This is a genomic window from Brevundimonas sp. SGAir0440 (assembly GCF_005484585.1).
Lineage (GTDB): Bacteria > Pseudomonadota > Alphaproteobacteria > Caulobacterales > Caulobacteraceae > Brevundimonas.
The window spans coordinates 2125854-2183524 of the sequence record NZ_CP039435.1; the positions used below are offsets into that span (position 1 = coordinate 2125854).

The 57671-nt window shown below is 64.8% G+C and carries 54 protein-coding genes (2 of these 54 cut by a window edge); 29 read left to right on the forward strand and 25 right to left on the reverse strand.

The annotated features are described in order from the left end of the window. From ahpF to E7T10_RS10535, 4 genes are all read right to left on the reverse strand, one after another. Positions 1-111 carry the 5' portion of an alkyl hydroperoxide reductase subunit F gene (ahpF, locus tag E7T10_RS10520; RefSeq protein ID WP_137721749.1) on the reverse strand. Its footprint begins 1479 nt before the window's first position, so the window shows 111 of its 1590 coding nt (coding positions 1-111); its start codon is at positions 109-111; its stop codon lies beyond the left edge, outside the window. Between the two features lie 179 nt (positions 112-290). Further along, positions 291-854, reverse strand: a complete 564-nt coding sequence (gene ahpC / locus E7T10_RS10525) for an alkyl hydroperoxide reductase subunit C (RefSeq protein WP_017504020.1) — start codon at positions 852-854, stop codon at positions 291-293. Between the two features lie 107 nt (positions 855-961). Then, complete coding sequence (locus E7T10_RS10530; RefSeq protein ID WP_137721750.1) at positions 962-2164, reverse strand: exo-beta-N-acetylmuramidase NamZ domain-containing protein; 1203 nt, start codon at positions 2162-2164, stop codon at positions 962-964. Next, a complete protein-coding gene (locus tag E7T10_RS10535; RefSeq protein WP_137721751.1) occupies positions 2161-2670 on the reverse strand; it encodes a DOMON-like domain-containing protein in 510 nt (169 codons plus the stop codon). The genes E7T10_RS10530 and E7T10_RS10535 overlap by 4 nt, the downstream gene beginning before the upstream one ends. Before the next feature lie 119 nt (positions 2671-2789). Here E7T10_RS10535 and E7T10_RS15755 point away from each other — a divergent pair, with 119 nt between their 5' ends. The 5 genes from E7T10_RS15755 to E7T10_RS10555 all read left to right on the forward strand — a co-directional run bounded on the left by E7T10_RS15755 (position 2790) and on the right by E7T10_RS10555 (position 6095). Next, the gene (locus E7T10_RS15755) at positions 2790-2963 is read left to right on the forward strand and encodes a hypothetical protein (RefSeq protein ID WP_168189928.1); all 174 of its coding nucleotides are present in this window, start codon (positions 2790-2792) and stop codon (positions 2961-2963) included. A 328-nt stretch (positions 2964-3291) separates the two neighbouring features. Then, positions 3292-4545: a tyrosine--tRNA ligase gene (gene tyrS / locus E7T10_RS10540; RefSeq protein ID WP_137721752.1), complete on the forward strand. Its 1254-nt coding sequence runs from the start codon at positions 3292-3294 to the stop codon at positions 4543-4545. A 73-nt stretch (positions 4546-4618) separates the two neighbouring features. Further along, positions 4619-4984 carry a GIY-YIG nuclease family protein gene (locus E7T10_RS10545; protein ID WP_137721753.1) on the forward strand — a complete coding sequence of 122 codons (366 nt, stop codon included), beginning with the start codon at positions 4619-4621 and terminating at the stop codon, positions 4982-4984. Next, positions 4974-5435: a peroxiredoxin gene (locus E7T10_RS10550; RefSeq protein ID WP_137721754.1), complete on the forward strand. Its 462-nt coding sequence runs from the start codon at positions 4974-4976 to the stop codon at positions 5433-5435. Before E7T10_RS10545 ends, E7T10_RS10550 begins: the two co-directional genes overlap by 11 nt. Positions 5436-5549: 114 nt before the next feature. After that, positions 5550-6095: a polymer-forming cytoskeletal protein gene (locus tag E7T10_RS10555; protein ID WP_137721755.1), complete on the forward strand. Its 546-nt coding sequence runs from the start codon at positions 5550-5552 to the stop codon at positions 6093-6095. A 77-nt stretch (positions 6096-6172) separates the two neighbouring features. Here E7T10_RS10555 and prfB read toward each other — a convergent pair. After that, a protein-coding gene (gene prfB / locus E7T10_RS10560; protein WP_137721756.1) for a peptide chain release factor 2 occupies positions 6173-7295 on the reverse strand; the annotation gives its coding sequence in 2 pieces (ribosomal slippage) (positions 6173-7225 and positions 7227-7295; 1122 coding nt in all). A 119-nt stretch (positions 7296-7414) separates the two neighbouring features. Beyond that, positions 7415-9829, reverse strand: a complete 2415-nt coding sequence (locus tag E7T10_RS10565; RefSeq protein WP_137721757.1) for a penicillin-binding protein 1A — start codon at positions 9827-9829, stop codon at positions 7415-7417. A gap of 136 nt (positions 9830-9965) precedes the next feature. On the opposite strand from E7T10_RS10565, the gene E7T10_RS10570 reads away from it, so the two are divergent. Both E7T10_RS10570 and cobS read left to right on the forward strand, forming a co-directional pair. Then, complete coding sequence (locus E7T10_RS10570) at positions 9966-10394, forward strand: organic hydroperoxide resistance protein (protein ID WP_112862127.1); 429 nt, start codon at positions 9966-9968, stop codon at positions 10392-10394. 59 nt (positions 10395-10453) lie between these two features. Next, positions 10454-11458, forward strand: a complete 1005-nt coding sequence (gene cobS, locus E7T10_RS10575; protein ID WP_017504030.1) for a cobaltochelatase subunit CobS — start codon at positions 10454-10456, stop codon at positions 11456-11458. Between the two features lie 4 nt (positions 11459-11462). Here the strand turns inward: cobS and E7T10_RS10580 are convergent, their stop codons facing one another. After that, positions 11463-11819, reverse strand: a complete 357-nt coding sequence (locus tag E7T10_RS10580; protein ID WP_137721758.1) for a phage holin family protein — start codon at positions 11817-11819, stop codon at positions 11463-11465. Between the two features lie 108 nt (positions 11820-11927). Between E7T10_RS10580 and E7T10_RS10585 the strand changes: the two genes are divergently transcribed. Further along, the gene (locus E7T10_RS10585) at positions 11928-12365 is read left to right on the forward strand and encodes an HIT family protein (RefSeq protein ID WP_137721759.1); all 438 of its coding nucleotides are present in this window, start codon (positions 11928-11930) and stop codon (positions 12363-12365) included. Here the strand turns inward: E7T10_RS10585 and E7T10_RS10590 are convergent. The 7 genes from E7T10_RS10590 to cyoA all read right to left on the reverse strand — a co-directional run bounded on the left by E7T10_RS10590 (position 12362) and on the right by cyoA (position 19246). Then, positions 12362-12898: a response regulator transcription factor gene (locus tag E7T10_RS10590; RefSeq protein WP_091746448.1), complete on the reverse strand. Its 537-nt coding sequence runs from the start codon at positions 12896-12898 to the stop codon at positions 12362-12364. The two genes, E7T10_RS10585 and E7T10_RS10590, sit on opposite strands and share 4 nt — an antisense overlap. After that, on the reverse strand, positions 12888-14219 hold the full coding sequence (locus E7T10_RS10595) for an ATP-binding protein (protein WP_137721760.1): 1332 nt from the start codon (positions 14217-14219) through the stop codon (positions 12888-12890). The genes E7T10_RS10590 and E7T10_RS10595 overlap by 11 nt, the downstream gene beginning before the upstream one ends. Next, positions 14216-14905 (reverse strand): SURF1 family protein, encoded by a 690-nt coding sequence (locus E7T10_RS10600; RefSeq protein ID WP_137721761.1) that lies wholly within the window; start codon positions 14903-14905, stop codon positions 14216-14218. The genes E7T10_RS10595 and E7T10_RS10600 overlap by 4 nt, the downstream gene beginning before the upstream one ends. A 76-nt stretch (positions 14906-14981) precedes the next feature. Continuing rightward, complete coding sequence (cyoD, locus tag E7T10_RS10605; RefSeq protein ID WP_045811653.1) at positions 14982-15377, reverse strand: cytochrome o ubiquinol oxidase subunit IV; 396 nt, start codon at positions 15375-15377, stop codon at positions 14982-14984. Further along, positions 15374-15997: a cytochrome o ubiquinol oxidase subunit III gene (gene cyoC / locus E7T10_RS10610; RefSeq protein WP_137721762.1), complete on the reverse strand. Its 624-nt coding sequence runs from the start codon at positions 15995-15997 to the stop codon at positions 15374-15376. The genes cyoD and cyoC overlap by 4 nt, the downstream gene beginning before the upstream one ends. Positions 15998-15999: 2 nt before the next feature. Next, on the reverse strand, positions 16000-18003 hold the full coding sequence (gene cyoB / locus E7T10_RS10615) for a cytochrome o ubiquinol oxidase subunit I (protein WP_137721763.1): 2004 nt from the start codon (positions 18001-18003) through the stop codon (positions 16000-16002). A gap of 13 nt (positions 18004-18016) precedes the next feature. Further along, positions 18017-19246, reverse strand: a complete 1230-nt coding sequence (gene cyoA, locus E7T10_RS10620) for a ubiquinol oxidase subunit II (protein WP_137721764.1) — start codon at positions 19244-19246, stop codon at positions 18017-18019. A gap of 210 nt (positions 19247-19456) precedes the next feature. Here cyoA and E7T10_RS10625 point away from each other — a divergent pair, with 210 nt between their 5' ends. Further along, complete coding sequence (locus E7T10_RS10625; RefSeq protein WP_137721765.1) at positions 19457-20809, forward strand: MFS transporter; 1353 nt, start codon at positions 19457-19459, stop codon at positions 20807-20809. Positions 20810-20902: 93 nt separating this feature from the next. Here E7T10_RS10625 and E7T10_RS10630 read toward each other — a convergent pair whose 3' ends face one another. From E7T10_RS10630 to E7T10_RS10640, 3 genes are all read right to left on the reverse strand, one after another. Beyond that, on the reverse strand, positions 20903-22255 hold the full coding sequence (locus tag E7T10_RS10630) for a hypothetical protein (protein WP_137721766.1): 1353 nt from the start codon (positions 22253-22255) through the stop codon (positions 20903-20905). Positions 22256-22269: 14 nt separating this feature from the next. Next, positions 22270-25341, reverse strand: coding sequence for a TonB-dependent receptor domain-containing protein (locus E7T10_RS10635; protein ID WP_246845987.1), 3072 nt, complete (start codon positions 25339-25341; stop codon positions 22270-22272). 62 nt (positions 25342-25403) lie between these two features. Beyond that, the gene (locus E7T10_RS10640; protein WP_137722612.1) at positions 25404-26756 is read right to left on the reverse strand and encodes a dicarboxylate/amino acid:cation symporter; all 1353 of its coding nucleotides are present in this window, start codon (positions 26754-26756) and stop codon (positions 25404-25406) included. Positions 26757-27087: 331 nt separating this feature from the next. On the opposite strand from E7T10_RS10640, the gene E7T10_RS10645 reads away from it, so the two are divergent. Together E7T10_RS10645 and E7T10_RS10650 are read left to right on the forward strand one after the other, a co-directional pair. After that, positions 27088-28827 (forward strand): ATP-binding protein, encoded by a 1740-nt coding sequence (locus E7T10_RS10645; RefSeq protein ID WP_246845988.1) that lies wholly within the window; start codon positions 27088-27090, stop codon positions 28825-28827. After that, positions 28824-30158 carry a sigma-54-dependent transcriptional regulator gene (locus tag E7T10_RS10650; RefSeq protein ID WP_371275473.1) on the forward strand — a complete coding sequence of 445 codons (1335 nt, stop codon included), beginning with the start codon at positions 28824-28826 and terminating at the stop codon, positions 30156-30158. The genes E7T10_RS10645 and E7T10_RS10650 overlap by 4 nt, the downstream gene beginning before the upstream one ends. A gap of 19 nt (positions 30159-30177) precedes the next feature. On the opposite strand, the gene E7T10_RS10655 is transcribed toward E7T10_RS10650, so the two are convergent. Continuing rightward, positions 30178-30927, reverse strand: a complete 750-nt coding sequence (locus E7T10_RS10655; protein WP_137721769.1) for a sterol desaturase family protein — start codon at positions 30925-30927, stop codon at positions 30178-30180. A 73-nt stretch (positions 30928-31000) separates the two neighbouring features. Between E7T10_RS10655 and E7T10_RS10660 the strand changes: the two genes are divergently transcribed. Beyond that, positions 31001-31486, forward strand: coding sequence for a sterol desaturase family protein (locus E7T10_RS10660; RefSeq protein ID WP_137721770.1), 486 nt, complete (start codon positions 31001-31003; stop codon positions 31484-31486). Here E7T10_RS10660 and fni read toward each other — a convergent pair. Beyond that, positions 31453-32496 (reverse strand): type 2 isopentenyl-diphosphate Delta-isomerase, encoded by a 1044-nt coding sequence (gene fni, locus E7T10_RS10665; protein WP_137721771.1) that lies wholly within the window; start codon positions 32494-32496, stop codon positions 31453-31455. The genes E7T10_RS10660 and fni overlap by 34 nt on opposite strands. A 109-nt stretch (positions 32497-32605) precedes the next feature. On the opposite strand from fni, the gene E7T10_RS10670 reads away from it, so the two are divergent. The 3 genes from E7T10_RS10670 to E7T10_RS10680 are packed head-to-tail and all read left to right on the forward strand — an operon-like array spanning position 32606 to position 35473. Next, entirely contained in the window at positions 32606-33502 is an 897-nt protein-coding gene (locus E7T10_RS10670) for a polyprenyl synthetase family protein (RefSeq protein WP_168189930.1), read from the forward strand. Further along, positions 33492-34409: an ABC transporter ATP-binding protein gene (locus E7T10_RS10675; protein WP_168189931.1), complete on the forward strand. Its 918-nt coding sequence runs from the start codon at positions 33492-33494 to the stop codon at positions 34407-34409. Before E7T10_RS10670 ends, E7T10_RS10675 begins: the two co-directional genes overlap by 11 nt. A gap of 50 nt (positions 34410-34459) precedes the next feature. Continuing rightward, a complete protein-coding gene (locus E7T10_RS10680; protein ID WP_210416083.1) occupies positions 34460-35473 on the forward strand; it encodes an ABC transporter permease in 1014 nt (337 codons plus the stop codon). Positions 35474-35476: 3 nt separating this feature from the next. On the opposite strand, the gene E7T10_RS10685 is transcribed toward E7T10_RS10680, so the two are convergent. The 3 genes from E7T10_RS10685 to crtY are packed head-to-tail and all read right to left on the reverse strand — an operon-like array spanning position 35477 to position 39053. Beyond that, positions 35477-36409 (reverse strand): phytoene/squalene synthase family protein, encoded by a 933-nt coding sequence (locus E7T10_RS10685; RefSeq protein WP_137721775.1) that lies wholly within the window; start codon positions 36407-36409, stop codon positions 35477-35479. Next, complete coding sequence (locus E7T10_RS10690) at positions 36406-37887, reverse strand: phytoene desaturase (RefSeq protein WP_137721776.1); 1482 nt, start codon at positions 37885-37887, stop codon at positions 36406-36408. Before E7T10_RS10690 ends, E7T10_RS10685 begins: the two co-directional genes overlap by 4 nt. Continuing rightward, positions 37887-39053 carry a lycopene beta-cyclase CrtY gene (gene crtY / locus E7T10_RS10695; protein WP_137721777.1) on the reverse strand — a complete coding sequence of 389 codons (1167 nt, stop codon included), beginning with the start codon at positions 39051-39053 and terminating at the stop codon, positions 37887-37889. Before crtY ends, E7T10_RS10690 begins: the two co-directional genes overlap by 1 nt. A gap of 80 nt (positions 39054-39133) precedes the next feature. On the opposite strand from crtY, the gene E7T10_RS10700 reads away from it, so the two are divergent. Next, positions 39134-39859 carry a fatty acid desaturase gene (locus E7T10_RS10700; RefSeq protein ID WP_246845989.1) on the forward strand — a complete coding sequence of 242 codons (726 nt, stop codon included), beginning with the start codon at positions 39134-39136 and terminating at the stop codon, positions 39857-39859. A 205-nt stretch (positions 39860-40064) separates the two neighbouring features. On the opposite strand, the gene E7T10_RS10705 is transcribed toward E7T10_RS10700, so the two are convergent. After that, complete coding sequence (locus E7T10_RS10705; RefSeq protein ID WP_137721778.1) at positions 40065-41258, reverse strand: site-specific integrase; 1194 nt, start codon at positions 41256-41258, stop codon at positions 40065-40067. Next, a complete protein-coding gene (locus tag E7T10_RS15760; RefSeq protein ID WP_168189933.1) occupies positions 41242-42054 on the reverse strand; it encodes a hypothetical protein in 813 nt (270 codons plus the stop codon). The genes E7T10_RS10705 and E7T10_RS15760 overlap by 17 nt, the downstream gene beginning before the upstream one ends. A gap of 51 nt (positions 42055-42105) precedes the next feature. On the opposite strand from E7T10_RS15760, the gene E7T10_RS10715 reads away from it, so the two are divergent. The 9 genes from E7T10_RS10715 to E7T10_RS10755 all read left to right on the forward strand — a co-directional run bounded on the left by E7T10_RS10715 (position 42106) and on the right by E7T10_RS10755 (position 52416). Continuing rightward, a complete protein-coding gene (locus E7T10_RS10715) occupies positions 42106-44364 on the forward strand; it encodes a DNA-directed RNA polymerase (RefSeq protein WP_168189934.1) in 2259 nt (752 codons plus the stop codon). Positions 44365-44367: 3 nt separating this feature from the next. Beyond that, positions 44368-44688, forward strand: a complete 321-nt coding sequence (locus tag E7T10_RS10720; protein WP_137721780.1) for a hypothetical protein — start codon at positions 44368-44370, stop codon at positions 44686-44688. Further along, positions 44685-44972, forward strand: coding sequence for a hypothetical protein (locus tag E7T10_RS10725; RefSeq protein WP_137721781.1), 288 nt, complete (start codon positions 44685-44687; stop codon positions 44970-44972). The genes E7T10_RS10720 and E7T10_RS10725 overlap by 4 nt, the downstream gene beginning before the upstream one ends. A gap of 234 nt (positions 44973-45206) precedes the next feature. Further along, positions 45207-45392 carry a hypothetical protein gene (locus E7T10_RS10730; protein ID WP_137721782.1) on the forward strand — a complete coding sequence of 62 codons (186 nt, stop codon included), beginning with the start codon at positions 45207-45209 and terminating at the stop codon, positions 45390-45392. A gap of 529 nt (positions 45393-45921) precedes the next feature. After that, a complete protein-coding gene (locus tag E7T10_RS10735; RefSeq protein ID WP_137721783.1) occupies positions 45922-47442 on the forward strand; it encodes a portal protein in 1521 nt (506 codons plus the stop codon). Continuing rightward, positions 47442-48296, forward strand: coding sequence for a hypothetical protein (locus E7T10_RS10740; protein WP_137721784.1), 855 nt, complete (start codon positions 47442-47444; stop codon positions 48294-48296). Before E7T10_RS10735 ends, E7T10_RS10740 begins: the two co-directional genes overlap by 1 nt. A 249-nt stretch (positions 48297-48545) precedes the next feature. Beyond that, positions 48546-49514, forward strand: coding sequence for a phage capsid protein (locus tag E7T10_RS10745; protein ID WP_137721785.1), 969 nt, complete (start codon positions 48546-48548; stop codon positions 49512-49514). Between the two features lie 86 nt (positions 49515-49600). After that, positions 49601-50212, forward strand: a complete 612-nt coding sequence (locus E7T10_RS10750; protein ID WP_137721786.1) for a hypothetical protein — start codon at positions 49601-49603, stop codon at positions 50210-50212. Then, the gene (locus E7T10_RS10755; protein WP_137721787.1) at positions 50209-52416 is read left to right on the forward strand and encodes a hypothetical protein; all 2208 of its coding nucleotides are present in this window, start codon (positions 50209-50211) and stop codon (positions 52414-52416) included. The genes E7T10_RS10750 and E7T10_RS10755 overlap by 4 nt, the downstream gene beginning before the upstream one ends. A 22-nt stretch (positions 52417-52438) precedes the next feature. Here E7T10_RS10755 and E7T10_RS10760 read toward each other — a convergent pair whose 3' ends face one another. Further along, complete coding sequence (locus E7T10_RS10760; RefSeq protein WP_137721788.1) at positions 52439-52873, reverse strand: hypothetical protein; 435 nt, start codon at positions 52871-52873, stop codon at positions 52439-52441. 53 nt (positions 52874-52926) lie between these two features. On the opposite strand from E7T10_RS10760, the gene E7T10_RS10765 reads away from it, so the two are divergent. The 4 genes in view from E7T10_RS10765 to E7T10_RS10780 are tightly spaced (at most 13 nt apart) and all read left to right on the forward strand, a layout consistent with a single transcriptional unit that may run on beyond the window. Then, on the forward strand, positions 52927-53445 hold the full coding sequence (locus E7T10_RS10765) for a hypothetical protein (RefSeq protein WP_137721789.1): 519 nt from the start codon (positions 52927-52929) through the stop codon (positions 53443-53445). A gap of 13 nt (positions 53446-53458) precedes the next feature. After that, complete coding sequence (locus tag E7T10_RS10770) at positions 53459-53920, forward strand: hypothetical protein (protein WP_137721790.1); 462 nt, start codon at positions 53459-53461, stop codon at positions 53918-53920. A 3-nt stretch (positions 53921-53923) separates the two neighbouring features. Then, on the forward strand, positions 53924-56119 hold the full coding sequence (locus tag E7T10_RS10775) for a M23 family metallopeptidase (protein ID WP_137721791.1): 2196 nt from the start codon (positions 53924-53926) through the stop codon (positions 56117-56119). Further along, positions 56119-57671, forward strand: partial view of a hypothetical protein gene (locus E7T10_RS10780; RefSeq protein WP_137721792.1) — the 5' portion only. The gene runs 2362 nt beyond the window's last position; the window shows 1553 of its 3915 coding nt (coding positions 1-1553); it begins with the start codon at positions 56119-56121; the stop codon falls past the right edge of the window. Before E7T10_RS10775 ends, E7T10_RS10780 begins: the two co-directional genes overlap by 1 nt.

Below are 57671 nucleotides of genomic sequence, written 5' to 3' on the forward strand. Positions count from 1 at the left end.
TTTCAGCTCGATCGACTTGGGCCCCGCACCCAGCGAGGCGACCAGTTCGACGGGATGGACGATGTTCTTGAGGTAGGCTTCGAGCTGGGATTTCAGGTTGGCGTCTAGCATCGGATGCTCCTCGAAATTCAATAGGTTGAGCGCCGCCCTCAAGCCGCTTCAGGCGAGGACAGGACGCAAAAAGGCCGCGGGGCTGGAAACGCTACGCACCCCGCGGCCTCTGCGAACGCCCGAACGGATCGGGCGTCCAGGCCGGCGACATCGAAACGCCGCCGGCCGAACTTGGGGTCTTAGATCTTGCCGACGAGGTCGAGCGACGGGGCCAGGGTGGCTTCGCCTTCTTCCCACTTGGCCGGGCAGACTTCGCCCGGGTGCGAGCGCACATACTGGGCGGCCTTGACCTTGCGCAGCAGTTCGGCGGCGTTGCGGCCGATGCCTTCCGACGTCGTCTCGGTGAACTGGATCACGCCGTCCGGATCGACCAGGAAGGTCGCGCGGTCGGCCAGGCCCACGCCCGGACGCATGGCGTCGAAGTTGTTGGTCACCAGGCCCGACGGATCGCCCAGCATCGTGTATTCGATCTTGCCGATCGCCGGCGACGAGTCGTGCCAGGCCTTGTGCGAGAAGTGGGTGTCGGTCGACACCGAATAGATCTCGACGCCCAGCTTCTGGAACTCGGCGTAGTGGTCAGCCAGGTCTTCCAGTTCGGTCGGGCACACGAAGGTGAAGTCGGCCGGATAAAAGAAGAAGATCGCCCACTTGCCCGCGACGTCGGCGTCCGTGACCGTCAGGAATTTGCCGCCCTTATAGGCTTCGGCCGTAAAGGGTTTGATGGTCGTGTTGATGAGAGCCATGCGCAAAATCCAATGCAAGGTGGTTGGGAGGCGCTCTCCCTACCGCACCGCACCAAATAAGCCCAATCACTTATTTGCAGATGCGCAATAGATTTTGGTTATAGCTATTAATAGAGCAGGAACGGCCTTCGCGCCTCTTCCCACGCCGCTTCGTCAGGCTGCGTCGCCGCATCCAGATCGCCTGGCCTCGCCGCCGCGTCGTCCACCCATTCCCGCAGGCCCGGTCCGCCGTTGATCACGTCGATGGGCAGTTTGCCGAACGCATATTCGTACGGAAAATCCCGCCACAGATCGTAGTCGGGATACAGCCGTCGGATCGCCTTGAACCCCAGGGCCTGCACCCGCCACGGCTTGAAGGCGGCATGGTCGTAGTCGGGGTGATCGACATGGATCTGCACCCCGCTGCACAGCTTTCCGACGTGCTTGTGGAAGGTCGGCTCGAACCACATGTCGCGCAAGATGCAGCCGCCCAGCCATTCCGGCGCCAGCGCCTGCATTTCCGCGATCACCGCCCGCGCGTCGATATCCGGCGCCCCGAACAGCTCCAGCGGCCGTGTCGTCCCCCGCCCTTCCGACAGGGTCGCGCCTTCCAGCATCACCGTGCCCGCATAGGCGCGCGCCATCGACAGGTTCGGCGCATTGGGGCTGGGATTGATCCATGACCGGTCCAGCAGCGGCCAGCCGAAGCCCGGACCAGCCTCGGGCACCCAGCCCTGCATCTCCACCACCCGGTAATCCACATCCAGCTTGAACTGGTCGATGAACCACAGGCCCAGTTCGCCCATGGTCATGCCATGGCGCATCGGCATCGGCCCGGCCCCGACGAAACTTTCCCAGCCGGGCTTCAGCGTCATCCCCTCGACCGGCCGTCCCGCCGGATTGGGCCGGTCCAGCACCCAGACCGACCTGCCGTGTTTCGCCGCCGCCTCCAGCACGTACAGAAGCGTCGTCACATAGGTGTAGATGCGGCAGCCCAGGTCCTGAAGGTCGACCAGCAGCACGTCAAACTCGGCCATCCATTCGTCGCGCGGGCGCCGCACCTCGCCGTACAGGCTGAAGACCGGGAAGCCGTGCACCGGATCGCGATAATCCGGGCTTTCCATCATATTGTCTTGCAGATCGCCCTTCATCCCGTGCTGCGGGCCAAAGGCGGCGGTCAGCCGGATCTCGGGACACTCGGCCAGGGCGTCGACCGCATGGGTCAAATCCTTCGTCACCGACGCCGGATGCGCCAGCAAGGCCACGCGCCGTCCCTTTAGCTGCGCCCTCAGGGCGTCGTCGGACAAAAGGCGGTCGAGGCCGAAGTTCATGTCAGGTCCAGCGCGAACGAGTCGGGATGATGAAAGTCCGGCTTATCCGAAGGATGCGCCAGCGCCCAATAGCCGATCGCCCCGTCCACGCCCCGGATCACCGCCGCCAAGCCCGCCGCCCCGGCCGCATCCTCCGGCAAGGTCACGTCCGCCGTCAGCACGAGTTGTCCGGGCGCCGACCGCGTCACGATGAAGGGCGCGAGCATCTCCAGATCCCGCATCCCCTCGCGATAGCCGTCGAACCGATAGGCCGCCCACGCCCCCGACGGCGACAGATTGTACTCGACATAGCCGCCCGCCTCGTTGCGAACGAACGCCTCGAAACAGGTCGCCTGCCACAACCCGTCCGTCCGCACCCGCGCCGCAGCCTCCGGCCGCCACACTCCTTCCACCGGTCCGGCCAGCACATACTCCAAGCTCAGCACCCGCCCGGCGCGCCGCGCCTGGACCTCCAGCGTCAGCCCCGCAGGGCTGGATGTCGGATGCGGGATCAGAGGTAGGCGCATGGCGCCTTCGTATCGCAGGCTGACGGCGGGTCAAAGCCGCCGCCAGATCAACCCTTGCGCCCGCCTGCGCACCATGGAAGCATCACAATATGCCCAAGCGCTCACCCTACGGTCCGCAGATGACCTTTCCTGAAAAGCGCCAGATGCTGAAGGATCGCTTCCACCTATTGGTCGGACCGCTCGTTCTCTGTTTGGCCGTCAGTGGCGCGTCGGCCGAACCCTCTTCCGTCTTCCTGGCGTGGACTGTGGGCATCGCTCTGGTCGCGCTGATCCTCAACCGGCTGATTCCTTGAAGATGAAATCGCCGGAGTAAAGTTCGCCAGCCATCGTATCTGCGCGAAATATCGGCTGTGTTTACAGCGGCCTGATGCGCAGCAGTGTCGTCGCAGCCATCGCATCTCGAAACGGCTCTATGGGCGCGCCATGCCCAAAGCCGCCTCGCCTGAATTGCACATCTTGCGTTTTGCACGCGTTTTCGCGTTGCAACGCATTTTCGCGCCGACCGAGATTAGACGAATTAGACACTTTAGACGGTGTTTTTCATCCGCACCGTCTGAACAGCCGACGCCGCCTCGACTAGGGGAAGACGACCCTCGTCATCCCTGCTAACCCAGCCTCACCATGATCGAACACGTCTTCAAATCCGACTTCCTGCGCACGCTTCAGGCGCGCGGCTACATCCATCAGATCACCCACCCCGTCGAATTAGACGAGGCGGCGGCTGCGGGCGTGGTGCCGGGCTATATCGGCTTCGACGCCACTGCGCCGTCACTGCACGTCGGCAGCCTGATTCAGATCATGATGTTGCGCCGGCTTCAGCAAGCGGGCGGCAAGCCCATCGTCCTGATGGGTGGCGGCACGACCAAGGTCGGCGACCCCACCGGCAAGGATACGTCGCGTCCGCAACTGACCGAAGAGACGATTCAGTCCAACATCGACACCATCAAGACGGTCTTCGCCAAGTTCCTGACGTTCGGCGACGGACTGACCGATGCGGTCATGGTCAACAATGACGACTGGCTGTCCGGCTATGGCTACATCCAGTTTCTGAGGGATTTCGGCACCCACTTCACCGTGAACCGGATGCTGGCCTTCGACTCGGTCAAGCTGCGTCTGGAGCGTGAGCAGCCCATGACCTTCCTTGAGTTCAACTACATGCTGATGCAGTCGGTGGACTTCCTGGAGCTCAACCGCAGCCACAAGGTCACCCTGCAAATGGGCGGCTCGGACCAGTGGGGCAACATCACTTCGGGCGTGGATCTGGTGCGCCGCGTGGATCAGAAGGCCGCCTTCGGCCTGACCACGCCACTGCTGACCACGGCGTCGGGCGGCAAGATGGGCAAGACCGCTCAGGGCGCCGTCTGGCTGAACGCAGAACAACTCAGCCCCTACGACTACTGGCAGTTCTGGCGTAACGCTGAGGACGCCGACGTCGGCCGCTTCATGCGCCTGTTCACGGACCTGAGCCTGGAACAGATCGCGGAATACGAAGCGCTGGAAGGCGCGGCGATCAACGACGCCAAGAAGGCCCTCGCCGATGCGGCGACCACCCTGCTGCACGGCGCGGACGAGGCCGCAAAGGCGCGCGCCGCCGCCGAAAGCAACTTCGAAAAAGGACAGTTGTCCGCCGACCTGCCGACCATTGAACTGCCGTCGGCCGAGGTCTACGGCGCCATGATCGCCGCTGTCGTCACCAAGGCTGGCCTGACGGCCTCCAACGGCGAGGCCCGTCGCCTGGCCCAGGGCGGCGGTCTGCGCCTGAACGACGCCGCTGTGTCCGACGGCGCCCAACTGCTCACCGAAGCCGACCTCAAGGACGGCGTCATCAAACTGGCGGCCGGCAAGAAAAAGATCGTTCTGGTGAGGCCCGTCTAACTCTCTCAATTCCGACAGATTTCCTACTTCCGCTCATCCCCGCGAAAGCGGGGACCCAGATAGGTGTCAAAGCTTGGCCTTCTTCACCTACATCGTCGCAAGCCGCCGAAATGGAACGCTCTATACAGGATCGACCGATGACCTGATCCAGCGTGTCGCGCAGCACAGGAATAAGACCTTCGCCGGCTTTACCGCCAAGTATGACGTGGATCTGCTGGACTGGTTCGAAGTCCACGAAACGCGTGAGGCCGCATTCCGTCGGGAACGGCAGATCAAGAAATGGAACCGAGACTGGAAGCTTCAGATGATCGAAAAGGAAAATCCGAACTGGCTCGATCTGTATGATGACTTTCGCCTTGGCGGCCTGAAGGACGCCAAGGACTGGGTCCCCGCCTTCGCGGGGATGAGCGGAATGAGTGAGACGCCCAATGATCAATGAAGGCCAACCCGCGCCCACCCTCGACCTGCCCACGGACGGCGGCGGCCGCGTCACCCTCGCCGCCCACAAGGGCAAGCCCGCCGTCGTCTATTTCTATCCCAAGGACGACACGACCGGCTGCACGCGCGAGGCGCAGGACTTCACCGCCCTGGCGCCCGACTTCGCCGCTCTGGGCGTGCCGGTCATCGGCGTGTCCAAGGACACAGTGAAGAAGCACGACAGGTTCAAGGCCAAATACGATCTCGCCGTCACCCTCGCCTCCGACGAGGACGGCGCCGCCTGCGAGGCCTGGGGCGTCTGGGTGCAGAAAAAGCTCTATGGCCGCGAATACATGGGCATCGAGCGGGCCACCTTCCTGATCGACGCCGAGGGCCGCGTCGCCAAGGCCTGGCGCAATGTGAAGGTCGCCGACCACGCCGCCGCCGTGCTGGAGGCCGCCAGGGCCCTGTGATCAGCGAGCGCCGTTCGGAAGCGATGCTTGACCTTGGCCCCTCCTCCACGGCCTAGTGGGCGTCGGGGCTAATAGGGGCTTGGCCGGCCTTGGCTGGCAGATGCGGAGCGCACCATGTTCACCAAGAGCAAATCCTACGACAGCGGATCGAACGGCCTGGGCATCCCCCCGGCGCCCGAACCGACCACGCCCACGCCGACGGCTGCGAGCACGCCGTCCCTGCCGGCCACGACGCAAGCGCCGCGCGCGCCTGAACCAGCCCGTCCGGCGGCCCGGTCCAGCAATCTGTCGACCCTGTCGGCCGGCGTGAAATACGAAGGCAACATCTCCGGCGCCGGCGAACTTCAGGTCGACGGGTCGCTGAAGGGCGACGTCCGCGTCTCGCGCGTCGTGATCGGCGAAGGCGGCTCGGTTGAGGGCACGGTCCATGCCGACGTGCTTGACGTGCGCGGCCGCGTCTCCGGCGCCATCGTCGCCAAACAGGTCAAGCTTCACGCCACCGCCCGCGTCGAGGGCGACATCACGCAGGAACAGCTCGCCATCGACCAGGGCGCCTGGTTCCAGGGCCGCTGCAACCAGGCCAAGCGCGACACCCCCGGCGCCGCCATGCTGGAAGCCCCCGCGCCGAAGGCCGACAAGGCGGACAAGACCGCCGCCTGACCACATCGAATGGGAACGGCCGCAAGGCCGGAAAGCCTAAAACAAAAAGGGCGGCTCGTCGGAGCCGCCCTTTTCCGTCAGTCCACGCTCGATCCTCGGGTCTCGCCGACCCGCTGGGCCAGGGCCGCGCCCATGAAGGCGTCCAGGTCGCCGTCCAGCACCCCCTGGGTATCCGAGGTCTCAACCTCGGTCCGCAGGTCCTTCACCATCTGATAGGGCTGCAGGACATAGGAGCGGATCTGGTGACCCCACCCGATGTCGGTCTTGGCGTCGGCCAGCGCCTGAGCCGCCGCCTCACGCTTCTGCAGTTCCAGCTCGTATAGGCGCGCGCGGAGCATCTTCCAGGCCATCTCGCGGTTCTGGTGCTGCGACCGGCCGGCCTGGCAGGCCACGACGGTGTTGGTCGGGGTGTGCGTCAGGCGCACAGCCGAGTCGGTCTTGTTGATGTGCTGACCGCCCGCGCCCGACGCACGATAGGTGTCGGTGCGAACGTCCGAAGGGTTGATGTCGATCTCGATCGCGTCGTCCACGACCGGCGACACCCCGATGGAGGCGAAGCTGGTGTGGCGCTTGGCCGCCGCGTCATAGGGGCTGATGCGGACCAGGCGGTGCACGCCCGATTCCGACTTCAGCCAGCCATAGGCGTTGGGCCCTTCGATCAGGATGGTGGCCGACTTGACCCCCGCCTGTTCGCCCTCTTCGTGCGCCTCGATGGTGACCTCATAGCCGTGCGCCTTGGCCCAGCGGGAGTACATGCGCAGCAGCATGCCGGCCCAGTCGTTCGACTCGGTGCCGCCGGCGCCGGAGTTCACTTCCAGATAGGCGTCATTGCCGTCGGCCTCGCCGGACAACAGGGCCTCCAGCTCGGCGCGCGCGGCGCGTTCCTTGATGCCGCGCAGCGACGCGCGAGCGTCTTCCAGCGCGCCCTCGTCGCCTTCCTCGTCCGCCATCTCGGCCAGCATCACCCCGTCTTCGAGGTCCTGCTCCATCGCCTTGACGGTGTTGATCTTGACTTCCAGCTGCGAGCGTTCGCGGCTGACGGCCTGGGCCTCGTCGGGCTTGTCCCACAGCGTCGGATCCTCGACCCGCGCATTCAGCTCGTCGAGCTTTCTTAGAGCGACATCCCAGTCAAAGACGCCTCCTGAGCAGAGCGACGCTCTGCTCGATGTCGGCCTTCATGGCCTCGACATCCGGTCTCATCGCAATCTCCGCGACACAACGCCCTCAGGTAGCGCGGCCCACAGGCTGCGCGATAGGGCAGAATTTATGGAAAACGGCGCGCCACGAGGACGCGCCGTTCGAAAGGCCTACCTAGAGCCTCAGTACAATCCGCTCAAGTCCTCGGCCGGCGCCTTCTTGGGCGGCGGCGGCGCGGTGGGCGCGGGCGACGAGGCGGGCGCGCCGCTTGCGGCCTCCTGCTCGCGGCGGATGACGTCGTAGTAGTTCTGCGGTCCGACGGGCTGGGCCGGGCCGGTCGGGCGCGGCGGCGGGGCCTGGCGCTCGGTGCCGGGGCGGAAGGCCTCCTCGATCCCGTTGACAGTGCGGAAGATGGCGTTCTTGGGCCGCACGAACGGGCGAGCCGGCCTTTCCTTCAACGCCGTCTGCATGAACTCCGTGAAGACCGGCACGGCGGCCGAGGCGCCGGCTTCACCGGATCCCAGCGAGCGATTGTCGTCGAAGCCGATGAAGACGCCGACCACGATGTCGGTGGTGAAGCCCACGAACCAGGCCGAGCGATATTCGTTTGTCGTGCCGGTCTTGCCTGCGACCCAGGGGCCGAGGCCGCGCGCGCTGGCGGCGGTGCCGCGTTGAACCACGCCTTCCAGCATGGAGCTCATCTGATAGGCGGTGATCGGGTCGATGACCTGGGTTCCGCGCTGCTGCAGGCGCGGCGACTCCTGGCCCGAGAAGCCTCGTCCGCATTCGCGGCAGCTGCGGTTGTCGGCGCGGAAGATGGTCTCGCCATCGCGGTCCTGAACATAGTCGATCAGGTAAGGCGTCACCCGCCGCCCGCCGTTGGCGAAGGCGGAATAGGCGGCCGTGATCTCAAGCGGCGTGACCTCGCCGGCGCCAAGCGACACCGACAGGTTCGGCGTCATGCCCGGCAGACCCATCCTGGCCGACTGATCGACGATCTTCTTCATCCCGACTGACTGGGCCAGCCGCACCGTCATGACGTTGCGCGACAGCTCCAGCCCGCGACGCAGCGTCTGAGGGCCATAGTATTGACGGCTGTAATTCTCGGGCGTCCAGCGCGTGCCGTTGGGACCGCCGGCGAAGCTGATCGGCGCATCCAGGACGATCGAGGCGGGGGTGAAGTCGCCCTCCAGCGCCGTCGCATAGACGAAGGGTTTGAAGGCGGAACCCGGTTGGCGCCGGGCCTGGGTCGCCCGGTTGAAGCTGGACAGCGCATAGGAGTAGCCGCCGACCATCGCCAGCACGCGGCCGGACTGCGGCTCGATGGCGACCAGCGCCCCGTTGACGCGCGGCACCTGCTTCAGAGCGAACTGGCCGCCCTGCGGCTCCACGAAGATCAGTTCGCCGCGTTTCAGCTGACGATTGGCGTTGGCCCAGGCCGCGTCCGACGCCAGCAGCGTGCCGGACTTGTCGTCACGGGCGGTGCGGATGCGGACCGTGTTGCCGCTGACGCTTTCGATGGCGGCGGCCTGCCAGCTGCGGCGCTCGGGCGGCGCCTGTTCCTTCAGTGCGACCGCCTGCCAGCCGTCGGCGAAGTCGGTCGTGCCCCACCCCCCGCGCCAGCCATGACGACGGTCGTAGTTCTCAAGTCCCTGCATCAGGGCCCGGCGCGCCGCCGTCTGCAGCGTCGGGTCCAGGGTGGTGCGCATATAGAAGCCGCCGGCGCGCAGCTGCTCGCCGAACTGCGGGTTGGCGGCGGCCTGGCGCCGCGCCTCCTCGACGAAGAAGTCGGCGTCCTTGTAATCCGACCGTTGCGGCGCATCGCGCGTGACCAGAGGCTTGGCGCGGGCCTGGACCAGTTGCTCAGGCGTCAGCCACCCGCTCTGCTCCATCTCGCCCAGCACCCAGTCCCGACGGCCCTTGGCCGCGCCGGGGTGACGCTTGGGATGGTAGTTGTTCGGTCCCTTGGGCAGGGACGCCAGGAAGGCGGCTTCGTCTGGCGTCAGCTGCGCCAGCGACTTGCCGAAATAGTTGTAGGCCGCCGACGCTATGCCGAACGAGCGATAGCCCAGGAAGATCTCGTTCAGATACAGCTCGAGGATCTGCTCCTTGGATAGGGTCGCCTCCAGGCGATTGGCCAGGATGGCTTCCTTAAGCTTGCGGTTCAGGCTGGATTCGTTGGTCAGCAGGACATTCTTGGCCACCTGCTGGGTGATGGTCGAACCGCCTTCCAATCGACGTCCCGACGCCAGATTGAAGACGTTCTTCAGCGACGCGCGGCCGATGCCGCCCACGTCGATGCCGCCATGCTGGAAGAAGTTGCGATCTTCGGCTGCCAGGAAGGCGTGGATCACCGGCTGGGGAATCTGGTCGTAGGAGACATAAATCCGGCGCTCGTCCGAAAACTCGCCGATCAGGGTGCCGTCGCCGGCATAGACGCGCGTCGCGGTCGGCGGGCGATAGTCCGCCAGTTCCGACGCATCCGGCAGGTCGTGGAACAGCCACGCGGCATAGACGGCGACGACCAACCCCGCCAGGGCGATGCCGCCCAGCAGAACCATGCCCGCCCACACGAACCAGCGTTCGGCAATCTTCACTGCGTACTCCGACGACGCGCCCCGAAAGGGTGCTTTAGCCCGCGTCGCCGGTCGATGGCTATAGCCGCGATGCAACGGCCCCTTCCCGTCCGCCGTTAAGCTCCCATCTCAAGCATCCCAACCCAAGGAGCCTGCCATGGAAGTTCTATATCGCGCCCAGTCGACGGCATCGGGCGGAGGCCGCGAAGACGGTCGTTCGGCCACCGACGACGGCAAGATCGACGTCAAACTGTCCACGCCGACCGAGATGGGCGGCAAGGGCGGCGACGGCACCAACCCCGAGCAGCTGTTCGCCACCGGATACGCCGCCTGCTACCTCGGCGCGCTGCGTCTGGTCAGCAGCAAGGCCGGCACGCCCGTCAGCCCCGACACCAAGGTCACCGCCGGCGTCGGCTTCGGCAAGAACACCAAGGGTGAAGGCTTCAACCTGGATGTCGATCTGACCGTGACCGACCACGGCCTGGACCAGGCCGTTATCGACGACCTGATCGAGAAGGCGCACCAGGTTTGCCCCTACTCCAACGCCACCCGCAACAACGTCGATGTTCGCCTGAGCGCGAAATAACCGTCGGCGAGGGCCGCGCGCGTGTTGAGCCGCGCGCGCGGCGCCTCTAGATGAGGTCCATGACCTCCCCGCTCGACGCCTCCCCCGATCCCCTGCTGACGCTCGAACCGCATCGCCGCGTGACCCTGCGCGAAGCCTTCGGCGTGGACAGCGACATGACCGTCCCCGCCTTCGACGAGCGCGACAGCCATGTGCCCGAGATCGACGAGGCCTATCGCTTCGATCCCCAGACGACAATCGCCATCTGCGCCGGCTTCGCCTTCGACCGCCGCGTCATGGTCCAGGGCTATCACGGCACCGGCAAATCGACCCACATCGAGCAGGTCGCCGCCCGCCTGAACTGGCCGCTGGTGCGCGTGAACCTGGACAGCCACGTCAGCCGAATCGACCTGATCGGCAAGGACGCGATCGTCCTGAAAGACAGCAAGCAGATCACCGAATTCCGCGAGGGCATCCTGCCCTGGTCGCTGCAACGCCCCATCGCCCTGGTCTTCGACGAATACGACGCCGGCCGGCCCGACGTGATGTTCGTGATCCAGCGCGTGCTGGAGGCCCAGGGTCGCCTGACCCTGCTGGACCAGAACCGCGTCATCCGCCCGAACCGCTATTTCCGTTTGTTCGCCACGACCAACACCATCGGCCTGGGCGACACCACGGGCCTGTATCATGGCGCGCAACAGATCAATCAGGCCCAGCTGGACCGCTGGAACATCGTCACCACGCTGAACTATCTGGATCACGACGTGGAAGCCGAGATCGTCGCCGCCAAGGTGCCCGAGTGGAAGGACGCCGAGGGCCGCCGCCGGATCGCCGCCATGGTCCGCGTCGCCGACATGACCCGCAACGCTTTTATGAACGGCGACATCTCGACCGTCATGTCGCCCCGCACGGTCATTACCTGGGCCCAGAACGCCCAGATCTTTAACGACGACCTGGGCCTCAGCTTCCGCCTGACCTTCCTGAACAAGTGCGACGAGCTGGAGCGCCCGACCATCGCCGAGTTCTACCAGCGCGCCTTCGGCGAAGACCTGCCCGAGGCGGCGACGCGGGTGAAGGTGGGGTAAGGGGTCAGCCCCGCGCTTCTTCCCCGCCGATGAAGGCGCCGGCGATCCAGCTGACGACGCCGGTGACGATGGCGGCGCCGATGCCGGCCCACAGGCCGTCGACCCGGAAACCGCTCAGGAAGACCGACGTCAGCCCGATCATGGCGGCGTTCACCACCAGCAGGAACAGGCCCAGCGTCACGACCGTGATCGGGAAGGTCAGCACGACCAGGATCGGCCTTACGAAGGCGTTGACCAGGCCCAGAATGATGGCCGCCGCGATCAGCGACCCGGTGCTGGTGAAATCGACGCCTGGCACGACTTGGGCGGACAGCCACAGCCCCGCCATAGTGACCAGCGCCTGGATGATGAAACGGATCATGACGGCCCTCGTTATCTTCAAGCGTGACCATAATGCATGATATGGACGAAGGCTCCCCCTTCACGAACGGCGCTGCTATCCAAGGTCCGAACCGCACGGAGATCGCCCATGAGCCTGCACGGCGCCTATGACACCGACAACATCTTCGCCAAGATCCTGCGCGGCGAGATTCCGTCGGTGAAGGTGTGGGAGGACGACCACGTCCTGGCCTTCATGGACGTGTTTCCCCAGTCGGAAGGCCACGTCCTGATCATCGCCAAACAATCCCAGGCGCGTAATCTGCTGGAGATCGAGCCCGAGGTGCTGGCCCGCATGACCGCCGCCCTGCAACGCACGGCCAAGGCGGTCGAGAAGGCGCTGAAGCCCGAAGGCCTGTCGATCCTGCAGTTCAATGGCGAGGCGGGCGGCCAAACGGTCTTCCATCTGCATTTCCACATCGTGCCGCGTTGGGCCGATCGCGAGATGAAGGGTCACGGCCATGCGCCGATGGCGGATACGGCGACCTTGCGGGCGCTGGCCGACCGGATCGCGGCCGAACTGGACTAGGTGACGCGGCGCTTTTCCAGCTTTCGCGCCAGGGTGCGGCGGTGCATGCCCAACCGCCGCGCCGCCTCCGAGATGTTGAAATCGGTCTCCACCAGCGTCTCGTGGATCCGCTCCCATTCCAGCGTCTTGATCGATGTGGGGCGCGTGCCCAGCGGCGTCTCGGCGTCGCCGTCGGCCCGGCCGAAGGCGGCTTCGATGTCATCGGTGCTGGCGGGCTTGGCCAGATAATGCCGGGCGCCCAGCTTGATCGCCTCGACCGCCGTGGCGATGCTGGCGAAGCCGGTCAGGACGACGATGTTCATCTCGGGGTCGAAGGCGTGAAGAGCCTCGACGCAGGTCAGGCCGGAATGCCCGCCCAGCTTCAGATCGACGACCGCATAGCCGGGGCGATGCGTCTTCAGCACCTCGGTCATCTGGTCGGGACTGGCGGCGCTGACGACCGTGTAGCCACGCCGTTCGAACGAGCGTCGCAGTGTGGTCGAGAACGACTCGTCGTCCTCGACGATCAGCAGCAATCTGGCGTCATCGGTCATGCGCGATCTCGTCCGTCGGAGCCAAGGCCGAAAGCGGCAGGGTCAGACGCACTTCTGCGCCGCCCGCCGGGGGATTGGAGGCTTCTACCCGACCGCCCAGCGACCGGATCACATTCATGAGCAGAAAGAGGCCGAGACCCGCGCCGGGCCTGGGCTTGGTGGAGTTGTAGGGCTTGCCCCAGGCCTGAAGGATCGCCGGCGGAAAGCCCGGTCCGTCGTCGCGGACCGCAATGCCCAAATCCTCGTCCGTACGTGTCGTGGTCACGGTGATGCGGCTCGCTCCGGCCTCGACCGCATTGTCGAACAGCACGCCCAGCACCTGACGCAGGGCCGGGTCGGCGATGATCGACGGGTTCTGGGCCAGTTCGTCGCGGATCTGCACCGCCACCCCGTCGCCGTTCCAACTGGCCACCACATCGGCGACAAAGGCCCGCAGGGTCGTGCGCTCGGGCGCCTGCCCCCTCGCCTCGCCGGCCGACATCAGGATGCCGGTGACGATCGCCTTGCAGCGTTCGACCTCGGCCCGCATCACCGTCATGTCCTGGGCCAGGTCGGCGTCCTGGGTCAGGGCCGGCATCCGCTTCCAGTCACTGAGGATCACAGACAGCGAAGCCAGCGGCGTTCCCAACTCGTGCGCCGCGCCCGACGCCAGCAGGCCCATGCGGACGATATGATCATGCTCGGCCGTCTGCTGGCGCAGGGCGGCCATGGAGGCGTCGCGCTCGCGCAGGTTCTGGCTGATCCGGGTGACGAACAGCACCAGCAGCACGGCCATCAGCACGAAACAGATCAGACTGCCCTGAAGATAAAGGCTGAGCAGCGAATCCTCGCGCGCCGGCGGCAGATTCAGCGGGCGGGAATGCAGGCCCAGCCCCGCGAAACACAGGCTGGTGATGGCGATCAGCGCCCAAGCATAGACCGGCGCCAGCAGCACGGCCCCCAAGACGACTTGCAGCAGATACAGCGCCACGAACGGATTGGCCGCGCCCCCGGTCAGGAACAGCAGCCAGGTCAGGGCCGCTACATCCGCCAACAGGGCGATCATCAGCGCCTGATCCTCGACCTCCTGCGTGCGCACGGTCAAAGGCGCGCTGACCAGATTGACCAATACCAGACCCGCCGGGGCCGCCAGCAGCCAAAGCACCGGCAGCGGGATCCGCATCACGTACTGAACCAGCAGGATCGTCGCCACCTGTCCGGCGACCGCCAGCCACCGCAGCTGGATCAGCAGCAGCATGTTGCGGCGGTTGGCGCCGCCGTGGGTCGCGACCCCGCCTCTGAGCCCCAGGCCCAGCAGTCTTTGCAAAGTTGTTGTCGTCACGACCTGTTGCGCCTGCCGTCGCGCAAGAACAGCCAAAGACCGACCAGGGTCAGCAGCGCCATGCCGAACCAGGTCAGGGCATAGATCAGATGGCTGTTGGCGAACCGGATCACCGTCAGTCCTCCGCGCGGCCATCCGCCTGGGTTCGGACTGGCGTCCGCATCAATGAAGTAGGGCGCGACGGTCGTCAGGCCGCGCCGCGCAGCGATCGCCGCGACGTCGCGGGACCGCCAGCGATCACCGGCGGGATCATTGGCGCGCAGGAAGCCGCCCTTCGGCTCGGTGATCCGGAGCAGGCCCGTCACCGTGTGCGGCCCCTCGACCTGACCATCGGCGCGGACGACCGGATCGCGTCGGCCTGACGGCACGAAACCGCGATTGATCAGGACGGTGAAGCCCCGGTCATCGACCAGAGGCGTCATGACCCAGAAGCCGCCGCCAGCGTCGGTCACCGCCTGAACCAGGGTTTCCTTGTCGTGCAGGAATCGACCGCGAACCGTGACGCGGCGGTACTGGTCCTTGTCGCGCGTCACGCCGGCCCATTGTGTCGGGCCAGGTGCCGGAACGGCGGCCGCATGAACGCGGGCATCGACCTGGGCGATCAGATGGGTCTTCCAGGCCAGGCGCTGAACCTGCCACCCGCCCAGCGCCAGAAAGCCGACGAACAAGGCCAGGCCCGCGACCACGACCGCCGTGCGGAAGGATCGCGAGCGTCTGGCCTTGCCGCCGGCCGGGGCTGAGGACGGGTCCGTGATCTCGACCTCAGCCGCCCATCTGCGCCATGTCGTGCGTCATGGGCATCATGTTGGTGTTCAGGTGGTACATGACCCACAGCGAACCCGACAGGGCGATGACCACCACGATGATGGTGAAGATCAGCGCCAGCATGATCCAGCCGCCCTCGGACTTGGAGTTCATGTGCAGGAAGAAGATCATGTGGACCACGATCTGCACCACGGCGAAGCCCATGACGATCAGGGCCGTCGCCTGGGTCGGCAGGACGCCGGTCATGACCAGGGCGAACGGGATGGCCGTCAGGATCACCGACAGCACGAAGCCGATCATATAGCTCTTGAAGGAGCCGTGATTGTGCCCCTCGTGACCCAGGTGGTCGGTCTCGTGAGACTCAGGGCTGTGGTCGTTCTTGTCGGCGCTCATCGCAGCATGCCCAGCAGATAGACGAAGGTGAAGACGCCGATCCAGATGACGTCCAGGAAGTGCCAGAACATCGACAGGCACATCAGGCGGCGTTTGTTTGCGGGGATCAGGCCCTTCATGCTGACCTGAACCATCAGCGTCACCAGCCAGATGATGCCGAAGGTGACGTGCAGGCCGTGGGTGCCCACCAGGGTGAAAAAGGCCGACAGGAAGGCGCTGCGTTGCGGCGTCGCGCCCTCATGGATCAGGTGCGCGAACTCGTAGAGTTCGATCCCCAAGAAGGCCAGGCCGAACAGGCCGGTGATCGCCAGCCAGACCAGCGTCTGACGCTGGTTGTTCCGATCCATCGCCAGCATGGCGAAGCCATAGGTGATCGACGAGAACAGCAGCATGGCGGTGTTGATCGCCACCAGCTTCAGGTCGAACAACTGCTGCGGCCCCGGCCCGGCGGCGTAGTTGCCGCCCAGGACGCCGAACACGGCGAACAGCATCGCAAAGATGAGGCAGTCGCTCATCAGATAGAGCCAGAAGCCCAGCATGGTGCTGGAGCCTTCCTCGTGGTGCGGCTCCTCTTCCAGGTGGAAGACGGTCCGGTCGATCTCGGTCGCAGTCGCGCTCATGATCAGGCCTCCGTTCCGGCCAGGGCGCGGGTGCGCGCCTCTTCTGTCGCGCGGACCTCATCCTCGGGGATGTAGTAGTCGCGCTTGTAGTTGCAGGTATGGCCGATAGAGACGGCCAACACTGCGATGAAGCTGATGGCGGCCAGCCACCAGATGTACCAGATCAAGGCCAGACCCATCACCAGGCACAGGCCCGAGATGATGATCCCCGCCCCGGTGTTCGAGGGCATGTGGATCGCCTTGTAGCCGTTCAGCGGACGCTGATAGCCCTGCTTCTTCATGTCCCACCAGGCGTCGGCGTCATGGACGTACGGCGTGGCGGCGAAGTTGTAGGCCGGCGGCGGCGACGACGTCGCCCACTCCAGCGTGCGGCCGCCCCACGGGTCGCCCGTCGTGTCGCGCAGCTTGTCGCGGTTGATGATCGACACGGCGAACTGGATGAACATGGCCGCGATGCCCAAGGCGATGACGCCGGCGCCGATGGCGGCGATGACGAACCAGATTTGCAGCGAGGGATCGTCGAACACCCGCATCCGGCGCGTCACGCCCATCAGGCCCAGCACGTACAGAGGCAAGAAGGCCAGCCAGAAGCCGGGCACCCAGCACCAGAAGCTGATCAGGCCCCACTTCTTGTCCAGCTTGAAGCCGAAGGCCTTGGGCCACCAGAAGTTGATCGCCGCGAACAGGCCGAACAGAACGCCGCCGATGATGACGTTGTGGAAGTGGGCCACCAGGAACAGCGAGTTGTGCAGCACGAAGTCGGCCGGCGGCACCGCCAGCAGCACGCCCGTCATCCCGCCGATCACAAAGGTCAGCATGAAGGCGACCAGCCACATCATCGGCAGCTCGAACCGGATGCGTCCGCGGTACATCGTGAACAGCCAGTTGAAGATCTTCGCGCCCGTCGGGATCGAGATGATCATCGTCGTGATGCCGAAGAAGCTGTTCACCGACGCGCCCGAGCCCATGGTGAAGAAGTGGTGCAGCCAGACCAGGTAGGACAGGATCGTGATGACGACCGTGGCGTAGACCATGGAGGTATAGCCGAACAGCTTCTTGCCCGAGAAGGTCGAGGCGATCTCCGAGAAGACGCCGAACAGCGGCAGGATCAGGATGTAGACCTCGGGGTGACCCCAAATCCAGATCAGGTTCACATACATCATCGGGTTGCCGCCGAAGTCGTTCGTGAAGAAGTTGGTGCCCACGTAACGGTCCAGCGTCAGCAGGGCCAGCACGGCGGTCAGGACCGGGAAGGACGCCACGATCAGCACGTTGGTGCACAGCGAGGTCCAGGTGAAGACCGGCATCTTCATCATGCCCATGCCGGGCGCGCGCATCTTCACGATCGTCGCGATCAGGTTGATGCCGGACAGCGTTGTCCCGACCCCCGCGATCTGCAACGCCCATATGTAGTAATCGACACCGACGCCGGGGCTGTAGCCGATGCCCGACAGCGGTGGATAGGCCAGCCAGCCGGTGCGCGCGAACTCGCCCACGAACAGCGAGGCCATGACGATGACGGCGCCGGCCGTGGTCATCCAGAAGCTGAAGTTGTTCAGGAAGGGGAAGGACACGTCGCGCGCGCCGATCTGCAGCGGCACGACATAGTTCATGATGCCCGTCACCAGCGGCATGGCCACGAAGAAGATCATGATCACGCCGTGGGCGGTGAAGATCTGATCATAGTGGTGGGCGTTCAGGTAACCCTCGGACCCGCCGAAGGCCATCGCCTGTTGCAGGCGCATCATGATGGCGTCGGCAAAGCCGCGCACGAACATGATCAGACCCAGGATCATGTACATGATCCCGATCTTCTTGTGGTCCACCGTGGTGAACCACTCCTTCCAGAGATAGCCCCAGAGCTTGAAATAGGTCAGGGCGCCGAACAGGGCGAGACCGCCCAGCAGCACGACCGACATGGTCACGACCAGGATCGGCTCGTGCAGAGGCAGGGCCTCAGGTGTGAGGCGCCCGAAGATTAGCGGAATGAGTTGATCAGCGTTCATCGACTGTGTTCGCTCAGACGTTGGGGGCGGAACGGACGTCGGTCGGAACCGGCCCCGTGGCGAAAGGATTGCGGGCCAGCGTCGTCAGCGAGGCCATTGGCGTCTGGCCCGGCGACAACCCCTGCCCGGTCAGGCGCTCCAGGCTGGTCGGTCCGGCGACCGTATCCAGTTCGGCGCGGCGCATGCGATCGGCGGCGGCCGCCTCGGCCTGCAACGGGGTGCAGATCGTCATGACGTAGCTGTCGTTGGAGCCGAAGTAGGCGGGCGATTTTCCGCGGCCGGCGTATTTGTCATAGACCAGCGGCATGGTGTTGCGCACCGACGCCATGGACAGACCGCCTTGTTTGTCGATGGCCATCATCTCGCCCATGCACATCTTGCCCGGCTCGACGCACATGTTGAGGATCGCGTCCCACAGCATGCCGTCCACGGCGCCAAAGCGCATGACGGGCACCTTCTCGCTGGGCTTTTCCAGCTCCAGATAGCGGTCGCGATCCAGCGTCTGGCCGCCCTGGCGCACGCCGGCGATCCATTGGTCGAACCCGGACTGATCCAGACCGTGGAAGGCGAAGCGCATGTGCGAGAAGCCGTCGCCGGAATAGTTGGCCGAGAAGCCTTCGTATTCGCCCGGACGGTTGATGACGGCGTGCAGCTTCGTCTCCATGCCCGGCATGGCGTAGATCTGACCAGCCAGGGCGGGGATGTAGAAGCTGTTCATCACCGAGGACGAGGTGATGTGGAAACGGATCGGACGGTCAATCGGCGCGGCCAGCTCATTGACCGTGGCGACGCCGTACTGCGGGTAGATGAACATCCACTTCCAGTCGAGCGCGACGACGTTGACCTGCAACGGCTCGGCGCTTTCCTCGACGGCCTGCCCCGGCTTGATCCGATCGATCGGACGATAGGGGTCCAGCAGGTGGGTGCCGGCCCAGGTCAGGGCGCCCAGGCAGATGATGATCATCAGCGGCGCGGCCCAGATGACCAGCTCCAGTGAGGTGGAGTGATCCCAGTCGGGACGGTAGTCGGCCTCGGACTCCTTGTTCGACGCCCGATACTTCCAGGCGAAGAAGACGATCAGACCCATCACCGGCACGATGATGATCAGCATCAGCAGGGTCGAGATCATCAGCAGATCGCCCTGCTGGGACGCAACGTCGCCGGCAGGGTTCAGGACGACCAGGTTGCAGGCCGACAGCAGGGCCACGACGGGCGCGAGCAAAAGTAGGCGCAGACGGCGCAAGGCGGATCCAATCGAAAAGCGTCGGGCGAGGGGGAGGCGCCGCGACGGTTGGCGTTCGTAGGCGGCGGGATACTCAAGCTCAATCAGGAACGACATTGGGCAATATGTCCTATCCTCACGAGGCCGCTTTCATCGCAAAGGGCGCCCGGTCATAATGCGGCGACCTGCCGTACGGCCGATAATTCAGTCTCACACGGAGCGACCAAGCCCATGTCCGCCTCGACGACCCCTTCGTCAGAGTCGCTGGAACGCGACGCCGCCGCCCTTCACACGGGTCATGGCAAGGTTGACGCCGGCGAGATCGCCATCGGCGTCATTATCGGCCGAACTTCCGAGTTTTTCGACTTCTTTGTTTACGCCATCGCTTCGGTGGTCGTTTTCCCGCAGCTGATCTTCCCCTATGCCGGCCCAGTGGGCGGCACCCTGCTCTCCTTCGCCGTCTTCGCCCTGGCTTTCCTGGCCCGGCCGCTGGGCACCGTCCTCTTCATCGCCATCGACCGCAAGTTCGGGCGCGGGGCAAAGCTGACGACCGCCCTGCTGCTGCTGGGCACCTCTACCGTGTCGGTGGCCTTCATTCCCGGATATGAGAGCATCGGCATGTGGGCGCCGGTGCTGCTGGCCCTGACCCGTATCGGTCAGGGCGTCGCCCTGGGCGGCACCTGGGACGGCCTGGCCTCCCTGCTCGCGCTGAACGCGCCCGAGAAGAAGCGCGGCTGGTACGCCATGATCCCGCAACTCGGCGCGCCCATCGGCCTGCTGGTGGCCTCGGCCCTGTTCGCCTTCTTCCTAAACACCCTGTCGGCCCCTGACTTCCTGGATTGGGGCTGGCGCTATCCGTTCTTCGTGGCCTTCGCCATCAACGTCGTGGCCCTGTTCGCGCGCCTGCGCATCGTGGTGACGCCGGCCTTCCAGAAGCTGTTCGAGACGCGCGAGCTTCAACCCACGCCGATCAGCCAGGCCCTGCGCGACGAAGGCCCCAAGATCGCCATCGGCGCCTTCGCGCCGCTCGCCAGCTTCGCCATGTTCCACATGGTCACCGTCTTCCCCCTGTCGTGGGTGTTCCTGTTCACCAAGGAAACGCCGGTTCGCTTCCTGCTGATCGAGATGGTGGGTGCCGTCTTCGGCCTGCTGGCCATCCTCGCGTCGGGCATTCTGGCCGACCGCTACGGCCGCCGGACCTTGCTGGCGATCACGGCCGCCGGCATCGCCGCCTTCTCCGGCTTTGCGCCGCAACTGCTGAACGGTGGCCCGGTCGGCGAGCTGACGTTCATGATCTCCGGCTTCATCCTGCTGGGCCTGTCGTTCGGCCAGGCCTCGGGCCCGGTGGCGTCCAGCTTCAGCCTGACCAACCGCTACACTTCGTCCGCCCTGACCTCGGACCTGGCCTGGCTGTTCGGCGCGGGCTTTGCGCCCCTCGCGGCCCTGTGGATCTCCAGCCAGTTCGGCCTGATCGCCGCCGGCGCCTATCTGCTGTCGGGAGCGATCTGCACCCTCGTGGCCCTGTGGCTGAACCGCGAACTGGCCCGCAGTTCCTCCGACAAGGACCGCGCCAAGACGGCCTGATCTTTCAGGTCACGCAAAAAACAGACACGGCCCGCAGTCGCCTGCGGGCCGTGTTGCGTTTGGAGCAGATCGTTGTGAAGCGCAGCGGCGGCTTCAATTTGCGCGGCTGTCCGTCGACGGCTTGAAGGTGGTGTCGAAATAACAGCCGCTCTCGTAGCGTGGAGCCGCCACCTGACACAGCGTGGCAACGTCAGCGGGCGTCGGCTTCACGCCCTCGTCCAGCCAGCGCATCATCGCCTGAAAAAGACCGACGTACTCTGGCGGCGACAGGCGGCTATGTTCGGACTCGTCGGTGAACGTCTGGACCAATAGGTCCGATCGTCCCGCCGCGGCGACTGTCTCCCTGTAAAGCGCGTCGTTGGAGACGAAGGCTGTCGCATCGTTCTTGGCGTGGATCGTCAGCGTCGGCGCCACGATCATACCGCTGAGATCCGCGTCGTAGGCCAAGCGCGCCACACCGATCGGATCAGCCGCGAACCGCTGAACGCCAGCGTTCAACGCCTCGTCGTCGTGCGAACCCTGATAGACCGTATGGCTGTTGTCGAAGGGGTTCAGCCCGTCAAGACGGCGCAAAACCATGTCGCGGAACAGGAAGGTCGCCCAGGCCAGATGCGGAACCAACTGTTCCTCGTTCACGCCCGTCACGGCCAGGATATCCGCCAGATTGCGCTTCTGCTCAGCCGACCTCTCGGCAAGCGGCAGGCCCACGCCCGTGCAGGTTTTGACTCGCTCGGCCAACTGCGCCCGGTTCAGATCACTGTCTAGCGGCAGTCCCTGCCACAGCGGATACTGAGGCTCGTTCGGAAGCGGATGGTTATTGCAGTAGAACTGATACACCGCTCTAAGATCGGCGCGGAAGCGGTAAGTACGGGTCCCGCCGCCGATTACGCCGTTGGTCAGGACGACGCCGTCCCACAGGACCTGTCCCTCGGCATCGCGGGCGTAGAGCTCAGCCGTCTTGGCCGCGACATTTCCGCCCCAGGACTGGCCATGCACCAGAGTTCGACGGGGCTTGCCGAAGGCGTTCCAGAAAATCTGGCGCAGATCGTCCGTGTCTTCCGCCGCCATCCGTACGCCATAGCCGCCACGGCGATAGGTCGAGCCCGCCCAGGCGAAGCCTTCCTTAACCGTCATGGAGAACCGCTCCATGTCCTCCAGCGGATCGTTCGGTTCTGGCGCGCTGGTGCGGGGTCCGCCGTGGGCGTGAACGATCAAGGCCCCGTTCCAGTCCTGGGGGACGGCGATCCAATAATAGCCGCCTTTGACCGCCCTGCCCGACCAGCACCGCGTCTGCTGCGGCACAAAGTCAGGGCAATTAGCTGGCGCGGGCGCAGGATCGACAGCCGCCGCGATGGCCGTCTCCGTTTCCTGCGCCTGCGTCATCGGCGCGATGCCGGCCCAAGCGACGACCAGCGCCCCCAGAGATCGAACGATACGGTCGGTCATCGCGCCTCTCCCTCTTAGAACGTCTTGGAGATGTTGGCGTACCAGTAGCGGCCGTAGGGATTGTAGAGCGCACCCAGATAGCCCGAAGAAGTCAACGGGGGCTGCTCATCAGTGATGTTGCGGGCCCCCAGGCGAACCGTTGTGCCGGACGCAAAGCCGGCGTTGTCGCCGAACTCATACTGACCATACAGATTGCCGGTGATCTGGCTATCGACCTGCCAAGGATCGCCTTGGGCGCTGAGGAAGCCGGTTTCGGTGACGGCGCTGTTGTATTGGGTGAATGCGCCCACCTGCCATGGCCCTTGCGACCAGGTGAACGAGCCCGTCACCCGCCATTCCGGCCGGCCGTTTCGCGCCAACAGGGTCTGAGAGATCGGCAGCGGCGTGTTCGCATTGATCTGGCCGGCTTCACGCGCTGCGAACAACGACTCGACCAAGGGGCCGGGCGAACGATCGAACTTCGTCAGGTGCGCCGCATTCACGCTGGCGCGGAAGTTGCCCCACGGCGTGCCGCGCAGCCGCCATTGTAGGCCGATGTCGAGCCCCTCCACCGTCTGCGGCAGTAGGTTTATGAACTGATCTTCGACCGAGACGATCTGTCCGACAGGAGTGATTCCGCTGCCCTGGAAGAAGGCGATGTCGTCGGCCGTCACCGCCGCACGATTGACGTTGTCGTTCCGTGTGCCGTTGAGGATGTTCAGATAGTCCAGCACGACATTCGACTGCGCGCCCAGCAGACCGACGATCTTCTCCTGCTCGATTTTCCAGCGGTCCAGCGTGAAGGTGAACCGGCCGAACTGCTCGGGAATGAACCAGGGCTGTAAAACCAGGCCGATGGACTGATTGGTGCTTTCCTCGGGCTGAAGCTCGGGATTGCCCGACACCAGCAGCGAGGCGCTGGCGGGTTGCGAACATTGGTTGAAGTTGGTGATCCGACCCAGACGCAGATCGGCCTCACAGCGGATGTAATCGTTATTGGTCGATAGACGCCCGTATTGCGCCGCGTTGGTCTGTTCCAGGTTCGGGGCGCGGAAACCCTCGGAGTACGAGCCCCGGACGCGCACGCCTTCGACCAGGTCCCAGGCCATGGCGATCTTGGGCTTGGCCACATCGCCGAAGTCGGAATAGTGCTCGTATCGACCGGCCAGTTGGAAATCGAGACTGCGAACCAGCGGGATATTCATCTCCGGCGACACGACGGGCACGGCAAACTCGACATAGGCCGAATAAACCTCGCGCTTACCGTAGGTATCGGGGTTGGAGCTAACGGCGGCGATGTTGGACTGGCTGATCTCGCCCGACACGCTGTCGCGGAAGATGTTGGTGCCGTCCAGATCGGCGTCGCGGTCGTCACGCTGAGTTTCCCGACGCGCCTCGACGCCCAGGGCCATACCGACGGGTCCGGCCGGTAACGCAAAGACATCCGCACGACTGAGCTTGAAGTCCCACAGCGCCAGCGTCGTCTTGGAGACCCGCGTCAGGTCGGTCGTGATGGCGTCGATCGCGGCCTGAGAACTGGGCGTGCAATCGCCGAAGCTGGTATCGTTCACACAGCCGCCGCTGAACGGATTGTAGGCGTCGGGCGTCGACAGGGCGAGATTGGCCTGAAGCGCGGTCAGATTGACGGCGTTCGAGCTGTCGGTGGCCTCGGCTTCCGAATACAGCAGCGCGCTTTCCCAATCGAAGCCGCGCCATTCGCCCCGCAGGCCGCCCAGGAATCGGGACTGCCAGTTGTCGACATCCACCACCTGGGCGCCCAGATCGTTGAAGCGGTACCGAACCAGCTTAACGGCCGTCCCGGCCGTGGGGACGTTTGTCAGGCCAGCGAGACGATTGGGATTGCGCGTGCCGTCGGCAAAAGTGACGGGGCCAAACGGATTCCAGTAGTTGCTGGCTGGGATCCAGAGCGGGTTCAGCAGGATGGTCGGCGGCTGAATGTTTTGGGTCGATGCCGTGTAATAGCCGAGTTCGCCAAAAGCCGTGACGCCATTGTCGAGATCGTAGTGACCCGACACGAACAGGTTCAACCGTTCGATGTCCGGCGATTGCGTGGTGCCCCGTGCCCCGTCGTAGCGCAACTCGCGGCCGGCGCCGCTGTAGCTGATGTTGCCGCTGGCCAGGCAAACATCACCCCCAACCGGCGCGGTGCAGCCGAAGCTGGAAGGCTGATTGTGGAAGGCGCCGGCGCCGGTCGTCAGGGCCGTTGTGCCCCGACGGACTTGGAACGGCGTCTGGAAGTTGGCCCAGGCTGTATAGGAAGAGCGCCCGTCGGTGTCGGTCGAATTCTCATAGCCCGGCACGTTGGCGAACAGGCTGCGGCGGTCGTCCGAGGCGGTGTAGGGCTCGTCGCTGGCCTGCTGGGCGGTGCGGTTGGTGTAGTCGAGGAAGCCCGACAGATTGCCCCGCTCGAAATCCTTGCCTGCGAACATTCCGAAGGTGAACTCTCGACGATGCGTGCCCTCCGCGCCGCCGTACTGGGCCTTCATCTCCAAGCCATCGAAATCCTGCTGAAGCACAGTGTTCACGACGCCTGCGACAGCGTCCGCGCCATAGATGGCGGCGGCGCCGTCCAGCAGAACCTCCAACCGCTCCAACCCAGAGACCGGAATGGCGTTGGAATTGTAGCTGAGCACAGGCACCGTGCCGGTGTCTGACGTCCCTTGGCTGGTGGGGTGCTGAACGATCCGACGTCCGTTCAAGAGCACCAGGGTGTTGCCCACCCCGAGCGAGCGCAGATTGACCGAGTTGACGTCGCCTCGCGCTGCGTTCGAGGTTTGGGGATTGTTGGCGCTGGAGAACAGCACATCGCCCATCTGGGGAATGGACCGCAGCAGATCATCGCCGCTGACGGCGCCGGTCGCGATGATTTCTTCCTGCGTGACGACGGTCACCGGCAGAGCCGCCGTGGTGGAGGCCCCACGGATCTGAGAGCCGACGACGACGATGTCCTCGACCTGTGCCGCCTCGCCCTCCTGCGGTGGCGTCGACTGAGGCGCGGCGTCCTGAGCCAGAGCCGCTCCCGCCGAGACCAGCAGGACAGCCGAGGCCGCGCCCGCCATCAGTGCGAACTTGGATTGCATCTTCATGTTTCCTCCTCCCGGGCCGTCGTTATGTCGTCGGTCCCGTCCTTCAAAAGTCGTTCTCGCCGTCAGTCCTTGGCGAGAACCAGATCGTCTCCAGGCCCCGCCGCAGGGTCAGGCAGCGCCGCCACCGGCAAGGGATGTCCGTCCAGCGCGGCCGTCAGGGCGTCGCGATCCAGCGCATTCTCCCAGCGGGCCACGACGATGGTGGCCACGGCGTTGCCGATGAAGTTGGTCAGGGCCCGGCATTCGCTCATGAAGCGATCGATGCCCAGGATCAGCGCCATGCCGGCGACTGGCACGTCCGGCACGACCGACAGGGTCGCCGCCAGGGTGATGAAGCCCGCGCCCGTGATGCCCGCTGCGCCTTTTGAGCTGAGCATGGCGACCAGCAGAAGCGTGACCTGCTGCCAGATGGTGAGTTCGATGTTCAGCGCCTGAGCAATGAACAAAGCCGCCATTGTCATGTAGATGTTGGTGCCGTCCAGATTGAACGAATAGCCAGTCGGCACGACCAGGCCGACGACCGACTTGGCGGCGCCCGCGCGTTCCATTTTGGAGATCAGGCTGGGCAGGGCCGCCTCTGAACTGGAAGTGCCCAAGACCAGCAGAAGCTCTTCCTTGAGGTAACGGATCAGCTTGAGAATGTTGAAGCCGTTGGCGACGCCCACCAGACCCAGCACGCCCACGACGAAGATGATCGCGGTGACGTAGAAGGTCACGATCAAGGCGGCCAGATTGGCGATCGATGCGATGCCATAGGCGCCGATCGTAAAGGCGAAGGCCCCGAAGGCGCCGATGGGCGCAGCCTTCATCACGATGGCGACCAACTTGAACACAGCAAGACTGAGGGTCTCGAAAAGATCGACCACCGGCTGGGCCCGTTCGCCCACCAACGCCAGGGCGAGGCCAAACAGGATCGACACGAACAGAACCTGCAGGATGTTGCCGGTCGAGAAGGCGCTGACCAGCGTGTCGGGAATGACGCCCATCAGGAAGCCGACGATCGTGCTCTCGTGCGCGGCCGCCGCATACTCCTCGACGGCGCCGGCGTTCAACGTCGCCGGGTCGATGTTCAAGCCATGGCCCGGACGCACTAGATTGGCGATGATCAGGCCCACGATCAGAGCCAGAGTCGAGAAGACCAGGAAGTAGGCGAAAGCCTTGGCGGCGACGCGACCGACGCTGCCAAGATCACGCATGCCGGCGATGCCGGTCACGATGGTCAGGAAAATCACCGGCGCGATCACCATCTTCACCAGTTTGATGAATCCGTCGCCCAGCGGCTTCAAGCTTTCGCCGAATGTCGGCCAGAAGTGACCGATCAGGGCGCCGAGCGCGATGGCGATCAGCACCTGGAAATACAGGTGGCGATAGAACGGCCGGCGAACGACCGGCGCGGTCTCTGACGGGACTGAGATCACGAAGGGCTCCTGGTGTGCGGGGTGATCCCGCAGTCTCCTCGATGGGCGCGATCTTCGCCACGCTCCGTTGGATAGAGCTTCCAACGAGAACCATCATCGCGAAAGCGATTGATCCAACGCCTCGATCTCTATGAAAATTAGGCACTTTCTGGAAAATCGTGAGGATCGGCTGAGATTTTTGTGCGGTTTTTCACTCAGAATGCTGGCCCTGTCGTGCGATTATCCGCACACTGCGAACATGCAGCATTCACCGGTTACAGGCTCGGCTCGAAAGCTTTGGCGGTCCCGTTGGTTGGTAACGACAGCGGCCTGGTTCACGATCGCCGCCTTGGCGGCTTTCGCCGCGGGCGAGGTCGCTCGGCGTGATGCTAAGATCGAACTGGCTCGACAGACAGAGGCGGCCGCCGCCTTGCACGCGGCGGTGCTACGCAGCGAGCTGGAAAAGCACCGCTCCCTGCCCCTGGCGTTGGCGAGCGATCCCGACATCGCCGCCCTGCTGAGCGCCCCGCAGACTGCCAAAGGCGATGCGGTCAGCCTTAAACTGGAGACCTTGGCGCGTCAGACACGCGCGGCCGTCATCTACATCATCGACGCCAGCGGACGAACCCGCGCTGCCAGCAACTGGCGCCTGCCGACCAGTTTCGTCGGCGCCGACTATGGGTTTCGGCCTTATTTCAACAACGCCATGCGCCAGGGCCAGGCAGAGTTCTTCGCCTTGGGCACCGTGTCAGGCCGACCCGGGCTCTATCTGGCGCGGCGTGTTGACGGGTCGAGCGGCTCCGCCGTGGGCGTCGTCGTGGTCAAGGTCGAGTTCGCCACTCTCGAGGCCGAGTGGCGCGCGTCAGGCGAGCCGGCCTATGTGGTCGATCCCGGCGGCGTCGTGCTGATCACCAGCGTGCCGGCATGGCGTTTCCGCACCACAGAAGCGCTGGACGAACGTCGACGGCGGCTGACATTGACCGATCAGACGCTTCAACCCGAGGCGTTGCGCCCCCTCCCCTTCGTCACGCCCCCCAATGATCGACCGCGTCTGATCCAGGCTCCAGTCGATGGCCGCGAGCAGCGCTGGATGCATGCGGCGATCCCAACGGAGACGCCCGGCTGGACTCTGCACCTGCTGTCGCCGGATCGCGGATCCATTGGGACGGGCGTCGCAACCGCGCGGGCGCTTGCGGCCCTGATCGTCACCCTGCTGGCAGGCGTCATCGTCGTGCTCCTGCGTCGTCGCCATCAGGCCTTCGTCCGCGCCCGTGCCGAGGAAGAAGCGCGGCTGGAACTGGAGAGGCTGATCGACGAACGCACCCACGAGCTTCGTGACGCCAATGTCGCCCTTAATCGCCAGATCGAGGAACGCCGCCAAGCCGAGACCGCACGCGAACTGCTGCGTGACGAGCTGGTTCAAGCCAGCAAACTCGCCGCGCTGGGGCAGATCGTCGCCAGCGTGGCGCATGAGATCAACCAACCCGTCGCCGCCATCCAGACACAGGCAGAGACCGCCGGCGTTCTGCTTGACCGCGACGACCCCGCCAAGGCGCGTGGGGCATTGGCGCGAATCAGCGACCTGACCCAGCGCATCGGGGCCATCACCGAAGGCCTAAGGGTCTTTTCCAGAAAATCAGACCCCAAACTCGGCATCGTCCGTCTGGAGGACGCGATCTACAGCGCCTTGCTGCTCACGCGCGGCCGATTGGATGAGGGCGGCGTCGAATTGATCCGTGAGGGCGACGCAGACGTCACGGTGCGCGCCGACCGCTTTCGACTGGAACAGGTAATCGTCAATCTGGTCAAGAACGCCTCAGAAGCGCTGGAGGGCTGCGATCGGCCGCGACTAACGCTGAAAGTCTCGCGCGAAAAGGACCGTGTTCGATTGCTTATTTCCGACAATGGTCCGGGTGTCCCTCCCGCTGTGCGCGCCCAACTGTTCACGCCCTTTGTCACCACACGTGCAAATGGCCTCGGCCTGGGTCTGGTCATCTGTCGAGATCTGATCGCCGGTTTCGGCGGCGAGCTCGACTTGGTCGACGACGACGTTGGAGCGACCTTTGTCGCCACGTTGAGGATCGCATGATGGAGTTTGCCCGCCCCACTGCCGTCGCCCTGATCGAGGATGACGCAGATTTCCGCCATGCCTTGGTCGAGCGCCTGACCCTGGAAGGTTATGACGTTCGCGCCTTCCCAGGGACGGAACCCGCGCTGAGAGCGATCGACGCCGATTTTCCGGGCGTCGTGATCACCGACCTGCGGATGCCTGGCCTCGATGGCCGCCAGTTGCTCAGCCGCCTGCAAGCGTTGGACGCCGCCCTGCCGGTCATCATGATCACTGGCCATGGCGACATCACCGACGCCGTCGCAGCGATGAAGGACGGCGCCTACGACTTCGTCGCCAAGCCTTTTCAGTTTGAGCGCCTTCAAGACAGCTTGAACCGCGCTCTGGAAAAACGCGGTCTGGTCCTGGAAAACCGTCGTTTGCTGGCGATGGCCTCGGACAGCGGACAGGAGTTGCCCCTGGCCGGATCGTCTCGCGCCATCACCGCCCTCCGCGCCACCATCGCTCAGATCGCCGACGCCCGAATGGACGTGCTGATTGAAGGCGAAACCGGAACAGGAAAGGAGGCCGTTGCGCGCGCTCTGCACAACGGCGGCCGGCGACGATTGGCCCCGTTCGTCGCCGTCAACTGCGGCGCCCTGCCTGACGGGCTGATCGAGAGCGAACTGTTTGGACACGAACTCGGCGCCTTCGCCGGAGCCTTGCGCCGCCGGGTCGGGCACGTCGAACGCGCACACAACGGCTCACTGTTTCTGGACGAGGTCGAGAGCATGCCTCTGGCCGTTCAGGTCAAGATCCTGCGTGTCCTGGAGGAACGCGAGGTCCATCCCATCGGGGCCAACGAGCCCCGCGCCTTAGATTTGCGTGTACTGGCCTCGTCAAAGATCGATCTGGGCGAGGCCGCACGCGGGGGCGCCTTTCGCGAAGACCTCTATTATCGTCTGAACGTGGTGAGACTCCGCGTACCGCCTTTGCGCGAACGGCGAGAAGACATTCCCCTGCTGTTCGCCCACTTCCTGCGCCGCGCTGCGGACCGCCACGGCGTCGACATTCCCTCTATGAGCGACAGCGTAAGACGCCTGTTGGTCGAGGCCGATTGGCCCGGCAATATCCGCGAACTGGCGCATTTCGCCGAACGCGTCGCCTTGTCACTCGATGATAACACTCGCGCGTCCGATGACGGCCTCAGTCTTCCCGACCGCGTCAACCGATTCGAAGGCGAACTGCTGCGCGACGCGCTACAGTCCCATCGTGGAGACATATCCGCAGTGCTCGCCGAAATGCAGGTTCCGAGAAAGACGCTGTACGACAAGCTGCAGCGGCATGGCCTGAAGCCCGCCGATTTCCGCTGAGACGCCCGACCATTCTGGTTTAAAGCGGTGGCGTCTCAGCCTTTCTCCGCCGAGCGGAAGAAATCTCGCTGCCTGCCCATCGGTCCCACATCTGGAAATACAGACCGTAGTTGCCGTTGAAGCGTTTGTGGTGCGCGTCGTGGTGGGTGGCGGTGATCATCCAGCGTAGCGGCGCGCGTTTCAGCCAGGACGCAGGCCAGACTTCTCGGCCGGCGTGGTTCAGCACGGCGGTGGCGGTCATCAGGGTCAGCAGCGCCAGCGCCACGCCCCAGTGGATCGGGATGAACAGCGTCAGGGCCGGCAAAAACCAGGCCGTGGCGATCGCCTCGGCCGGATCGAAGGCGAAGGAGGCGAAGGCGCTGGAGTCGCGCGACCGATGATGTTCGGCGTGGGCCCAGGGGAAGATGCGCGGGTGGTGCAGCCCGCGGTGGACCCAATAGTAGAAGGCGTCGTGGGCCAGCATGTAGACGATGAAGCTGACGGGCAGCCACCACAGCGGCCAGGCGTGGATATCGTCGTAGATCGCCGTCCCGCCGCGCTTCCAGAGTTCGATGACGAATGCGGCCGGCAAGGCGTAGATCGGGCAGGCGATCAGGGACGCGATGACTTCAGCGCGGATTCGTTTCGCCGCCGGCGGCCTGTGGTTCAGCTGACGCCCCCGTCCCGCCCCGCCCCACAGCAAGCCATGGGTCACGACACCGACCAACAGATAGCGCACGCCGATGATCAGGCTGAGCGCAAGGGTGGTGACGAACAGGTCCTTCAACATGGGCGCACAGACGGCGAAACGTCGCGCCGGGTCAAGTCGTGACGCGCGGTCCGTAAAGCGCCTATTATGGGTCATGTCCTGGCCGACGATGATCCTGCTGTTCCTCGCCACCTTTTTGGGGATGGAGGTCTTCGCCTGGGCGATGCATCGCTTTGTCATGCACGGCCTGCTGTGGACCTGGCACCGCAGCCATCATGAGCCGCACGACGACGTGCTGGAAAAGAACGACCTGTTCGCCGTGGTGTTCGCCGCCCCGGCCATCATCTTTGTGGCTCTCGGGTTGCACGTCTGGCCTTGGATGCTGCCGATCGGCATGGGCGTTACAGCCTATGGACTGATCTATTTCTTCTTTCACGACGGGCTGGTGCATCGCCGTTTCCCGACGGGGATCGCGGGCCGCTCGGGGTTCTGGACTCGACGCATTCAGGCCCACCGGCTGCATCACGCGGTGCGGACACGCGAGGGCTGCGTATCGTTCGGTTTCCTGTGGGTGCGTTCGGCGCGGGCGCTGAAAGCCGAACTGTCTCAGAAGCGCGGCGCTTCCAGCAACGGCGCCTGAGACAGGGCGGTAAGGTCCGCCGACCCGGTGCAGAAACAGGCCAGTCTCAACTGAGCCGCCATCAGATCCAGATGATCCACCACGGCCTCGGTCGAGGTCAGCGCCGACTCGAGCACGCCCGCCGCCTGACCGACCAGACGGGCGCCCAGCCGAATCGCACGCGCTGCATCCAGCCCGTCGCGGATTCCGCCCGACCCGATCAGATCCAGTTCCGGCGCGGCCTGGGCGCAGTCTGCCAGGCTGCGCGCCGTCGGTACGCCCCAGCCGGCGAAAGGCGCGGCCAGCGCTTCCGCCCGACCGCCCGTCGCTCGTGCGCCTTCGATCAGGCCCCAGTTGGTGCCGCCCGCCCCGGCGACGTCCAGCGCAGCGACGCCCATGTCCGCCAGACGGCGCGCCACCGCGCCTGACAGGCCGGCGCCCGTCTCCTTGACGATCAGACGGGCCGGGAAAGCCGCCGCAACCTGTTCGATGCCTCGCGCCACGCCGCGCCAATCGCGATCGCCCTCGGGCTGAACGCCCTCCTGCAATGGATTGAGATGGAGGATCAGGGCGTCGGCGCCGATCATCTCCATGGCCCGCCGCGCCTCATCGACGCCATAGCCCAGGGCGAACTGCACGGCGCCCAGGTTGGCCAGAATCATAGCATCGGGGGCCCGGCGTCGCAGGTCCAGCCCCAGACCCAGACCGCCGTCCGTCTCCAGCGCCACGCGCTGCGAGCCGACCGCCAGCACCACGCCCAATGCCTGGGCGGCCTCGGCCAGCCGCGCATTGATCGCCTCGGCCCGCGAGGGCCCGCCGGTCATCGAACTGATCAGGAACGGCAAGGCGACCGGTCGCCCCAGAAAGCGCGTCGCCAGATCGATGGCGTCGTGATCGATATCCGGCAGGGCGTCGTGAACAAAACGGACGGCGTCCAGACCCGATGTCGTCTGGCTGACGCCCCGACCGGCCCGGACGTGGTCGATGTGTTCGTCCTTGCGCCGGATCAAGGCATCGGCGTCGGTGGACATCGCAAACGGCTCCTGGCGGGTTGCATCCGACGCGGTCGTGATGCCGTATGGCATCATAAGGGTTCGGCGCGTGGTCGCAACGCGACGTCGGCGACAATGGGAGATCTGTATGGCCATCGTCGGCATCCGGCGCCAACCGCCTCTGGCGGGCGCATCCTGCGACCCCGACGATCTGCGCCTGCAGGTTCAGGCGCGTCTGGCCGAGGTCGCCCCGGCGCATGACGGCCTGTTGTCCACGGCGGCCCGCGAGGCCTTGCTGGGACAGGGAAAACGCGTCCGGCCGGTGCTGGCCATGCTGGCGGCGGCGCATGTCGGCGGAGAGCCGGAAGACGCCCTGGACTATGCCTGCGCCCTGGAAATGGTCCATGTTGCGTCGCTGGTTCTGGACGATCTGCCATGCATGGACGACGCCTCGTTGCGTCGCGGCCAGCCGACCCTGCACCGTCGCCACGGCGAGGACACGGCGGTTCTGGCGGCCGTGGCCCTGTTGAATCAGGCGACGCGTCTGGTGCTGCAGACCCCGGCGCCGGCGGAAACGCGTCTCGCGGCCCTGGACCTTTTGACGCAGGCGATCGGCTTCGATGGTCTGTCCGAGGGTCAGATGCGCGATCTGCGCGACGACGCGAGGGATCGCGACGAAACCGCCCTGCGCCAGATCAACGATCTGAAAACCGGCGCCCTGTTCGTCGCCACCGTGCGTGGCGGCGGCCTGCTCGGCGGCGGCGATGCGCAGGATCTGGCGCGGCTGTCGGTCTTTGGGGAGGCGATCGGCTTCGCCTTCCAGCTCTGCGACGATCTGCTGGATGTCTGTTCGACCGTCGATGCGGTCGGCAAGGACGTGGGTCAGGACGACGACACCACCACCTTCGTCGATCTGTGGGGTGAATGCCGGACCCGCGCGGCGGTGCGGCAATCCTTGGCCAAGGCGGTCGAGGCGGTCGGCCATGACAGCCCCCTGGCCCTCTATGTCCTGGACTTTTTCCAGCAGGCCGAACTTGGGGTCTGACGTCGCGCCGGCCTTGTCGCTGAGCGGGATAGACGCGGGCTATGATGGCCGATCCGTGCTGAGCGACTTCAGCCTGAGCATCGCTACGGGCGAGGTCTATGCCCTGCTCGGGGCGAATGGTGCGGGCAAGTCCACGGTGGCGCGTGTGGCCTGCGGTCTGCTGCCCGCTCGGCGCGGGCGTGTCGTCCTGGGCGAAGGCGGCGGACCACGCGGGCGCATCGGGCTGGCGCCGCAGGACAGCGCCCTGTTCCCGGCCCTGTCGCCGCGCGAGAACGTCGATGTGACGGCGCGGCTCTGCGGGGTGCCTAAGCGTGATCGCGGCGCGGCGGTGAACCGCGCGCTCGACCTGACCGGCTGCGGCCCACGCGCGGACCAGCCGGTGCGCACCCTGTCCGGCGGCTGGAAACGGCGCGCCAACCTCAGCGCCGCCCTGGTCGGAAAGCCGCGCCTGCTGATCGCCGACGAACCGACGGAGGGCGTGGATGCGACGACCCGCAGCGTCCTGTCCGTCGCCCTGCGCGAAACCGCAAAGGCCGGCGCCGGCTGCCTTCTGATCAGCCATGACGCCGTCTTCGTCGCCGATACGGCCGACCGGATCGGCATCCTGGCGCAGGGACGGCTTCTGGCGGAAGGCGCGCCGAACGCCCTGCTGCATCGCGCCTTCGGATCCGCCCGGCTGCTCAGCATTCGCCTGACCCGACCGGCGTCGGACCCTGCGGCCCAATGGTTCGCCCAGGCGGGGCTGACCGCGTCCGAGGACAGGCTGGAGTGGCGTCGGCTCTGCGAGGACGCGCTGGCCATCGCCCAGATGCTTGCCGCCGTGGTCGATGGCGAGGATGGCGAGGTCGCCGTGCGCCGCCCCGGCCTGGACGATCTGGTCGCACAGCTGTCGCAGGCTCCAGCATGATGGCGGTGGCGGGCGCCTGGGCGAGAGGGTTTTGGCGCGACCGCGCAGGCGTGATCCTGACCCTGCTGTTGCCGCCCCTGGTCTATCTTTTGTTCGCGGCGATCTTCGGCGCGGGCGCACGGGGCGACATCGACACCACAGTCGTCCTGCATGACGCGTCGCGCACGCCCGCGACGGCGGCGGTCCGCGAGGCTGTGTCGAAGGACATGGGCGCGCGTCTTCGCATCGTCGAAGATCGCGAGGTCTTCGACCGCGCCGTCATCGACGGTCGCGCTGACGCCGGCATACTGATCCAGCCATCGACGCAGGGGCCGCCAAAACTGGTGATCGTTTCCGCCGCCGGCCGGGACGTGGCGGCGTCGGCGCTTCAGGCGCGGCTGGAGCCGATGGCCGCCGCCCTGTCGGGACAGGTCGCACGACCTGCACCGCGCGTTCAAACCCTGCAGATCGGTCCCCAGGGTGATGTACAGGCGACCTCTTATGCGGGCGCGGTGAGCGTCATGTTCGTCTTCTTCGCCGCCATGCACGGGGCCATGGGAGGGCTGGACGATCGACGATCCGGCCTCCAATCACGCCTGGCCCTAGCGCGCGGCGGCCTCGCGCCCATCCTTGGCGGACGGGCTGCCTGGCTGACGGCGGTGGGCGTGATGCAGTCGACGGCGGTCTTCGTCGCAGCCTGGTTCAAGTTGCCCGATCTCGCCCCCTGGCAGATGGCGGCGGCGGCGGTCACTGCGTTAGCGGTCGGTTTCTGCGCCGCCGGCCTGGCCTTGGCCCTGACGGCGGCATGTCGGTCGCGCGAACAGGCCCAGCCGCTCACGACCTTCGTGGTCCTGTTGCTGGCCGCTCTGGGCGGATCGATGGCGCCGCGCTTTTTGATGCCCGAGGCCTTCCGCGACCTCGGCTGGATCACGCCCCACGCCTGGGCCATCGAGGCCTATCAGGCCGTGATCTGGCGCGGCGAGTTCACCTCGACGGTCATCGCCGCCTGGGCGGTCATGGCCGGTCTGGGCGCAGGCGGCCTTGCGGTCGCCCTGATGTTGGAGCGGCGGCGCGCCGCCCGTTGATCGTCAGACGTGGGTCCACAACGCCGGGCGCGGCGGCGGCTCGCGCCAGGCGTCCAGCGTCTTGCACCACAGGGCGATCAGGCCACCCCGTCCCAGCAGCATCAGCTTGCCAGCCTTGTCGACCGACGTCCGTCCGTCCCAGGCGGTCACGCCGGCGCGCGACACATGGCGGCCGATCGAACGATAGACGCCGCGCGCCGTGGCGATGGCCCAGGCCGAACGCGGGTTCAGATCGCGCAAACCCCACCGCGCCGAGGCGTAGAAGGGCTCGGCCGCCGCCACCAGACGCTGCGCGGTCCGGGCCACGGCGGCGCGGTGCTGGGGCTGATCGACCTGATCGCGCGGCACGCCCGCCTCATCCAGCCAGACGCCGGGCAGATAGACGCGCCCGCCCTTCGCGTCCTCGACCACGTCGCGGGCGATGTTCGTCAGCTGGAACGCAAGCCCCAGGTCCTGTGCGCGTCGCAGGGTCGGCGCATCGTCCACCCCCATGATCCGCGCCATCATCACCCCGACGACGCCGGCGACGTGATAGGCATAGTCCAGCGTGTCCTCCAGCGTGTCGTAACGCCGGCCGACCACGTCCATCTCGAACCCTTGCAACAGGTCCATCGCCTCATCGGCTGGAATGCCATGACGCATGGCGACGCGCTGGAAGGCGGTGAAGACCGGGTCCGTCTGCGGCTCTCCGGCCAGGGCGGCGGCGGTGCGAAGGCGCAACTCGTCCAGCTTCTCGCCGGCCAGCACCGGATCGATGCCGACTGCGCCGTGGCCCAGCACCTGGCCGTCGATCTCGTCGTCGCAATGCCGGCACCAGGAATACAGCATCCACGCGTCGTCCCGGATCGCCGCCGGGAACAGGCGCGCGGCGGCGGCGAAGCTCTTGGACCCCTGCTCCATCGACTGGCGGCTGTGATCCAGGACGGCGTCAATCATGCCGGCTGCCTCGCATCCTCGATCATCAGGGCGGCGGTGGCCTTGGCCGATCCGACCACGCCCGGCACGCCCGCGCCGGGATGGGTGCCGGCGCCCACAAAATACAGGTTGGGGATCTGGTCGTCGCGGTTATGAACCCGGAACCAGGCGCTCTGGGTCAGGATCGGCTCCAGCGAGAAGGCCGAACCCTGATGGGCGTTGAGCTGGTCGCGGAAATCGACCGGCGTGAAGATGCGGCAGGTGTCCAGGTCCGCCGTCAGGCCAGGGATGTAGCGTTCTTCCAGATAGGCCAGGATCCGGTCGCGATAGCGCGGCCCCTCGACCTTCCAGTCGATGTCCGCCGAGGCCAGGTGCGGCACGGGCGCCAGCACATAGAAGGCGTCGCAGCCTTCCGGGGCCAATGACGGATCGGTCCGCGTCGGCGCGTGCAAATACAGCGAGAAGTCGTCGGGCAGATCCGGCCCCTTGAAGATCTCGGCGATCAGTTCGCGATAGCGCGGCCCGAACAGCACCGTGTGGTGGCGCACCTCCGGATGGACGCGTTTCAGGCCGAAATAGATGACGAACAGCGACATGGAGTGACGCCGCGACGCCAGCTTGGCGCCCTCCTTCTGACCGCGCGGTTCCTGGCCCAGCAGGCGCTGATAGGTGTGAACCACGTCGGCGTTGGAGGCGACCATATCGAAGGCCAGCGTCTCGCCGTTCACCACCACGCCGGTCGCGCGACCGTTCGCCATGGTGATGCGCTCGACCGGACTGTTCAGCCGCACCTCACCGCCCAAATCCTTGAGCAGACGCACCATGGCCTGGATCAGGGCTCCGGTGCCGCCACGCGGGAACCACACGCCCCAGCGCCGCTCCAGCGCATGGATCAAGGCATAGATCGACGAGGTCGCGAACGGATTTCCGCCGACCAGCAGGGAGTGGAAGCTGAACGCCTGACGCAGGTGCTCGTCTTGAATATAGCTGGCGACCTTGTCATAGACCGACCGCCAGGCCTGAAGCCGCATCAGCTCCGGCGCCGCCTTGACCATGCTGGCGAAGTCCAGAAACGGCACGGCCCCCAGCTTCAGATAGCCTTCCTTCAGCAGGTCCTGCGAATAGGCCAGGAACTTGCGATAACCGTCCTTGTCGGCCGGATTGCGCGCCACGATCTGGCGGTCCAGCTCGTCCTGGTCGTTGACGTAGTCGAAGACATCGCCGTCTTCCCAGCACAGTCGGTAGAAGGGCGCGACCGGCAGAAGTTCGACATAGTCCGACAGCTTGCGGCCGCTGGCCTGGAACAGTTCCTCCAGCGCCGACGGGTCGGTGATGACGGTGGGACCGGCGTCGAAGGTATAGCCCTTGTCTTTGAACACATAGGCCCGGCCGCCCTCCAGATCGCGGGCCTCAAACACCGTGGTCTGAATGCCCGCCGACTGCAGCCGTATGGCCAGCGACAAGCCTCCGAAGCCCGATCCGATTACTGCAGCCCGCATCACGCACGTCCTTTTTCGACCAGACAGGTCAGTGCGGCGCCGATCGGCACCGGGGGTTTTCCGCTCAGGATCCGCGCCTTGTCGGCGAGAGTGGATCCAGCGGCGTAGAAGCGTTCGACCAACGGCTGGGGCAGACGATAGAACCGCTCCAGCACCTTGTATCGTTCATCGGGCCGCGCCGCACGGAATAGCATCCGGTTCAGCAACCGATAGAAGCCTCGTCCGGCCCATACGTCATGCGCATGGCGACGGATGTCTTCGGCGACCGTCGCCGGTTCGAAATCCCGCGCCAATCGGTCGGCCAGGCGCACGGCGTCCGGCAGGGAATAGCCGGTGGTCGGGTGAAACAGCCCGGCGCGCAAGCCGCTGAGCGCTGTCAGCCCCATCCGCGACAAATGCGCCCCGATGTCGCCGTCGAGCGCCACGGGCAGGACGCCGTCCTCCTCGCGCAACACCGTATCGATCTTCCAGCCTTGCGCGCGGGCGTAATCCAGCACGCCCTGACGGAACGACTCGCGATCCAGCGCATCGCCGTCGGTGTAGCGCGTATCCTCGATCAGCAGCGTGCGATCATCGAACGGCAGGGTGTAGAGAAACCGGTAGCCCCCGGCCTGATCGACACAGGCGTCCATGACGATGGGCGTGGTCAGACCGTGCGGCGCCGCCAGCCGCACCTCCAGCCCGACGAATTTCTGGAAACCCAGCGCCAGATCCGGCGTCGCGGTCGGCCCGCGCCCATCGATCACCGCCTTGGCGCTCAGACGCTGTCCGTCAACCAGCACCGCTTCGGTCGGCGACACCGAGGCGACCGGCGCACCCAGCATGATCCGTCCGGGCAAGGCCGCCTTGACCACCGCCGCGAACCGTTCGGCCGTGACGCTGCAATAGGGCGTCGACAGCGCGCGTTCGAACTGGGGAAAACGGACGCTGTATCCCGGCCAGCGATGCACCACCAGAGGCGCGATCCAGTCGCGCTGCGCCTGCGTCAGGTCGCTGTCGAAGAAGGACCAGGTGTGGACCCCGCCCAAGGTCTGCGCCGCCTCGACGATTCGCACATCCAGATCAGGACGGACCTGTGACAGCCGCAGCGCCAGCAGGCCATTGGCCAGGCCGCCGCCCACCAGCACAAGGTCCGGCGCGGAAGTGTCAAAGGCGTCGACCTGCATTCCAGACAGGTGACACGCGCGGACGCATGCGGCAAGCGAACAGGATGCTTACCGGGCCGCGATGCGCTAAGTGTCGCGCCATGTCCGCCGTCACGCCAATGTCACGGGTCGTCCCGAACCAGGCCCTGATCGGCCTGACGCTGGCTGGCCTGATCGCGGCGGCCTGGCTGAGCCTGCATATCTACGGCGTCTATTTTCATCGCTGGACGATCTGGAGCGTCCTGACCGTTCCGCTGATCGTCGCCGTCCAGACCTGGCTATCCGTCGGCCTGTTCATCGTCGCCCACGACGCCATGCACGGCTCGCTGGCCCCGGGCCGCCCACGGCTGAACACGGCGATCGGCAGCCTGGCGCTGGCCCTCTACGCCGGTTTTCGGTTCGCGCCCTTAAAGACGGCCCACCACGCCCATCACGCCGCGCCCGGCACGGCGGACGATCCCGACTTTCACGCCGAGGCCCCCCGCGCCTTCCTGCCGTGGTTCTACAACTTCTTCCGCACCTATTTCGGCTGGCGAGAACTTGCCGTTCTGACCATCCTTGTGGCCGTCGCCGTGCTGGTCCTTGGCGCCCGCATGCCCAACCTTCTGGTCTTCTGGGCCGCGCCCGCCCTGCTCTCTGCGCTTCAGTTGTTCACCTTCGGCACCTGGCTGCCTCACAGGCATACCGACGACGCCTTCCCCGATCATCACAACGCCCGCACCAGCCCTTTCGGCCCGGTCCTGTCGCTGCTGACCTGCTTCCACTTCGGCCGCCACCACGAACACCACCTGACCCCCTGGAAGCCCTGGTGGCGTCTTTTCAGCTAGGCGTCCATGGCGGTCGTTTTCAACGGCGACATGCCGCGCGAAGCCAACTGACCCTTTGCGCGGCGGGTGGCTGCTTTCTGCTCATTTTCTGAGAGGAATGGCGGAGACGGTGCCACACAATCCAGCAAAAGCGGGCTTTTGATCCACGGGACCGTGCCAAGCTGGCACGATTACCCGTGACTTTATCGGACGTTGCGTTGACGCACTATGCGGCATCGCGTTCTTGCTTGCCCTTCACCAGTCCCTTGAGGTCGTCAGCGATGATGTGGCCGTAGCGATCAGCGGTGATTTTCACGCTGCTATGCCCGGCGAAGCGGCTGACCAGAGTCAGGCTTTCCTTGTTGCGAAGCATGTCCGTGATCGTCGTATGACGCAAGGTGTGGAACTTCACATCGTCGATGTTCTGCCCGGCCTTCCTCACGCCCTCGCGGACCCGACGCCACTTCCAGTCCATGGTCGAAGTGTGCCACGGGAACAGCCGACCATCCGGCGACAGCATCCGCAGGAACGGAAGCATATCAACGATGGACTGTGACGCCGGGAGCGTCTTGGCCTTGCCGTTCTTAAGCCGCTCGATCTTGTCGAGGCCGGTGCGCGCCAGTTCCGCCGGGGTAGCGTCACGAAAACGGGGCCACGAAATGATCGTGTCGCCGTCTGCATCGACCGTGATCCATTCGTCGCGAAGCATGAGGGCTTCGCCCTTGCGGCAAGCGGTGTCCAACAGGAACCGCACGAAGCAGCCGAACCGCTTCCAATCGTGGGCCGGGTTCTCGATCTCATAGTCCCCGATCACCTTGAAGATGGCGGCAACCTCGGCCTTGGTCAGCGTCCGTTCTTGGATGTTGTTGACCTTGATCGTCGGGAACGGGGGTTTGGCGAACAGGATCGGTTTCTTGTCCGGTCCCTGCATCTTCGTCGCCTTGTCGAGGGCGCCCGACAGGACTTCCAGCTTGCGTTTCACCGTGGCCGGTGCCGCCCGTCCGCCTTTGCGTCCGCCCCGAAGGGCCAGAGTCTCGGCGATCTCTTCCAGCCGGAAGGCATGAAGGTCCGACAGCAGGTCTTCGCCGCAAATCTCACGCAGGATTTTGACGGTCGATTTGAGGGTCGCTTGCGAGCGATGGGTCTTCCAGACGGTCTTTTCGCAGTGGTCGAAAAGGTCGTTGATGGTCATGCCCTTGGGCTTACCCTCTTCGTCCTTCTTCACGGTGGGCTTGGCCATCTGCTCGGCCGTGATGCCGAGCGCGATTTGCGGCGCCATCATGATCGCCACGCGCTTGTCGCGGCTCTTGGTCGAGACGCGGTGACGCTGCCCGTCCTCGCCCCTGAACTCCACGATGTAGATGCCGTTAGGACGTTGCTTCACGTCCCATGCAGTGTCGATGTTAGCCTGAAACGCCATGATCTCCGTCCTTGGTGGCAGTTGCTATGGTGCGACGGAGTTGGTTTGCGATGGCTTCTCCCTTCTGAGTGAGGCGCACGATCTTGCGCCGTTGGTCGTCTTCGTCGGTTTCGAGTTTGATCCAGCCCAGCCCATCCGGGTCGCGCTTGGTCGGCTCCATGAGCAGTTGATATGACCGACCGATAGACTGGCCGAAGATCGGCTCGCCGGTCTTGTCTGCGCCCGCGATCTCCTTGAGGTCGCTGACGATGATCGACTTGCCGAGGCTATTGGCTTCGACGATCAGCGCGAAGGCATAGACCTGACGCAGCGAAGTCCGCGCCGGGATTTCAAAAGCGATGGTCTGGAGAGCCTTGGCGAACGCCATGAACTGCCCGGCCCCCTCCTTGAGGCGGCTTGGCGTGGTCAGGTCTACGCCCTCGACGACAGAGCCTTGAAGTTCTTCGGGGGATTTGCGGCGACGGGCCATCGGCGGGCTTCCTTTAACGGGTTTGCCAAACGATTGCCTTGAGTCACCCATCTCCTCAACGGAAAAGAGCGAAAGGATAACGGCCTCCTGTGTGTGAGCTACGGGAAAGCCTGTGTGCCACGACCCGTTAGATGTTGTCAACGCAAAGGATGGCACTTGATGTTTTCTGAAATTCTGCCCGACGTTTAGGCCCGCGCCCATCCAGCTAAATATGGGGTGCGAGAAACCTTCAAAGACAAACTGGCGCGACAGATCGCGCTTGAGGACGAGAGCCGTGCCCTCGGCGCCAGCCGATACCGTGCGCGCCGCCCGCTGCCGTGGCGACATGAACCTTCCAGCACGGACGAGGAAGGCGACCTACCGCCCGGCCGACAGCTATTGCGGCTGGCGATCCAGCCCACGGCCGAAGCTATCCGGTCGTTCTGCGATGTCGTGAATCACGGCGGCGGAACCCGCATCCCAGAGGCCGCCCTGATCCTGTCCAGTGTCGGCGCCGAAGAGGCCGCCTATCTGACCGGCCGCGTGATCCTGTCTGCCGCCGCCGAGGGCAAGAAGCTGACTGCGACGGCCATCGCCGTCGCCGACGCCATCATTGAACATCAGCAGATGGAGAACCTTCGCCGGGCCCGCGCCGATGTGTTCAAGGGCGTCCTCCGCGTTCAGGCCCATGGCGTCCGCTCGCTCAAAATGAAGCGGAAGATTCAGAACATCATGAGCGACCACGGCTTCGACCAGCCGTTCCCGCTGGCGATGCGGATTCGCACGGGCGTCAAAGCCATCGAACTGTTCTGCGATGCGACCGGCCTGTTCGCCATCGAGAGCCAAGGCCAGCGCACAAAATACGTTCGGCCCACCGAGGCCGTTCACAAGTGGCTGGAGCAACAACACGCCCGCTGCGAACTGCTTGAGCCGATCAGCCTTCCGATGATCGTGCGCCCCCGCCGTTGGTCGTCGCCGTTCAAGGGCGGCTACATCACGAAGCAGCCGGGCAACCGTCTCGTGAAGCAGGCCAACGCCGCCTACCACGATCAGCTTCGCGACCAGATGATGCCCGGCGTCTATGACGCCGTGAACGCGGTTCAGGAGACCGCTTGGAAAATCAACGGTCCCATCCTCGCGATCATGCGCGAAATCTGGGACGGCGGCGGCGAACTCGGCGACCTCCCTGCTCGCAATCCGACGCCCATCCCGCCCCGCCCCGCCGACTACGCCGAGAACGAAGAGACCGCCAACCGCTGGAAGCGCGAGGCGTCGGACATCCACGACCTGAACGCCAAGAACGTCAGCAAGCGGCTGGCCCTGTCGCAACGTCTATGGGTGGCGACGAAGTTCGCTGACGAAGAGGCCATCTACTTCCCCCACAGCCTCGACTTCCGAGGCCGCGTCTATCCGTTGGCGACCGGCGGACCTCACCCGCAGGGCGATGATGTCGCCAAGGCTCTGCTGACCTTCGCCGTTGGTCAGCCGATCACCAACGACGGCGCCCGCTGGCTGGCGATCCACCTCGCGGGCCTGTTCGGCATCGACAAGGTGTCATTCGACGAGCGTGTGCAGTGGGTGTGGGACAATCAGATCGCCATCCTCGACAGCGCGGCCGATCCACTCGACGGTCAACGGTTCTGGGCGACGGCCGACAGCCCGTTCATGGCCTTGGCCGCGTGTCTGGAATGGGCGGGCTACATCCGCGAGGGCGCCGACTTCATCAGTCACCTTCCGGTGAGCCTTGATGGCAGCAACAGCGGCTTGCAGCACTTCTCGGCCATGCTCCGAGACCCCATCGGAGCCAAAGCCGTCAACCTCAAACCGGGCGACCGGCCGCAGGACATCTACAGCGATGTCGCCGCCGCCGTTCAGGCCCGCGTGAACGAGAGCTACGACCCGGCCGCGACTGCATGGAAGGGCAACAAGGTCACTCGCAAGATCACCAAACGCCCGGTCATGACCTTCACCTACTCGGCCACGAAATACGGCTACTGCGATCAAATCCTCCAGACGCTTCGCGAGATCGACGGCGCCGGTCAGCCCTACCTCGACGCCGACAACTATGTGGCGGCTCGCTACATGGCGGCTGAAATCTGGGACGGCGTTCAGGGCACTGTCGTCGCCGCAGCCGAAGCCATGGCGTGGCTGCGAACGGTCGCGTCGATCATGACCAAGGCCGGTGTGCCGATCCGATGGACGGCGCCCACGGGTCTGCCTGTGCTTCAGACCTACAAGAGCCGCAAGGCCGACCTGATCCGTGTCGTCTTCAAGGGCCAGCGCATCCGGCTACAGGTCAGGAACGAACTTTCGAAACTCGACAGCAAGCGTCAGGCGAACGGCATCAGTCCGAACCTGATCCACAGCATGGACGCCTCTCACCTCATGGGCGTGGCGAACCGTTGCTACGACCACGACATCCGCTCTCTGGCCGTTGTCCATGACAGCTTCGGCGTCCATGCCGCCCGCGTGTCGGACCTTCAAAACATCCTCCGCGACACCTTCGCCGATCTCTACGAGACGAACTGGCTTGAGGTGTTCCGAGAGGAATTCATCGCGCAGCTTCCGCCGGAGTGGGCCGACAAAATCCCGCCGGTCCCGGCCCTTGGCGCCTTCGACATCGAGCAAGTTCGACGCAGCCCCTACCTGTTCGCGTGATCCATGGGCCAGCTATTGAACACTCGAACCAATCCCATGAACCCATTGCCCTCAATCGGTGATCGCGTCCGCACGGATTCGACGGTCGCCCTCCTACGCGAGCCAGCCTTCGCACTGCTGTCTCGCATCCAAGACGCAAACCCGTCCGATCAGGTCCGCGCCCTGTTTCTGGTTGCAGCCGTGATCTCCGACGCCATCGGCATCGACGGCCACGACGCACTGAACAGCGCGAAGCGAATGCTTTCGACGGCGGAAGGCCCGCACACCGTCCACGTCCAAGCGATCCGCGATTATGCTGACGGCGAGTTGCGCCGCATTGAGTGAAGCCTGACGTAGATGTCTTTGTCGCGCTGGCCGGTCTGATGCAGTCGGACGCCGCGCACTTCCTCATGCCGACCGATCTGGCAGACGAGGCGTCGGCGTGGCTTCTGTCGCAAGGCATCCAGCACGAGTGGAATGATCTCTACATCATGGGACGCGAGCCTACGGGCGGAACCCTGATCTCGATTTCCGGCGACCTCGGCGCACTCGCATTCAGAATGTGGGGGTCCGATGAAGTTGTCGGGCCTGTTTCTTTTTCGCCCGCCGCGCGTCGTCATAGCCCTTGATCGTGACCGCCCGACAGGCGTCGCCGCAGTAGCGACGGTTAGGTGTGGAGACGAACTCTCCCGCGCAGACTTTGCATGTCCCCATGATCGGCTCCTTGGGCTTGATCCCCAGCCGTTCATCGCTTGCTGCAAGCAGGTCTTCGATCTTCGCGGCCCACCGGCCCTCACATTTGAGCATCCCATATTTAACCCGGATGCCCGCCCCCAAACCATTTTCTTCAAAGGGCAATCGCCATGAATTTCGTCCGCGATTACATCCTGCCTCGCCTCAAAGAGCGCAGCACCTACGTCGGTCTCGTGGCTCTCGCGACCGCCTTCGGCATCGCCGTTGATCCGGCCTATGTCGATGTCGCTCTGGCAGTCGGCGCCGCTATCGGTGGCGTGATTGGCATCGTCTGGAAAGACGCGCCCGCCGCGTGAGCAGACACCAGCCCGCCGCTCACGGCGTCCGCGACACCTTCCCGACCAACATTCCCGACCTCATCAAGTGGCTCGACATCTTCTGTCCCGAGCCTATGCCGCGCCCGGTCAGACGATTGAGGAAGTGATGTTCGCGGCCGGTCGCCGCGATCTCGCCCGCCAACTTCAACGCCAGTTCGAACGATCTCTTGAGCGGCCGAACGCCCTCTAACGGAGACCGCTCATGTGTTCCCTTTTCAAGAAACCGAAGGTGGTTTCTGCGCCGGTCGCGGCTGACGCCCCGATCCTTCGCAACCCCTATCTCGACGGCCTCGACGCCGTTGTCCGCGCCCGTCAGAGCGGTGTTCGCGCCCTGACGATCCGCAAGGCCACGGGCACACCGAGCGTCCCCGGCGCGACGACTACACCGTCCAGCCCGACGCTTCCGGCAACGCCGAACGTCGCCACCGGAAACACTCTCTCCGACCTCGCGCGCCCGTCGCTGGCGATCACGAGCAGAACCCTCTCTTCGAAAGTCTAACCCTACCGCATGAAGACCGCAGCAGCGCGTTTCAGCGCGCTGTCGGTCGCCCGCAACTCCGTTCTGGAGAAGGCGCGTGAGGCATCGCGGCTGACCATTCCCGGCTTGATCCCAGAGATCGGCCAGAATGAACACTACAGCCCGACCCAACCCTATCAGTCGGCGGGCGCACACGGCCTCCGCAGCCTGTCGGCGCGGTTGCTCTCGACCCTGTTTCCGACCTCGGTCCAGTTCTTCCGACTGGAACTCGACGCCTTCGCGGCGGCGCAGCTTCAGGCGGACAAGAACGACGTAGACACCCGCCTGTCGCAGGTGGCCGAGACGACCGCCGCGATGATGGACGACCTCAAGGTTCGTCCCGCGCTGGCAGAAGTCATCAAGCAACTGATCGCAGCGGGCAACGTCGTCGGCTACCTGCCGCAGGACCGCGCCCCTCGCGTGTATCGCATCGACCAGTTCGTGTTGAAGCGTGACAACTACGGCCAGTTCACCGACATCATCATCCAAGAGAAGGTCTGGCCTTCGACCCTCCCCGAGGCCGTTCGCACCGCCCTTGGCGTCAAGCTCGACCCGAACACGGACGAGAAGCAGATCGATGTTTACACCGTTGTCGAACAACGGGACGGCAAGGTCACGCACTGGCAGGAGATCGAGGGCAAGGAAGTCCCCGGCTCCAAGTCCGACCCCATCCCGACCGATCAGGCTGGATGGCTCGCCCCGCGTTGGACCGTCGTTCCCGGTAGCGACTATGGCCGCAGCCACGTCACCGAATATCTCGGCGACCTCCTGTCGATGGACGACAACTACAAGGCCATCACGCAGTTCGCAGCCATCGCCTCTCGCGTCGTCACGGTCGTCAATCCGAACTCGTCGCTCGATGTCGCGGAACTCGCGGCGGCCGAATCCGGCGACTACCTCTATGGCGAACCCGAAGCCATCCAGACGCTCGGTCTGAACAAGTCGCAGGACTTCGCCGTCATCAAGGACGTGACCGCGACCATTGAGGCGCGGGTCAAAGAAGCGTTCCTCGTCGCAAACTATCGCGACGCAGAGCGTGTCACGGCTGAAGAAATCCGCAGCCAATCCGAAGAACTGGAAAACGGTTTGGGCGGCACCTTCTCTGTGCTGGCCTCCGAACTCCAACAGCCGATTGCAGCCCGCTATCTCTATGTCGCGGCACAGCGCAAACTCATCCCCGCCATCCCCGAGGGCATTCGTCCGAAGATCGTGACGGGTCTGGCCGCGCTTGGTCGGGCCGCAGAGGTGAACCGCCTTCGCACGTTCGCCGCCGACGCCATCCAAATCCTGACGCCGCAGGTCTTCGCCAGCCTCGTGAACGCCCCCGCGTTCTTGAGCCGCCTTGGCAATGAACACGGCGTCTCAAGCCTCGAAACCCTCCTGAAGACGGAGGACCAAATGGCCCAAGAGCAGCAGCAAGCCATGGCGCAACAGGCCATGCAAGCCGCGACCCCGGCCATCGCGGAAGCCGCCATCGGCGCGGCGACCCAAGACCCTAACCAAGGAACTTAATGAGCCTCGAAAGCCCGGTCATAGAGACCACCTCGCCCGCACCTGACTATTCCCAGCTTCCGGCGTCGGCCTTTCCAGAGAGTGCAGACCCCTCGACCTACAAAGACTCCCTGTCGGCGCCGGAAACCCCGGCCAAGCCGGAGCGTCCCGCCCACATTTCGGAGAAATTCTGGGATGCGGAAGCGGGCACGATCCGCGTCGATGACATGGCGAAATCGTATGCGGAACTGGAAGCCAAGCTCCGGTCTCCCAAGTCCGAGGACAAGCCCGCAGACGAAGCGGACAAGCCGAACGATCTGACTATCGAACCCGCCAAGCCGGAGGCTCCGGCCGAGGCCGAGGCGAACCCGATCACGACCGCTTTCGAGTCCTTCGCCAAGCACTACGAAGACACCAAGGGCCAGCCCGCCGAGGATCAGATCGCAGAGATTGTGAAGCTGGGCGTCCCGCAGAACATCGTAGAGAACTACCTTGCTGGCCTGTCGGCCCTGTCCCAACTCGCATTCCAACAGGCTCATGCGACAGCGGGCGGCCAAGACATCTTCGACGCGGCGTCGGATTGGGCTTCCAAGTCCCTGACCGCCGCCGAGATCGACAGCTACAATACCCTCGTCACGAACTCGACCACCGCTAAACAAGGCGTCGAATGGCTCGTGGCGAAATACAAGGTGGCGCATCCGTCCGAAGGGTCGTTCGTCGAGTCCACGCCGGGCACCGCAGTCGGCGACGTGTTCCGATCCAAGTCGGAAATGGTCGCCGCCATGAAGACCGACCGATACCAGACTGACCGAGCCTATGTGGCCGAGGTCGCTGAAAAGGTCGCCCGCTCGCAAGCAGCCGGAACGCTGCTCTAAAGCACACTTAAGACCACGCCCGCCTGCCTCCATAGAGGCTCGCAAGCGGGGCCGCACAGTTCCCAGCGCAAATCGGGAACTGACCGTCCACGGACGGGCGGCCGGTGAAAGCCCGGCCTAACCCTTTCTCCCAAATCAAAGCGGAAACATCCGGCTGCGAAGAGGCCGGTTTCGACCGCACAACCTCATGCGCCAGCGGACTCCGATTGATCGACGGGAGCCAAAACTCTCTCTCAATCAAGGAGCCTAATGGCTAACTCCACCCCCTCGAATCCCGGCTACAAGGCCGGTGATACTCCCGGCACCAACAACCTGCTGATCGACATCTTCGGCGGCGAGGTTCAGGCGGCCTACGAACGCATGACCATCATGCGCGACAAGCATCGCGTCTTCGCGCTGGCCAACGGCAAATCGCTGCGCTTCCCCCGCGTCGGCCGCGCAACCGCGTCCTACCACACGCCCGGCACTGAAATCGTCGGCAAGCAAATCGGCCACGACGAGATCATCCTGACCTCGGACGACAAGCTGATCTCCGACGTGTTCGTCGCCGACATCCACGAAATCCTGAACCACTTCGACATTCGCTCGGAATACGTTCGCCAACTGGCTGAAGCTCTGGCCGTCCAGTTCGACCAGAACGCCATGCGCGCTGTCGTCAAGGCTGCTCGCGCCACCGATCTGCTCGGCACCTCGGGCGGCGGCGCACCGACCCCGGTCGTGGATTCCGCTATGGCGACCGACGCCACGAAGCTGTTCGACGCCTTCTCCAAGGCCAAGGAAGCCCTCGACGGCAAGAACGTCCGCGTCGATATGGTCGATGTGTTCGGCCTCGTGAAGAACCTTCAATGGTATGCGATGGCGCGCTCGGACAAGAACCTGAACCGCGACTACAACGGCGGCGACGCTTCGCTCCGCAAGCACACCCTCGAAACCATCGACGGCATCAAGATCGTCAAGTCCAACATCGCGCCGTTCGGCAACGATGACTCGGCCAACCTCGACATCCCGACCCGCTACCGTCTGAAGATGGGCACGACTATCGGCGCCGTCTGGACCAAGGACGCCATCGGCACCGCCGAAGTTCAGGGCCTGTCGGTTCAGACCGAAGACCAGATCAGCAAGCAAGGCACTCTCATCCTCGCCCGTCAGATGACCGGCACCGATGTCTTCCGTGCCTCGGATGCGGTCGAACTCCGCACCGACGCCATCCCGGCCTAACGACCGGCAACCGCCACACCAGAAGGGCGCGCTCTCTCACGAGGGCGCGTCCTTTTTTTCACCTCGTTCCGAAGGAGATCGCGCCCATGCTGGCTGCGCCCATGACGGAACTTGAGGCCGTCAACGACATGCTGATCGGCATCGGCCAGCTTCCCGTCAACGCCATCATTCCCGAGATCGTGGACCAGTCCATCGCGCTCGGCGAACTGAACAAGGTCGTTCGCGAAGTCTGCCTCTACGGCTTCAAGTTCAACACCGATGAGGACTTCGTTCTCTCCCCCGACATCGACGGCTTTATCGCCGTCCCCACCGGCGCCCTCGACATTGACCCGATGGATAAGGCGCAGGACATCATTGTTCGAAAGCACCCATCGAAAGGCTTCGGCCTCTGGGACGCCGCGAACCTGACGTGGGTGATGGCCCTGCCGGTCAAGGTCCGCGTCAAGTGGTCGTTCACGTTCGACGCCCTGCCGGAAGCCGCCCGTGGCTACGCGGTCATCGCGGCCGGTCGCAAGTTCACCGCTCGGGTTGTGGGCGACCCAGCCGCCGACCGCTTCGGCGAAGAGGATCAGCGACGCGCTTGGCTGACGCTGCAACGCCAGCAGTCCGCCTCGGCCGACATCAACATCTTCCGCGCCAACAAGGCTCTTTCCGCATCTCTGAACCGGCGTGGCCGGGCTTGGAGGTCCGATAAGTGAGCCTCGTGACCCGCTCGCTGCCGTCCCTTCACGGGGGCGTTTCGCAGCAAACGCCGCTGGTCCGCTCGCCCGATCAACTCGAAAGCCTGACCAACGGCTGGCCATCCATCGCGACCGGCCTGACCAAACGCGCACCTTCAGAGGTCGTCGCTCGGCTTATGCCGACCGCGCCGGAAAACGCACACGTCCACACCATCAACCGCGACACCGCAGAGCAGTATGTGGTGATCGTCGCAGACGGCCAGATCAAGGTGTTCGACACCCTCACCGGCCAAGAGAAGCTTGTCACCGCCCCCGGCGGCTGGGCCTACCTCTCGACCGTCGAGGATTACGGCACGGACATCTCGGCGTTCAGCGTCGCGGACTACACCTTCATCACCAATCGTCGCATGAAGTGCGCCATGGGCGCGCTGGGCGCCGACACCCAACCTGATCCCGCCGAGCAAATCTGGCTTAACCGCCGGATTGGCACCGATGCGAACGGCGATCCCTACGCGCCGGGCAGCACCTACACCTATCCGCCTAACCCGACCGCTGGCGTCATCACCGGCACGGTGCAGCGTTTCGACAAACTGCCGCCCGTCAATCAGGGCGACACGCCCCCGCCCGAAGGCGCCATCTACCGCGTCCAAGGCGACGAAACGGGAGGCTTTATGTCCTACTACGTCGTCCGTCGCGGCGGCGTATGGGAGGAATGCGTCAAGCCCGGACTGGTCAACGCCATCGACTACAAGACCATGCCCCACGCCCTCGTTCGCGAGGCCGATGGAAGCTTCGTCTTCGCTCCGTTCTCGTGGGCGCCCCGCCGCGTCGGCGACACGGACATCAACCCGAACCCCGGCTTCATCGGCCGCCCGATCCGCAAGGTGTTCTTCTATCAGAACCGCTTGGCCTTCCTCTACGACGAGAACTGCATCCTCTCGTGCGTCGGCGACTTCGGAAACTTCTGGCGTATGTCGCAAACCGACTATCTGGAAAGCGACGTGCTGGACGCCGGGGCGACTTCGACCAAGGTCTCGCCTCTGCTGGATGCGACCACTCACAATGACGGCATCCTGCTCACGTCCGACCAAACACAGTTCAGCCTCTCGCACGGCGAACTCGGTTTGAACGCCTCGTCGCTCGCGATCCGGCCGACGACGAACTACACCGTCAACACCGTCGCTGGCCTCGCCTCGCTCGGCTCCGAAATCTACTTCGCTGTCGAGAACAGCGGCTTCGCCAAGGTCATGGAATACGCCCGGCTCGCCGGGGCTGACACGACCACGGCTTCGGACGTGACGGCGCACTGCGACCGCTACATCCCGGCGGGCGTCCACGCACTGATCCCGGCCGATGATCTGTCCGCTTTGTTCGTCCTGACGAACGGCGCCCCGAGCAAGGTCTACTGCTACAACTTCTATTGGGCCTCGTCCGACGAGAAGCTTCAGTCCGCGTGGCATGAATGGGACTTCGGACCCGGCACCCGGATCGTCTCTGGCGCCTACCTCAAGGGCACGCTTTACCTCACGGTTCAGCGAAACGATGGCCTGTGGTTGGAGAGGGTCAACCTGACCGCTGGCTCGCGCCCGGTGCAGACGACCCATCAAATCCATCTGGATCGTCGGGCGACCGTGACCGGGACCTATCAGGCCACGCCGAACACAACGCAGTTCATCTTGCCCTATCGGCCGGTGAAAGCCCGGTTCCAGATGGTTCGAGGCAACGCCTTCGCGGGCCGCCCCGAAACGCTGATCGACCCCTCGACCTACATCTGGATCACGGACAACATGGTCGAGGTTCCGGCAAGCGAGATTGCCGGACCTGTCGTCGTCGGGGAAGGCTACGAGTTCGCGTTCGAGTTCTCGACCCAATACATGCGGACCCAGCGCGGAGAGGCCATCACGACCGGCCGCACCACGCTTCGCACCTTCACCGTGAACTTCGTGGACACCGCCTATTTCAAGACATCGGTCGCGCCCTACGGCGTCAATCCGAATGTCGAGGAAATCCTGCCGTCCAAACTCTCGCAGTTCACCGGCAAGACCTTGGGCGCCGCGAGCTTCCGTCTGAACACGCCAGCCTATGCGACCGGCTCACACCGCTTTCAGGTCTACGGCCAGAACACGGCGACCCGCATCCGCATCGTGAACGACACCTACGCCGCCTCGACGTTCGTCGCGGCCGAGTGGGAAGCTAACTACTACAATCGTTCCAGAACCTGACCGCTCACGGGCGGTCAGGCCCTCACTTGAAAAGAACTCGGCCCGTAGCATCGTGAAAATCGCGGGCGCGGTCGTAGGTCTCATTTAGTCCCGCGAGCCAGTTGGGTTTGTTATCACAAGCCGCTCGGAGGGTGTTGTCACCCACCGTATCGGGAACGGAATAAACCGGCGCACCCCGTGCCGAACTCTGCCCGATCACATTGCCGAGGTTGTCATAAGTCGCGCTGGTGAGGACCGTCATCGAAGATTGACGACAATCGAACTCGGCCAAAAACAACTGAAACTTCGTCGTGCCGGAATTTATAACCCATGCGCGAGCAATATCGCCCGTGCGAGTGCGCCTACTGAAGTCGATCCCGGCTGCGAAATCGTCGCCAATGCTGACGAAACGCCAGTCTCCCGCAGACGCTGCCGACGAAATCATCGCCAGCGCAAAAGCCATAACCCACTTTTTCATTAGTCCCTCCGAACGGCGTTTCAATGCCACCGGCTGGGGCGACCAATCAACCCATGATCGAATTCCACGACCTCGCCGATGTCTCGGGCGAACAGATTCACGACTGGCTCGACGCCATCGCGAACAACCTTCGGCCCGCCGACTATGACGAGATCAAAGCGACCAATCCGCTCCTGACCATCGGCGATCCAGACCCTCTTCTGGTCCTCACCATGTCTGTCATGAACAGCTTGGACGCTTGGGTCATCACCGACGAAGGCGAGGCCATCGCCGTCTACGGCGTGGGTCCGTCCGACGAAGCCGGTTCAGGCATTGTGTGGATGCTCGGGACGCCCGGCATGGAGAGGCCCAGAGCCAAGATCGCCATCGGTCGCGAGACCTATGCCGTCATCAAACGCTGGCACGGGCGTTGGCCGCGTCTCTTCAACCACGTCGATGCTCGCAACAGCATGAGCATTTTCTGGCTCTTTCGGGCCGGGTTCGAGATCGAGGAAGTCGATCTGACCCATGGCCGCGAGAGCCGCCCATTCTACCTCATCAGCAGCATTCAGGAGGGACCAATCCATCTGTGATCCCGTGACTATCATGACGACCATCGCCGTCGTTGGGGCCGCGACCGAGACCATCGGTCAAATGCAGTCCGCCAAGGCGCAGCAGAAGGCTATCGACGCCCAGCTTGCCACCACCCAGCAGGAAATCCGGGTCGCCCAGACAGCCGAACTGAACGAGCGTCAGCGCGTCGCTCGCAAGGAGCAGGCCCGCATCAAGGTCGCCGCCGGTGAAGCCGGTCTAAATATCGGTGGAAGCGTCGAAGCTCTCCTGAAGGACAGCCTCATGCAGAACCAACTTTCCGCCGAACGCACAAACCTCAACGCAGAGTCCCAGCAGCGCGCAGCCGCCGCAGAAGCCAACTCCATGTCCAGCCGCATCCAGTCGCCGACCATCCTCGGCGCGGGTCTCCGCATCGCTACGGCGGGCGCCCAAGGATACTACGGCGGCAAGAGCATCCAGCTTCAGCAGAGCGCAGCAGCCAAGGGGCCGAAATGATCCATGGCCGACCTTTCCAGACAATCCCAGCGTCGCACGACGCAAGACCGCATCACCAACAACCGCGATGCGATCCTCCCCACCCGCCGCGAAGATCGGGTTGACCCGGTTCGCGTCAACGCCTCGATGCGCGACGCACAGCGGGGCAACAATCTCGACGAACTTCGCCGGTTCTTCGGTCAGGCCCAAGACACGGCCGAAGCCTACTTCCGAAACGACATCGCCCAGACGGCGAAGCGAGCGGAAGGCGAATACGCACAGGGCATGACCGACGCCTTGGGCGGCGTCGAAATGGACCCGGCCAAGGCCGAGGCCACCGCCTATCAGCGCGCCTACTACAGCGTGACGGCCTCGAACCGACAGACAAAGTTCGAGACGGAGACGACCCAAGGTCTGGACGATCTGATCCAGAGCGGGGCGACCGTCGAAGAGATCGAAACCTACATGCAGGAGCGATCCTCGGCCTTCGTCGGCGAGGTCTCCGATCTGTTCGAAAGCCCCGAAGTCCGCCTCCAAGTCGGACAGCGGATGCAGCGTTGGTCGAATGACGTGAACGCTCGCGCCTCCGGCGTCCTGCAAGAGCGCACCGACCGCGAAATGCTGAATATGACCACGGGGGAAGTGCAAGCCGCACTCGGCCGGGGTGAAGGCATCGACCTACTCGGGACAGTCGGGCGGCTCAAAGAGGCTGGCCTTGATGGCGTCGCCGTGCAGGAGGAAATCGTCAACGCGGTCGTGGCCTACGCCACCCAGACCGGCGATCTGACCGGCCTTTACTCGCTGCTCGACACGCGCCGCCCGGAGGATGTCGCGGCCGAGATCGAAGCGGCCCGCGCCGACGCGAACAATGCGGTGATCGAAGGCAGTCCGTTGCCGTCCGTCACGGCCGAACCCACACCCGCACCGGCTGCTCCCGCCGCCCCGGCATCGACCTACATCATGCCTCTGGAAGGCCGTGTCACGTCGGGCTTGGGCGCCCGACGCGCACCCCTTCGCGGGGCTTCTACCGATCACGGCGGCATCGACATCGCGGTTCCCATCGGGACGCCGGTCGTCGCACCGGCGGATGGCGTAGTTGAGTTCGCTGGCCCGCGCGGTCGTGGCGGCAACACCGTCCTGATCCGTCACGCAGACGGACGTGTCACCGGCTACGCCCACCTCGACAGCATCAACGTCAAAGCGGGTGATCGCGTCTCGCAAGGGGCGACCTTCGCTGCATCCGGCAACACCGGAAACTCGACCGGCCCGCACCTTCACTTCTCGGCCCGCGACGCACAGGGGCGACGCATCGACCCCCGCTCCATCGTCGGACAGCCCGCACAGAACGCGACGCCTGATCCCTCGGCCCCGGCCGTGGAAATGGCGGATGCAGAGACCCCGGCTCAACGCCGCGCTCGCGCACCCGGCGCGTCGGTCCTGACCTCGGCCCAGCAAATCCGCGTCCTAAATGCGATTGAGGGCGTCGAGGCCGACACCGAACGTCGCACCGAAAAGGCGCGTGTCGAGGCCAAGGACGATCTGACCATCGACCTCTACAACCGCTCGCTTCGCGGCGAGAACGTGGACGAGGCGATCCAGACCGCAGCGGCCAACGGCGTTCTTGAACCCGGCGAAGCCATGACCATGCGCGGCGCCTTCCGCAGCCTTCGCAACGATGTCGCGGACGGTGAGGCCGACGAGGATTTGACCCTTCGCTACGCCAGCCGCTTCGCGGTTGCCGAACCCAACTACGCCAGCATCGGCGCCCAAGCTGACCGCGACTACAACGCGGGACGTTTTGGCACCGGCCGTAATGCGACCCGCGCCTATCTGGCGGTCAAGGAACGTGTGGCGGCTGGCTCGCGTCAGTCCGCCAGCATTCCGCCGGAGGAACGTCGCACCGCGACGGTCGCCCGATCCTATGTCGGTTCGGCCCTCGGCGAACTGGTTGGCGAAGCCCCACCACCTGATCGCCGCCGTCTCGGCGCGGACGCCCTGATCGAATGGGAACGCCGTGTCGCCGGAGGCAAAGCCCCGATGGCGGCGGCCGACGAGATCATTGCCGAATACACACCCCGATTCACACGACGCTCGACGGCTACGGCCGATGGCAACACCCGCGCCCCCGGCGCGACCCGCGCTCCCGGCTCCACCCAGACCGCCCGCGCGGGCGGAGTCACGCGCGTCGATAGGAATGGAAACATCATCCAAGGAGACTAATGGCATCCACCCGTTTCACCGGCCCTGACGGGCACGTTTTCGAATTCGAGGACGGCACCCCCGAACACGTCCGTCGCGCCTTCATTCAACGCCACTACGGCACGTCCGCAGAACAGACCAACAGCCGCCGCTCGGCGGCTGTTTCCCTCTCGGCGCCCAAGGATAAGCGCAGTCTCGGCGAACGCCTCGGCGACGTGTTCTCCAACACCGTAAACACCGGCTTCATCGCCGAAGGCTGGCGAGCGGGTCTGGATGACACCGCCGACTACATCGAGGCCGCCCAGCGCGGCGATCACAAAGCGGCGTTGAAGGTCAACGACCGCTTCACGCTCAACCCGATCCGCCTCGTGTCTCGCCTTTACAACTCGGGCGGCGTCTTGACCGACATGACCCAAAACACTCAGGACACTCGCGAGGCCGCTGACGATTGGGTCAGCCGCGAGCGCGCCCGGCGTCAGGAGTTCGCTCAATCCTCTCGCGACGATCCGTTTTGGAAAGCTGAAGGCGGCATTGTCGGCAAGACGCTCCACGGCGGCGCCGCTCTGCTCGGCACACTCGGCGGTGCGGCTCTTGATCCCACCTCCTACGTCACCGGCGGCTCGTCCATCGGAGCCAAGATCGCGGTTCAGGCCACTCTCGCGGGCGCCGTGGACCTGATCGCCCAGACAGACGCCACGGGCCTGACGCAGGATCGCTACGACGTTCTGCAAACCGTCCTGTCGGCTGGTGCTGGCGCGGTCTTCACAGGCACCTTTGAAGGCATCGGAGTCTTGGCGAAGGGGCGTGGAAACGTCCGCGCTCGCATTGACGCCGACCTTCGCTCCGAATCTGTGAACCTATCGCAGACCTTCCGCGACGAACTGGACACGGCCGATGCGATCTCGCTTCCGGCTCTGACCCGCGATGACTGGACCTTCCGGCCGACCCAGCAGGGTCCGGTCTCGGCCCTGCCGATGCGCGTCGAGGCGCCCCGTGCCGAACGCATGGACGGGCCTCGTATGGACGGCGCCGACGCTGGCCCGGACATCAACCCGGAATGGACGAAGGGCATGTCGCCCGAACGGCTCAAGGCCGTGACCGAACACCTCGACCGCCTCAAGGCTTTCATCAAGCCGGATCAGGTCGAACGGTTCGTGCGCTGGGCTGGCAGGGAAGACGTGAACATCACGGACGACCCGTCGCCACATTGGAACCAAGAGATTTTCGACTTCGACAAGCTGGCGAATGAGCCGGAGAAGTTCGAAGAAATCGTCGGCGTCATGGCCCAGATTTTCAAGCCGCTCTATGACGCGGCCGGGGACGCAAAGCAGACTTGGAAGTCCGTTCGCGACCGTCAGGCCGCGTTCGGCGTGACCGTTTCTGACGTGGTGAAAGCACACAGCGACATCACCGGCGACAACGGCATCGCGGCCAAGATGCACGCTTTGGAGACAATTTCGATCCAGCACACCGACCACCTTGTGACCAAGATGGTCGCGCTGGAGAAATCGCTGAACGGCGGGGACATCAACTCCGGTCTGATCGGCGACGTGGCGGCTCAACTGCAAGCGAC

Coding starts and splice junctions, on each gene's coding strand:
- E7T10_RS10570 (WP_112862127.1), top strand. CDS start 9,966: ATGGAAGTTCTATATCGCGCCCAGTCGACGGCATCGGGCGGAGGCCGC.
- E7T10_RS10730 (WP_137721782.1), top strand. CDS start 45,207: ATGAATTTCGTCCGCGATTACATCCTGCCTCGCCTCAAAGAGCGCAGC.
- E7T10_RS10700 (WP_246845989.1), top strand. CDS start 39,134: ATGTCCGCCGTCACGCCAATGTCACGGGTCGTCCCGAACCAGGCCCTG.
- E7T10_RS10580 (WP_137721758.1), bottom strand. CDS start 11,819: ATGATCCGTTTCATCATCCAGGCGCTGGTCACTATGGCGGGGCTGTGG.
- E7T10_RS10775 (WP_137721791.1), top strand. CDS start 53,924: ATGGCCGACCTTTCCAGACAATCCCAGCGTCGCACGACGCAAGACCGC.
- E7T10_RS10530 (WP_137721750.1), bottom strand. CDS start 2,164: ATGAACTTCGGCCTCGACCGCCTTTTGTCCGACGACGCCCTGAGGGCG.
- E7T10_RS10705 (WP_137721778.1), bottom strand. CDS start 41,258: ATGGCGTTTCAGGCTAACATCGACACTGCATGGGACGTGAAGCAACGT.
- cobS (WP_017504030.1), top strand. CDS start 10,454: ATGACCTCCCCGCTCGACGCCTCCCCCGATCCCCTGCTGACGCTCGAA.
- ahpC (WP_017504020.1), bottom strand. CDS start 854: ATGGCTCTCATCAACACGACCATCAAACCCTTTACGGCCGAAGCCTAT.
- E7T10_RS10690 (WP_137721776.1), bottom strand. CDS start 37,887: ATGCGGGCTGCAGTAATCGGATCGGGCTTCGGAGGCTTGTCGCTGGCC.
- tyrS (WP_137721752.1), top strand. CDS start 3,292: ATGATCGAACACGTCTTCAAATCCGACTTCCTGCGCACGCTTCAGGCG.
- fni (WP_137721771.1), bottom strand. CDS start 32,496: ATGTCCACCGACGCCGATGCCTTGATCCGGCGCAAGGACGAACACATC.
- E7T10_RS10590 (WP_091746448.1), bottom strand. CDS start 12,898: ATGACCGATGACGCCAGATTGCTGCTGATCGTCGAGGACGACGAGTCG.
- E7T10_RS10550 (WP_137721754.1), top strand. CDS start 4,974: ATGATCAATGAAGGCCAACCCGCGCCCACCCTCGACCTGCCCACGGAC.
- E7T10_RS10670 (WP_168189930.1), top strand. CDS start 32,606: ATGGCCATCGTCGGCATCCGGCGCCAACCGCCTCTGGCGGGCGCATCC.
- E7T10_RS10720 (WP_137721780.1), top strand. CDS start 44,368: ATGGGCCAGCTATTGAACACTCGAACCAATCCCATGAACCCATTGCCC.
- cyoB (WP_137721763.1), bottom strand. CDS start 18,003: ATGAACGCTGATCAACTCATTCCGCTAATCTTCGGGCGCCTCACACCT.
- cyoD (WP_045811653.1), bottom strand. CDS start 15,377: ATGAGCGCCGACAAGAACGACCACAGCCCTGAGTCTCACGAGACCGAC.
- E7T10_RS10760 (WP_137721788.1), bottom strand. CDS start 52,873: ATGAAAAAGTGGGTTATGGCTTTTGCGCTGGCGATGATTTCGTCGGCA.
- E7T10_RS10740 (WP_137721784.1), top strand. CDS start 47,442: ATGAGCCTCGAAAGCCCGGTCATAGAGACCACCTCGCCCGCACCTGAC.
- E7T10_RS10630 (WP_137721766.1), bottom strand. CDS start 22,255: ATGACCGACCGTATCGTTCGATCTCTGGGGGCGCTGGTCGTCGCTTGG.
- E7T10_RS10735 (WP_137721783.1), top strand. CDS start 45,922: ATGAAGACCGCAGCAGCGCGTTTCAGCGCGCTGTCGGTCGCCCGCAAC.
- E7T10_RS15755 (WP_168189928.1), top strand. CDS start 2,790: ATGACCTTTCCTGAAAAGCGCCAGATGCTGAAGGATCGCTTCCACCTA.
- E7T10_RS10535 (WP_137721751.1), bottom strand. CDS start 2,670: ATGCGCCTACCTCTGATCCCGCATCCGACATCCAGCCCTGCGGGGCTG.
- E7T10_RS10685 (WP_137721775.1), bottom strand. CDS start 36,409: ATGATTGACGCCGTCCTGGATCACAGCCGCCAGTCGATGGAGCAGGGG.
- E7T10_RS10625 (WP_137721765.1), top strand. CDS start 19,457: ATGTCCGCCTCGACGACCCCTTCGTCAGAGTCGCTGGAACGCGACGCC.
- E7T10_RS10655 (WP_137721769.1), bottom strand. CDS start 30,927: ATGTTGAAGGACCTGTTCGTCACCACCCTTGCGCTCAGCCTGATCATC.
- E7T10_RS10555 (WP_137721755.1), top strand. CDS start 5,550: ATGTTCACCAAGAGCAAATCCTACGACAGCGGATCGAACGGCCTGGGC.
- E7T10_RS10635 (WP_246845987.1), bottom strand. CDS start 25,341: ATGAAGATGCAATCCAAGTTCGCACTGATGGCGGGCGCGGCCTCGGCT.
- E7T10_RS10750 (WP_137721786.1), top strand. CDS start 49,601: ATGCTGGCTGCGCCCATGACGGAACTTGAGGCCGTCAACGACATGCTG.
- E7T10_RS10770 (WP_137721790.1), top strand. CDS start 53,459: ATGACGACCATCGCCGTCGTTGGGGCCGCGACCGAGACCATCGGTCAA.
- E7T10_RS10585 (WP_137721759.1), top strand. CDS start 11,928: ATGAGCCTGCACGGCGCCTATGACACCGACAACATCTTCGCCAAGATC.
- crtY (WP_137721777.1), bottom strand. CDS start 39,053: ATGCAGGTCGACGCCTTTGACACTTCCGCGCCGGACCTTGTGCTGGTG.
- E7T10_RS10650 (WP_371275473.1), top strand. CDS start 28,824: ATGATGGAGTTTGCCCGCCCCACTGCCGTCGCCCTGATCGAGGATGAC.
- E7T10_RS10745 (WP_137721785.1), top strand. CDS start 48,546: ATGGCTAACTCCACCCCCTCGAATCCCGGCTACAAGGCCGGTGATACT.
- E7T10_RS10765 (WP_137721789.1), top strand. CDS start 52,927: ATGATCGAATTCCACGACCTCGCCGATGTCTCGGGCGAACAGATTCAC.
- E7T10_RS15760 (WP_168189933.1), bottom strand. CDS start 42,054: ATGTCGCCACGGCAGCGGGCGGCGCGCACGGTATCGGCTGGCGCCGAG.
- E7T10_RS10660 (WP_137721770.1), top strand. CDS start 31,001: ATGTCCTGGCCGACGATGATCCTGCTGTTCCTCGCCACCTTTTTGGGG.
- cyoC (WP_137721762.1), bottom strand. CDS start 15,997: ATGAGCGCGACTGCGACCGAGATCGACCGGACCGTCTTCCACCTGGAA.